The following is a 56,538-nucleotide window of genomic DNA, read 5'->3' as shown; positions in this document are numbered from 1 at the left end:
ACGTGATGGTGCTGGCCGGCAATGCCGTGATCCCGACCATTGACGCCGCCTGTCGGCTGGCGGCTAAACGGGAAGTCCCGCTGCTGATCAGCGGCGGCGTGGGACATTCTACGAACTATCTCTACGAGGCGGTGCGCCAGGATCCCCGTTACCGTACATTGCCGGTGGCGGGGCGTCCGGAAGCGCATATTCTGGCCGATATTGCTCATGACTACTGGCACATTCCACGCTCGCGGCTGGTGGTGGAGGACCAGTCGACCAACTGCGGCGAGAACGCCCGTTTTACCCGGAACACGCTGGAGAGCCGGGGGATCCCTCATCGTCGCGGGATCGTCATTCAGGACCCCACCATGCAGCGGCGAACCATGGCTACCTTCGCCCGCGTCTGGCAGGGGGCAACGACACCGCCACAGTGGCTGAGCTTTCCCGGCTGCTCGCCGGTGCTGGAGCAGACCGATGGCCAGCTGGGGTTCGCGGGCGGCGGGACGGGGCTCTGGCCGGTTACCCGCTACCTGGCGCTGCTGCTGGGCGAGCTGCCCCGTCTGCAGGATACGCCTGACGGATACGGCCCGCGCGGGAAAGACTTCATCTGCCACGTCACCTTTCCGCCGGAGGTCGTCGATGCCTGGCGACAGCTGCGGGAGGACGCCCGGCTTGCCGGGGCGCTGCAGGCGCGCACCCTCGGCTGAAAAATGCCCGTTTACGGCAGATTCGTCGCAAACGGGCATTTTGTGTTATTGAAATGTAACTTAAAACGGGCGCATTAGGCCCATTTTTATGAATTAGCTCACAGAACGGCGCTAATGTGCTGCGAAACGGCGGCTTATCCGCTCGATATTTAACAAAAAAATCACTTGTTAAATACAAATGCACCACAGGAGCAGCCATGACAGCACCCGTTCAACACCCGATGTATATTGATGGCCAGTTCGTTTCCGGTCGCGGCGACGGCTGGATCGACGTGCTTAACCCGGCGACCGAAGCGCTGCTGTCGCGGATCCCGGACGGGACCGCCGAAGAGGCGCGGCTGGCGATTGACGCGGCGGAGCGCGCCCAGCCGGCCTGGGAAGCGCTGCCGGCCATTGAGCGCGCGGGCTGGCTGCGCAAAATTGCCGCTGGTATCCGCCAGCGTGCCGACGACATCGCCGGGCTGATCGTGGCTGAAGGCGGCAAGATCCAGCAGCTGGCGGCGGTGGAGGTCGCGTTCACCGCGGACTATCTCGACTATATGGCCGAATGGGCGCGGCGTTACGAAGGCGAGATCGTGCAGAGCGATCGCCCCGGGGAGAATATCCTCGTCTTTAAACGCGCGCTGGGGGTGACCACCGGGATCCTGCCGTGGAACTTCCCGTTCTTTCTTATCGCCCGCAAGCTGGCCCCGGCCCTGATCACCGGGAATACCATCGTCATTAAGCCCAGCGAATTTACGCCCAATAATGCCATCGCCTTTGCCGAGATTGTCCATCAGGTTGGGCTGCCGAAAGGGGTCTTTAACCTGGTGCTCGGCCGCGGAGAAACCGTTGGTCAGGAGCTGGCCGGCAATCCGAAGGTGGCGATGGTCAGCATGACCGGCAGCGTGGCGGCAGGGGAGAAAATCATGGCCGCCGCGGCGAAAAATATCACCAAAGTGTGCCTCGAGCTCGGCGGTAAAGCGCCAGCGATTGTGATGGACGATGCGGATCTGGAGCTGGCGGTGAAGGCGGTGGTGGACTCGCGGGTGATTAATACCGGGCAGGTGTGTAACTGCGTCGAGCGGGTCTATGTCCAGCAGGGCATTTACGACCGCTTCGTTAACCGTCTCGGCGAGGCGATGAAGGCCGTGCAGTTTGGCGATCCGGCGGCGCGGGACGACATCGCGATGGGGCCGCTGATCAATGCGGCGGCGCGGGACCAGGTGGCGGGCAAAGTGGCGAAGGCGGTGGCGCAGGGGGCGCGGGTGGCGCTGGGCGGCCAGCCGCTGGAGGGCAAAGGCTATTTTTATCCGCCGACCCTGCTGCTGGATGTACGCCAGGAGATGGATATTATCCACGAAGAAACCTTCGGACCGGTGCTGCCGGTGGTGGCGTTTTCGACCCTCGACGAGGCGCTGGCGATGGCCAATGACAGCGATTATGGCCTGACCTCCTCAATCTATACCCGCGATCTGAACGTGGCGATGAAGGCAATTAAGGGGCTGAAATTCGGCGAAACCTATATCAACCGCGAGAACTTTGAGGCGATGCAGGGTTTCCACGCCGGCTGGCGTAAATCGGGGATCGGCGGCGCTGACGGCCGCCACGGACTGAACGAGTACCTGCAGACCCAGGTGGTCTATCTGCAGGCCTGAGGCACTCAACACCTTACCGGCGGGCAGCGCAGGCGGCCCGCCGTTCACTTAGCGGGCAAATTTCTCCAGCACGCGGATAAGCTGGGTGACAAAGCCGTATTCGTTATCGTACCAGGCGACGGTTTTCACCAGCTGTACGCCGCCGGCTTCGACAATCTCCAGCTGGGTGGCATCGTAGATCGAGCCGAAATGGCTGCCGATGATGTCGGAAGAGACAATCTCTTCTTCGGTGTAGCCGAAGGATTCGTTGCCCTCGGCCGCCTGCTTCATCGCCTGATTCACTTCATCCGCGGTCACCTTTTTCTCCAGCACGGAGACCAGCTCCGTCACTGAACCGGTTTTGGTTGGCACGCGCTGGGCATGGCCCTTCAGTTTACCGCTCAGGGCCGGGATCACCAGGCCGATGGCCTTAGCCGCGCCGGTGGTGTGCGGAATGACGTTCTCTGCCGCCGCACGGGAGGCGCGCAGATCTTTACCGCGCGGCCCGTCCACCAGCGACTGGGTGCCGGTATAGGCATGGATGGTGGTCATGGTGCCGACGGTGATGCCGAAGGCATCCTGCAGCACTTTGGCCATCGGCGCCAGGCAGTTGGTGGTGCAGGAGGCCACGGAGATGATGGTGTCATCCGGAGCCAGAGTGTCATCGTTGACGTTGTAGACGATGGTTTTCATCTCGCCAGCGGGGGCCGAAATCAGCACTTTGCGGGCGCCGGCCTGGAGATGGGCTTGCGATTTCTCTGCTGAGGTGTAGAACCCGGTACACTCCACGATCACCTCGGCGCCGGCCGCCTGCCACGGAATATGCTGCGCCTCTTTTTCGGCATACACGGTGATGGTTTTACCGTTGACGATCAGCGCGTCTTCCGTAAAGTCGACGCTCCACGGGAAGGGGCCGTAGTTTGTATCATGCTTTAACAGGTAGGCCAGCACCTTTGGCGAGGTGAGGTCGTTGATAGCGACCACTTCCAGGCTGCTGTCGACTTCTAATAAGCGGCGTAACACCAGACGTCCGATACGACCAAATCCATTAATTCCAAGTTTACTCATGGATATTCTCCGGTTGGTAAAACGACTCGATGTAATAAAACTCCTCCAGGCTTAGCCCTGTCACTTAGATTGGTCAACCGATAATTTGTGCGCAACGCCAGTGCGCCAGGACTGTTGAGTAAAAAGTGAATGTTTTCCCGGTCTTTTTTGTCGTCGACGGCAGAGAAAAATTTTTGTTACCGGGATGAGAGTGCCGTCTGCTGGCGAAACGGTGAAAAGCGTCTATGCTTAACTATTGAATAGCTTAGTAAAATAATGACGTTAGACGAAGGGAGAGGTTATGGGATTCTGGAGAATTGTTTTCACTATCATTCTGCCGCCGCTGGGCGTTTTGCTGGGTAAAGGCTTCGGCTGGGCGTTTATCCTCAACATCATTCTGACCCTGCTGGGCTATATTCCTGGTCTGATCCACGCCTTTTGGGTGCAAACCCGCGACTGAAGATGAACCGCTCGCGACGCCCCCCGGCGACCCGTTCAGGGGGGCAGTAAACGCTCTTTAAACAGCAGGGTATTATCCTTCGACCAGTAATGGCGGGTATTGTCCTCAAGATCGACGGTCCACTTAAATACCCCGGCGCTGGCCAAATCCTGGCAGTACTGTTCAAAATTGATGGCCCCGGCGAAGTGGCGGATAACCGCGGCTCTGGTCAGACAGTGGCTGACCTCAGTGCACACGCGCAGCAGGCCGCGAGCGCTTTTTATCGAAATCACGTCATCGTTCGCCATCACGAAATTCACATTGCCGGTGGTGACAAAGTAGATGTAGTAGGAGACCTGATGCCGCCGAAGCTCACCGGCGAAGGTGGCAAAATCAGCATCCGAGCGAACTTGTTCAAAAAAATGACCCAACCTTGCCAGCAGTTCCATTTCTGTCCTTACGGTATTGTCGTGTCAGGCTGCTTTGTGTGCGGGCAGAAACCATTCACGAAATCACTTATTCATTTTTAAATAATATAGGCGCGTTATATTAATGGTTATTATGTAACTGGAATACCGTTTCAAGTGTTACAAGCTATTGCAATCGTTTGCCAGGACGAGCCAGTGAAGGGGAAGGTCGCGATGTGAACAACGGGAAGAAGCGCCGGCGATGAAGATCGCCGGCGACGGGAAGGACTTTCCGCTGCAATTATTTCTGGATCAGATAGCGAATGGTGGGGCCATCCTGCTGAATATCCAGAACCGTATAGCCATGATTTTTGGCATCGAGCGGAATGTTATTGATTGACTGCGGACAGTCGCTGACCACTTCGAGGATCTCGCCTTTTTTCAGGGAGGGCATTGCCTCCAGGGTGGCAACGGCCGGATAGGGGCAGGGCTCGCCGACCATATCCAGGCGATAATCAGGGACGATGTTTTTCATGCGCTCTCCTTCACGGTCCGGACCGCCGCCGACTGACGGCGGAAGAAATGTCTCTCCCAGGCGATCACCAGCAGCAGGGCGATCAGCAGCAGCAGATAGGTCGCCAGCAGCCCGCCGAAGGGACCGAAGGCGTTTAACAGGTTAATTTTTTGCCAGTGGGTGGCGAGGGGGGCGGAGATATCATCCCAGCACCAGGCAAGCAGCGTTGAGCCGATGACATTGCCCAGCCCCACCCACCAGTAGTGAACCTGGCCCTCTACTGCCCGGTACATCCAGCCGGTTTCACACCCGCCGGCCAGCACGATACCAAAACCAAACAGCAAGCCGCCAATCGCGGCGTTGGGACCCGCCCACATAATTTTCGGCGCCATCCCCAGCTGCACATAGCTGAAGATACCAATGGCGCTCGCCGCCATGCCGAAGATAATCGCCTTCGCCATCACCGTCCGGCCGGTGATCCACATATCGCGAAAGGCGGAGGTAAAGCAGATCTGCGCGCGCTCGATAAGCAGACCAAAGCCAATACCGAACAGCATCGCCAGGCCGAGCGCCGGGTGGTCTGCGGCGGTGAGCAGGCCCCAGCCGATCATGGCGAAAAAGACCACCATCCCCAGGCGGAAGCGGCGGCGCGCCTGCTGCGGTTTTTGGGTTAACGGCGAGGCGGCGGACACTTTTTGCATTTTTACCGGGATGCGAAAAAGGGGCAGCAGCGTGAAGCGGGCGCCAAACCAGGAGCCGATGGCGGTGGCGATGGCAAACAGCCAGGCGTGCAGGGAGAACTGCGGAATGCCGGTGAAAAAGGCGGCGAGGTTGCAGCCCATCGCCAGTCGTGCGCCAAAGCCGGCGATGATGCCCCCGGCCACAGCCTGCATAATGCGGATGCGACTGCGCGGGAAACGCAGTTTGACGTTATTCGCCCACAGCGCCGCGGCCAGACAGCCGCCGAACATACCGATGATCATCCTGCCATCAATGCGGGTCAGCGGCGTCCCGTCAAGATGGATCAGCTGATAATAGCCCCATTGCTCGCTGTGGACGCCCAGCAGCTGCAGCAGCTGACCGCCCCAGCGGGTGAATTCGCCGGTCACCGCCCAGAAGGTGCCGGTGATGCCAAAATAGTAGGTAGAGAGGATGCCTGCCGCGATAACCGCCGGGACGGGGGACCAGAACCGGATAAGCCAGGCCTGTTTAAAGGATTGCCATGTCATAAGAATGCCTCTGAACTCAGAAGGTATTAAAGGTCGATGAGCGACCGAAGGGAGCAAATAGTACCCGCCTCAGCGCCGGCTTTCTCTGTTTTGGATCAAGGCACTACCTGTGGCGACAGCGTCATGTTTAGCCGGCGCGATCTGCGTCGGTTAGCTGATTGCCCTTTGGTTTAATTTCACGGTGCTAGTATGCCGGGTTCTTTTTTCGCGTATGGCGTAGGTTACTGAATGTTAAATAAATTATTATTGTTGTTATCAGGACTAGTGATGGTCGCCATGCCCTCGGCGCAGGCCGGAGAATTAAACCTCTATTCGATGAATACCGGCTCATATGTTTATCATATGACCGGTAACCATGGACAATATAACGAACATTTCAATAACAACTTTTTCTCGGTGGAGCGCAAGTTTTCTGCGGATTCAAAATATAGTGTGCTGATCGGCACGATGAAAAACAGCTTTGACGATCGCTGTCTGACTCTCGGCGTGCGCCGCGACTGGCTGAAAAACGATACCGGCTGGGTGCTGAAAGGGGTGTATGCCTATACCGGGGAATTTTTCTTTGATGCTTTCAGCCACTGTGGGGATTCAGGTACCTACCGTACCGCCAAAAAAATCACCGGCGTCGGTTTTTCGCCCTATCTCTATCATGGGCTGCAGTATAACTTCACCGATTACTTCGGCGTCGAAGGTGGGATTATTGTGCCGGCGATCTTGGTGATGAGTGTGCAGTGGAGCTTTCGCTAAGCGCCTGGCCAACCGGTTGCGGCGCGTAGAACCGTTCTCAGATAGCCTGAGACTGATGACCTGGCGGTCGTCTCAGGCCATCAGCGCAGGATTGCGGGGATTAATGCATGCCGAGGCGAATGAGATCTATCGGGCAGAAACGGCCTTCGCGGCCGTCAATTTCAACGCAGTCTGCCCGGCGCAGCTGCTCGGCGGTTTTCCCCTCGCCATGGATAGCTTTAATCACTCCGGTCCCACCATTGCCAGCGATCATTACCATACTGCCGGTAGCAATAGCGTTACGATTACGGTCATAGGTTTTCATGGTCTCCTCCTCAATAAACCTGTGTGGAAGCAATGATTAAGCGCCTAAAGTAATACGCTTTTTTTCTTAAAAAAGTTTTGAGGATAATCAAAAAAATTTTAAACAAGCAGGCGCAAATGCGCAACGGAGCTGCGGCTTCCGTGTGAAAACCGCCTGACAGCGATGGGTAATATGTCTGCCAGGTGACTGTTTTATGACGAAATTATTAACCTTGCCAGGCGGTGGAAAATAGCGAAAGATGGCGCTTTTCGGGCACCCATGTGCCAGTGCCTGTCCTGAGGGTTCCATGAGTCAAGACGTCACCGCGAAGATGTTAAAGCCCGATTTTGATAGTGAAGTATCCGGCCTGGTGCATGGTTATCTGTTTCATGAACAGCGCCCCCCGCAGCCTATCCTCTCTGGTGAGGTATGCGCCCGTTATCAGGCGCTGGCCGACGACAGGGCCTTTATCTGGTTGCATCTTAATCTCAATCACGCGACCGCGGAAAAATGGTTAACCAGCCACTTTCCGGTGGCGGACTTTTTCTTCGAAGAGATCCGCAGCGGATCGCATACCACCCGCATTGAGCGACAGGGGGAAAATCTGTTCGCTGTGCTCAACGATGTGCTGTTTCGTCCGCAGGATACCAGCGCGGAAACCGCCACGCTGTGGCTCTACTGTAGCCCTAAGCTGGTGGTGACGGCGCGCTTCAAACCGTTACGCTTTATTGAATGGATGCTGCCGCGGCTGCAGACGCTCAGGGTGAACACGTCTACCGAGCTGCTGGCTTTTCTGCTGGAGGAGCAGGAGGAAGTGCTGGAGCAGGTAGTGCGCCAGGCCAGCCGCCACGTTGACCTTATCGAAGAGCGTCTCCTGAGCAGCCGCGTGCAGCGCAACCGGGCCGATCTGGCGCGGCTGCGGCGGATGCTTCTGCGTTTTCAGCGACTACTGGCGCCGGAGCCCGCAGCGATGTTCCGGCTGCTTAACCGGCCGCCGGGATGGATGGATCGCGCGGTGGTGCAGGCGTTTCGCCAGTTCACTGAAGAGTTTAGCGTGGTGCTTAACGACCTGTCCGGCCTGATCGAGCGCATCAGCCTGCTGCAGGAGGAGATTGGCGCCCGCCAGCTGGAGCAGAGCAACCGCACCCTCTATACCCTGACGGTGATCACCGTTCTCGCACTGCCGATTAATATCGTGGCCGGTTTCTTCGGCATGAACGTCGGCGGGATCCCGCTGGCGAGCAACCACCACGGGTTTATCCTGCTGGTGGTGATTGTCGCCGTCTTCACCCTCGGCGCCGGTTACCTGGCGTTCCGTCGGCGCGATGACCTGTAGAATGCACGTCGAATCAGCTGAGGCTGCGCAGGGCGGCAATCAGCCCTTCGACGCCGCGCGTCAGCTTCTCGCGAGGACAGCCGACGTTGAGACGCAGAAAGCCGTTGCCCTCGGCGCCATAGGTATAGCCCGGCATAATCGCCACCTTCTGGTCGGCGATCAGCGCCTGCTGTAGCGCACGGTCGTCGATGTTCAGGGGGCGCAGGTCGATCCACGCCAGATAGGTGGCTTCCGGCGGCTGCCAGCGTAGCGCAGGGAAGGCGCGGTTGAGCGTGTCGGCCACATAGCGCATATTCGCCTGCAGGTAGTCGCGCAGGGCGTCGAGCCACGGAGCCCCGTCGCGGTAGGCAGCGATATGGGCAACCAGCGCCGGCACCGCGGGTGATGAGAGCCCGTCGCGCCCCTTCAGCGCCTGCAGGTAGCTGTCGCGCGCGTTCGCCTCGGGGATAAAGCCGTAGGCCCCGGTTAGTGCCGGAATATTGAAGCTCTTCGAACCGGAGGTGAACAGCGCCCATGGCCCCTGAGCGACCTCGCTCCACGGGATATGGCGGTGTTCGCCCCAGGTCATATCCATATGAATTTCGTCGCTAATCACCCTGACGCCATGTTTTTGACACAGGGCCGCCATGGTCTGGAGCTCCTTGCGCCGCCAGACTTTCCCCGTTGGATTGTGCGGGCTGCACAGCAGTAGCAGGGTATTTTTCGGCTCGGCCAGCGCCGCTTCCAGGCGTGCCATATCGCAGTGCCACTGATTATCCGCCAGGGTCAATGGCACCGGGGCAATCTGCCGCCGGTTAGCGGTGATGGTGTTAAAGAAGGCATCATAGGCGGGGGTATGGACCACGACGCCGTCGCCTTCGCTCGACCACTGGCGGATGGTTTCCGCCACCATGTAGATAACCGACGGCCCGTAGACCACCGTTTGCGGATCGATGACGCTGTTAAAGCGGCTGGCGTACCAGTGGGCAATCGCCCCGAGAAACGCCTCGTTCTGCCAGCGGCTGTAGCCGAACACGCCGTGGGCCAGTCGCTGGCTGAGGGCATCGAGAATGCACGGAGCGGTGGCAAAGTCCATATCGGAGATAGTGAACGGCAGCAGGTCGGGGGCGCCAAACCGGTCGGCGACATAGTCCCACTGTGTGCACCAGGTGCCGTGGCGGTCGATGGGGGTAGCAAAATCAAACATCGGAACTTCCTTAGCGAGTGTCCCCCTCCGCTGCGGAGGGGGACCGGGTGTCAGGCCTGAACGGTATTCATCAGTGTGGCCATCTCATCTTTTACCGATTGCACCTGCGGGCCAATGACCACCTGCAGATTATGCTGATTGAGCTGGACCACCCCGATGGCGCGATGGGCTTTCAGCGCGGCAGCATCCACTTTGCTCATATCGTGGACCGACAGACGCAGACGGGTAATGCAGTTATCCAGCGAGACAATGTTCTCGGCGCCGCCGAGGGCCGCCAGAATCGCCGGCACGTTATACCCGGATTTGCCGATGGTGCCCGCGACGGCTTTCTCCACGCTGGCGGCGGTGTCGATATCGCGGCCCGGCGTTTTCAGGTTGAAGCGGGTAATGGCGAAGCGGAAGATGGCATAGTAGACCGCGAACCAGATAGCCGCCACCACCGGCACCAGATACCACTTGGTTGCCAGACCATGCAGGATGCCAAACACCACGAAGTCGATGATATTGCCGTCGGTGTTGCCGATGGTCACTCCGAGCACCGCCATGATGGTAAAGCCGAGACCGGTCAGCAGCGCGTGGATGACGTACAGCACCGGCGCCACGAACAGGAACAGGAATTCCAGCGGCTCGGTGGTGCCGCCGACCACGCAGGCGATGACCCCGGAGATCAGCAGGCCTTTAATTTTATGCCGGTTTTCCGGACGGGCGCAGTGGTACATCGCCAGCGCGGCGCCCGGCAGGCCGCCGAGGAAGGCCGGCATTTTACCCTGCGACAGGAAGCGGGTGGCGCTTTCGGCGAAGCCGTGGGTAGTCGGGCAGCTCAGCTGCGCCTGGAAGATGGTCAGCGCGCCGCTGACGCTGTGGCCGCAGACGTCGAGGGTACCGCCGGCTTCAGTGAAGCGGATCAGCGCCACCAGGATGTGGTGCAGGCCAAACGGCAACAGCAGGCGCTCGCCGGTGCCGAAGATCATCGGGCCAAAATCCCCGGCGCTGTTGATCATCTTCCCGAGGGCGTTGATCCCCATGGCGAAGACTGGCCATACCAGCGGGATCGCCAGCCCGACCAGCCCCAGCACCACGGTGGTGACGATCGGCACGAAGCGAGTGCCGCCGAAGAAAGCCAGGGCATCCGGCAGGCGAATGTTATGGAAGCGTTCATGCAGCAGCCAGACGATGATCCCGGCGATAACCGCCCCGAGGATCCCGGTATCGATCGACGGAATGCCGATGATGTTCTGGATATTGTTAGCCTTCAGGATCGCGGCGTCAGTGGTGGGCAGAATGCCTTTCGCCGTCAGCCAGAAATTGACCGCCAGATTCATGACCGCATAGCCAACGAAGCCGGCGAAGGCGGCGACGCCTTTGTTCTCCCGCGCCAGACCCAGCGGGATGGCGATACAGAACATGACCGGCAGGAAGCTGAAGGCGAAGGAGCCGACTTTGCTCATCCAGATAAAGATCGCCTGCAGCAGCGGCATATCCAGCCATGGCAGCAGCGTCAGTACATCGTGGCTGCTTAACGAGCTGCCGATCCCCAGCATGATCCCGCAAAACGAGAGCAACGCCACGGGCAGCATGAAGGTTTTTCCCAGCTGCTGGAAAAATTCCCATAAGGTGATTTTTGGTGCTGTTTTCGCCGTCATAGCACGGTTCCTGATTCATAAGTGGTCGGGAAGAACTAACGCCACGGCAAGATAAAACGTTTTACCACTTTTTAGTGCGATAAAAATCACATATTCAAGCGATAATAACGTTTATAAAGATCGCACAATGATAAAACGATTTATCGACAGGCAAGGGAGTCAGCCAGCAGGTTATGGCAATCGCAAAAAAGATCACCATCAATGATGTGGCGCTGGCTGCCGGCGTCTCCGTGAGTACCGTTTCACTGGTACTGAGCGGTAAAGGGCGTATCTCCAGCGCCACCGGCGAGCGGGTTAATCAGGCTATCGAACAGCTGGGATTTGTGCGCAACCGTCAGGCGGCCTCGCTGCGCGGTGGGCAAAGCGGGGTGATTGGCCTTATCGTCAGCGACCTGTCAAAACCGTTTTACGCTGAATTAACCGCCGGCCTCACCGATGCGCTGGAGAGGCAGGGGAAAATGGTATTTCTCACCCAGGGAGGACGCAGCGGCGAGAAGATGGCCCAGCGGTTTGATACCCTCGCGGCGCAGGGTGTCGACGGGGTGATTATCGCCGGGGCGATCGACCGCGGGAGCGAGCTGCGCGAGCGGGCGGCGGAGGCGGGGGTGCCGCTGGTGTTCGCTTCCCGCGCCAGCTACCTTGATGATGTCGACCTGATCCGCCCGGACAACATGCAGGCGGCACAGCTGGTGACCGAGCATCTGATCCGCCGCGGCCATCAGCGGATTGCCTGGCTTGGCGGGCAGAGCTCGTCGCTGACGCGCGCCGAGCGGGTCGGCGGTTATTGCGCCACGTTGCTGAAATACGGTCTGCCGTTTCACAGCGAATGGGTGCTGGAGTGCGAGTCCAGCCAGAAGCAGGCGGCGGAGGCGATGGCGGGGCTGTTGCGCCAGAATCCGACCATCACTGCGGTGCTGTGTTACAACAACGTGGTGGCGACCGGCGCATGGTTCGGTCTGCTAAGGGCTGGAAGGCAGAGCGGGGAGGATGGCGTCGAGAGTTACTTTGAACAGCGGGTGGCGCTGGCGGCATTTGCCGATGTGCCGGAGGCGGCGCTTGATGACCTGCCGCTCACCTGGGTGACCACCCCGGCGCGCGAGATGGGGAAAACGCTGGCCGATTCAATGCTGCGGCGGCTGGAAGAGGGGACCGGCGAGGCGCGAAACCAGATAATGCCCCCGCGGCTGGTGACGCGAAAATGACGGAGACGGCGCGCGATGGCCGTCTCCTGAACCGATAAGTTACGGCTGCGGGGCCGCGTCGTCCTGCTGAGGAGCGGCGTCATCCTGCTGCGGCTGGCCCTCCTGCGGCGCGCTGTCCGGCAGCGAAGGCGCTTCCAGACCAAACATCGCGGCAAAATCCTGCAGCGGCATTTTCTGTCCGTTCAGCGTCACCTGGCCGTTCGCGTACTGCAGACTGCTGCTGATGGCGTTATCTTCCATGGTGGTGATGCGGAACATCTGGCCCATCGCTGCCAGGCCTTTGACCTGCTGTTCGGCGAGTTTGGCGGCATCGGCCGGTTGATAACCTTCCAGACCGGCGATTTTCGTCATAAACTCCGTCGCCATATCCACCGGGATCACCACCTTGCCGTCAAGAGACTGCACCACGCGATCCAGGCTGTCCGCCAGGGTCTGCGGCGGGGTGGTCACCTGGGCCGGGTCCTTCAGCAGAACCGACAGATTCAGCGTGCTTTCGCCTTTGGCGTTGCGCCAGCTCAGCGGAGAGATAGTCACCGACGGGTTGCCTTTAAGCAGGATCGGCAGCGCATTGAACAGGGTTTCGGTTAACGCCTGCTGGTACAGCTCCGGATTCTGCGCCAGCTCCGGTTTCGCCAGCAGCGCCTGAGACTGCGCGCTGTACTGCTGACTAAACTGGTGCCACGCCTGACCATCGACATTATCCACTTTTAGCGTCAGTTTGCCGCTGCCCATATCCTGCCCCTGCAGCTTGAGGCTGTTGACGGTGTAGTTCACCTGGCTGTTCACGCCTTTGCCGTCCTGGGTCAGCGTGGAGCCGCCGTCCAGCGCCATGCCGTCGATCAGCGCCAGCTCTTTGCCTTCGACGCTGATGGCCAGTTTATCGAGGGTCATTTTTTGCTGGCCGATGCGTTCGTTGAAGCTGGCCAGCTCGGTGGCGCCGTCGGTGGTCAGGTTGACGAAGCGCAGCTGTACCTTCTGGTTATATTCGTTGAGGGCATCGATCTGACCGCTACCGGCCTGGCCCTTCAGGCTGATGTTTTTACCGTCGCGGTCGGCCTCGAGCTGGAACTGACCGCCGCTGAAGGTGACTTTTTCATCCCCTTTGGCGTAGTCGAGGGCATTGAGGATGATAGCCGACTGGCTGTCGCCGCTGTAGGCAATGCGCGTATCGACGGTAAAGGGGGAGCTGCCTTTGGCTATCTCGAACAGCGCCTGGCTGGCGTCGTTTTTCACCAGTGTGGTGTGGACCGACGCCATCGCCGGGGCCAGATTGAAGGCTTTTAACGAGGCCAGCGGGAAGGGGCCGTGATCGACCACTTCGTCCAGCACCACGCTCTGCCCGGCGGCCAGCCAGCCGTTAGCCTGACCGGCGACTGGCTTCACCACCAGCTGCAGGTGGCTGCTGAACAGCCCGCGCTGGTAATTCTGATAGCTCAGCTCCAGACCTGACTCCGGCGCGCTGCTGCGCAGCTGGGCGTTGGCCTGCTGCACCATATCGGCGATCCGGCCTTCCAGTTGTTTGCCGGTGAACCAGGCGCCGCCTGTCCATACCACGCCCAGCGCCACGATGATTCCTGCTGCGACCAGCGATTTTTTCATAGCATTTGTCCATAAATGAAGCCAGGCGGAGAGACCGCCTGGCTGAGTTGTCACGATCAGTAAGCGCGACCTGAAAGGTCAGCCACTTACTGGAGCTTATTGAATACGCGCGCCACGCGACCGTGGCCGGTGACCTGCACCGGTGATTCACTGGCGGCCACGAAAGCTGACTCGCCCGGCTTGAGGGTCAGGCTCTGTTCACCTTTGTGCAGCACGGCTTCGCCGTCAACACAGAACACGATCGCCGCGCTCGCCTGGGCCAGATCGCTGGCCTCGGCGGAGAGGTCGTGCAGCGAGAAGGCAAAATCTTCCACCGGGATCGGGAAGTCCAGCTCCGCGCCGTGGCGCTGCGGCTGGGTCAGCAGCTCAGCCGCCGGTTTGGCTTCGAACTTGACGTTAGCGACCAGCTCAGGGATATCAATGTATTTCGGCGTCAGGCCAGCGCGCAGTACGTTATCTGAGTTGGCCATCACCTCCAGCGCCACCCCCTGCAGATAGGCGTGCGGCGTTTCAGCAAACAGGAACATCGCTTCGCCTGGGTTCAGCTTCACCACGTTCAGCAGTAGCGGGGAGAAAAGGCCGCTGTCGTCCGGATAGAATTCCGCGATCAGGCGGATAGTCTGCCACGGTTCGCCCTGTTCACGGGCCAGTACCTCGCGCAGCACCTGCAGCGCCTGGGCCTTTTCCGCACCCTGCATATTCAACAGGCTGGCAAACAGCTGGCTCAGGTGCGTCGCGTCCGGCTGCTGCAGGAACGCGCCGATGGCCGGGTGCGCGGCGGCTACCGGCTGCAGCAGGCTGACAATCTCGCTGAACTCGCGGAAGGCGTTCATCGCCAGGAACGGCGTCAGGGCGAAGACCAGCTCCGGCTTGTGGTTCGGATCTTTGTAGTTGCGCTCGGCGGCGGAGAGCGGGATGCCGGCGGCGTTCTCGCGGGCGAAACCTTCTTCGGACGCCTGCTTGTTGGGATGAACCTGAATGGAAAGCGGTTGAGCGGCGCACAGGACTTTAAACAGGAACGGCAGCTCGCCGAAGCGTTGTGCTACCTTGTCGCCGAGCAGGGCGGCTTTATCCGCGTCAATCACCTCGCGCAGCGAACGCGGCTGGCCGTCGGCCGCCAGGATCTGCGAGCTGCTTTTCGGATGCGCCCCCATCCACAGCTCGGCCATTGGCAGGTTGTCCGGGTTGGCGATGCCATACAGCTCGGTTAAGGCGGTGTGACTTCCCCAGGCGTAGTTCTGTACGGCGTTGATCAGCTTTTGCATTCTCATTCCCTGTATCAATCAAAGTAAATTATCGCCCTATTAAACCAGCAAACCGTGGAGAAGCAACTGCTGAAAGAAAAAGTCGTCCCTGTCTCAGTTTTTGTTAAAAAATTGTGTAAGATTGATCGACTCGCTTTTCTACAGGCACATGGAGTCCCTGCCTGAAACATAATCAGCCAAAGCAGTAAGTGAGAGTACAATGTCGAATAAACCGTTTGTTTACCAGGATCCTTTTCCCCTCAAAAAGGATGACACCGAGTATTATCTCCTCAGCAGTGATTACGTCTCCGTCGCCGAATTCGCCGGCCAGGAAGTGCTAAAAGTTGACCCTCAGGCGCTGACCCTTCTGGCGCAGCATGCCTTCCACGACGCCTCCTTTATGCTTCGCCCGGCGCATCAGCAGCAGGTGGCGGATATCCTTAACGACCCGGAAGCCAGCGAAAACGACAAATACGTCGCGCTGCAGTTCCTGCGCAACTCTGATATCGCCGCCAAAGGCATTCTGCCCACCTGCCAGGATACCGGCACTGCCATCATCATGGGTAAAAAAGGCCAGCGCGTATGGACCGGCGGGGGCGATGAGGCCGCGCTGGCGCAGGGGGTGTACAACACCTATATCCAGGACAACCTGCGCTACTCGCAGAACGCGCCGCTGGATATGTATAAAGAGGTCAACACCGGCACCAACCTGCCAGCGCAGATCGACCTCTATGCTACCGATGGCGATGAGTATAAATTCCTCTGCATCGCCAAGGGCGGCGGCTCGGCGAACAAAACCTATCTGTACCAGGAAACCAAAGCGCTGATCACCCCGGCGAAGCTGAAAAACTACCTCGTCGAGAAGATGCGCACCCTCGGGACTGCCGCCTGTCCGCCGTACCATATCGCCTTTGTGATCGGAGGCACCTCGGCGGAAGCGACGCTGAAGACCGTCAAGCTGGCGTCCACTAAATACTACGACGGCCTGCCGACGGAAGGTAACGAACATGGTCAGGCGTTCCGCGATGTGCAGCTGGAGCAGGAGCTGTTGCTGGAGGCGCAAAACCTTGGCCTCGGCGCGCAGTTCGGCGGGAAATACTTCGCCCACGATATACGCGTGATCCGTCTGCCGCGTCACGGCGCGTCCTGCCCGGTAGGGATGGGGGTTTCCTGTTCCGCCGACCGCAACATCAAAGCCAAAATCAACCGCGACGGCATCTGGATCGAGAAGCTGGAGAGCAACCCGGGGAAATATATCCCTGAGCATCTGCGTCAGGCCGGGGAAGGCGAAGCGGTGAAGGTGAACCTTAACCAGCCGATGAGCGAGATCCTGGCGCTGCTGTCGCAGTATCCGGTGTCCACCCGCCTGTCGCTGAGCGGTACTATCATCGTCGCCCGCGATATCGCCCACGCCAAGCTGAAAGAGCTTATCGATAATGGCGAAGCGCTGCCCCAGTACGTCAAAGACCATCCGATCTACTACGCGGGGCCGGCCAAGACGCCGGACGGTTACGCCTCCGGCTCTCTGGGACCGACCACCGCAGGCCGCATGGATTCTTACGTCGACCTGCTGCAGTCGCACGGCGCGAGCAAAATCATGCTGGCGAAGGGTAACCGCAGCCAGCAGGTGACCGACGCCTGCCACAAACACGGCGGCTTCTACCTCGGCAGCATCGGCGGCCCGGCGGCGGTGCTGGCCCAGCAGAGCATCCGCAGCCTGGAATGTGTGGCCTATCCGGAGCTGGGGATGGAGGCTATCTGGAAAATCGAAGTGGAAGATTTCCCGGCGTTTATCCTCGTCGATGACAAAGGCAACGACTTCTTCCAGCAGATCCAGACCTCGCAGTGCTCGCGCTGCGTGAAGTAACCCACGCCGCCCTCCGGGGCGGCTCTGGCCGATGACAAACCGGTTTTCGTCATTGTGATCGCCTTTCTGCCGGTGACGGCTTTCGCCTTACCCGGTCTACGAAAAACAGCAATATCAAATAGTTACGCACTTCTCTGTAGGCCCGCGCAAGCGCAGCGCCGCCGGGCAAGCCCGACGATTGCATTTTGTCAGCGGTCCGGGCCGCCCTCCGCGGCGGCTTTTTTATGCCGCTTAGCGGCACGAACCACTAAAACAACTTATTAATCTGGCCAATACTTAATCTTTTGAGCAGGTGAGCTTTGTCGCTATGACGCACATTCCATCCAAGGAGAAAGTAATGACAACGCATCGCAGTGAAAAAGATTCGATGGGCGCTATCGACGTCCCGGCGGATAAACTCTGGGGCGCCCAGACCCAGCGCTCGCTGGAACATTTCCGCATCTCAAGCGAAAAAATGCCCGGGGAGCTGATATACGCCCTGGCGCTGACCAAACGGGCGGCGGCAAAGGTTAATCAGGATCTCGGGCTGTTGACGGCGGAGAAAGCCGGGGCGATCGTCGCTGCCGCTGACGAAGTCCTGGCCGGAAAGCGCGCGCAGGAGTTTCCGCTGGCTATCTGGCAGACCGGCTCTGGCACCCAAAGCAATATGAACATGAACGAGGTGCTGGCTAACCGCGCCAGTGAACTGCTTGGCGGTGAGCGGGGGATGGGGCGAAAAATTCATCCCAATGACGATGTGAATAAAAGCCAGAGCTCAAATGACGTGTTCCCCACCGCCATGCACGTTGCGGCGCTGATTGCCCTGCGGGAAAAACTGATCCCATCGCTGCAGGGGCTGCGGGCGACGCTCAACGACAAAGCGGTGGCCTTCAGGGATATCGTCAAGATCGGCCGCACCCATCTGCAGGACGCCACGCCGCTCACCTTAGGCCAGGAGATCTCCGGCTGGGTGGCGATGCTGGACCATAGCCTGAAGCATGTTGAAGCCAGTCAGCCGCATCTTGCCGAGCTGGCGCTGGGCGGGACGGCGGTAGGAACCGGCCTGAATACCCATCCGGAATACGCCGTACGGGTGGCGGCCGAGCTGGCGTCGCTCAGCGGACAGCCATTTGTCACCGCGCCGAATAAGTTTGAGGCGCTGGCCACTGTCGATGCCCTGGTCCATGCCCACGGTGCGCTGAAAGGCCTGGCGGCGTCGCTGATGAAAATCGCTAACGATGTCCGCTGGCTGGCCTCCGGCCCGCGCTGCGGTATTGGCGAAATCGCCATCCCGGAAAACGAACCGGGTTCCTCCATCATGCCGGGTAAGGTCAATCCAACCCAGTGCGAAGCGTTGACCATGGTCTGCTGTCAGGTGATGGGCAATGACGTGGCGGTGAATATCGGTGGCGCCTCGGGCAACTTTGAGCTTAACGTCTATCGCCCGATGGTCATTCATAATTTCCTGCAGTCGGTGCGTCTGCTGGCGGACGGCATGGCGAGCTTTAACGAGCACTGTGCGGTGGGTATCGAGCCGAATCGCGAGCGGATCAGCCAGTTGCTCAATGAGTCGCTGATGCTGGTCACTGCGCTGAATACCCATATCGGCTACGATAAAGCGGCAGAAATTGCTAAAAAAGCCCACCACGAGGGGCTGACCCTGAAGGCCTCGGCGCTGGCGCTGGGCTACCTGACGGAAGCCGAATTCGACAGCTGGGTGCGCCCGGAGGAGATGGTCGGCAGTCTGGCTACTCGCTAGCCAGCCAGAGGTGCAGGCGCGGGATCAGTAATCTCAGCGACTGCGCCTCCGGTTTGTAGCGATACTGCACATTGTCGGCATCGTAGTTCAGCAGCTCGCCAATATCCGGCACGCTCACCCCCTGGCTGCCGGAAATCAGGGCAATCAGCGGGCTGGGGCAGGCGTACTGTATCTGTTTCTGCTCGCTGGCGTACCAGACGCGGGCGATCGGCTGCACTTTCACCGGCCGTTTGATCTTCAGCCGCGCCCTCTGCGGCAGGGCGGCGATGTCCTGATACTCCCTTTCAAGCTTGCTCTGCCACTGTTCACGGGTCCACGGCGGTACCGCCCGCGGCGATTGCAGGCTTTTCTCCAGCATCATCAACACCTGATCGCGGGTCAGGTTTTTAATCACGTGCTTATTGGCCCAGCCGAAGCGGATGGTGCTGGGGTCGACAAGGGGCGTCAGCGTGCGATAGGCGCTAAGGGTAATTAAGCCCGGCAGGTGGCGATGCACCCATTCAAAACGGGCAGTGGAGGGCAGGCCGGAGTCGACGGTGACGATTTTCTCGAAGGTGGCCTTTAGGGCATTGATATGCTGAATGCGCGCCAGCAGATCCTGTTGCTCCGCAGCGGTGACCTGCAGGCAGATAGCGCCCGGCAGGCGAACGGCGGCCTTGCTGCTGCGGGTTTCCGACTGCTGCTGGATAAACAGATGGCTGTAGTGGCGTAGCGCGAGCGCCAGGGCCGCCTTGCCGATGTGCTGTACCACCGGAATGGTGGCCAGCGGATCGTGCTCGGCATCCTTACTGACCGCCGGCAGTTCAAATACCCGGCCCGCCAGCAGCCGACAGTCACTTAACGCCTGCCGGAGCGCCTGCAGCTCCAGCTCGATCTGGCGAAAGGTATCATTCAGACGTTCAACGAGGTCGTAGCTGGCCATGATCATTACCTTAGTTACAACATACTATTGGATTTTTGCAGCATACCTAGCGCGCGGCTTCTGCGCAAGTTTTCTTCAGGCAGAGGTAAAATCAGGCAGCTGATGATAGACCGGCCAGCTAAAGCAGAAGCGGGCGCCGCCGAGAGGGCTGGCCTCGCAGCGCACGTCGCCGCCCATTGCCTGGGCGATACTGTGGACAATCGCCAGGCCGAGGCCGCATCCACCGGTCGCCCGGTCCCTGCTGGGATCAAGCCGGACAAAGGGCTCAAACACCCGCTCGCGCTCCTCGGGGGCGATTCCCGGACCGTCATCATCAACCTGCAACGACGCGCGTGAACCTTGCAGGGTCAGGCTGACCGCCACCTGCTGGGAACTGTAGCGCAGGGCGTTATTCACCAGATTATCCAGTACCCGCTCCATCAGCCGCATATCCAGCGCGCCGTAGTTACCCTGGGTCAGCGTCGCCAGAGCGACCTCGCGCTGTGGGTTGACCATCTGAATATCCTCGACATGGTCACTGATCCAGGCGGGAAAATCGGGGGTGGTCAGGCTGAGCTCCGTCTGCGGGCGGTCAAGGCGGGCGTAGGTCAGGAGTTCTTCAATCAGCGCTTCCAGCTGACCGATATCGCGATTCAGCGCCTGCGATTCCGCTTCGGTGAGGTTTTCGCTCATCTCCAGACGATAGCGCAGTCGCACCAGCGGCGTTCTCAGCTCATGGGCGATACCGTCAATCAGCTGCTTTTTGCTGGCAATAAGTGCATTGATGTTATCGGCCATCTGGTTGAAGGCCACCCCGAGACGTTCGAAGCTGGACATACTGTCGAAGTGAATGCGCTCCGTGAGGTGGCCTTCGCCAAAGCGCTGAGCAGCGGTCTCAATGCGCAACATGTCCTGCCAGTGCGGACGCATCCAGATAAACACCGGAAAGGCCAGCGAGATGGCGATAAACGCCATCAGCGCCACGTCCAGCAGGCGCATTTCATGCAGAAAATAGAGATAGGGCACCGGGCCCACCGACAGCACATAATGGCTGCGGGGAATGCGCTGAATAAAGGTGTACTGATCGTCGAGGGCGACAATATCGCCGGCGCGCAGGTGCTGCAGGGAACTCTCCGAGAGCTTAAATTTGCTCATTGGCTCGATGTGCAGATCGAACGACAAATTCAGGTCCAGCTCTTTAAGGGTTTTGCTCCAGTCGCGCGGCGGAATTTCCCGCAGCTCGCTGCGCATCAGATACAGCGAGCTTTTCATCAGATCGTCAAGCGACTGCCGTCCGGCGCGCTCCGCGGTAAATTTATAGACCAGGCCGACCAGCATGGTCATCACCAGAAAGCAGACGAAGAGCAGAAGATAGAACTGCACGAACAGCTTTTTCATTACATTACCGCGTATTCAAATGAGGACCTGTCTGGTGCCCCGGGACCATCTGCCCGGCGGGGCGGAAACGTCATGGGTTTATCTGGGCGAGCCGAGACCCGCGCGGGAATAACCGATACGCTATCAAAGCAGGGTTTATGCCCCCTGACAATAGCTAGCCGGGAGCGCACTGTCGTTTAATATGTGACAGTGTCACTCATCGTGAGTTTACGTCGATATCAGGCCAGTAGTGTGCCTAACGTATTCAGTACGTCGATGGATGCGCTACTCGCGATAGTAGGGGATATCGACCGGATAGAGGGTCGTCAGACTCAGCAGCCGACAGCGCACCAGCTTTTCCGTTTCGGCATACCAGTAAGCAAACTCGCCGGTAGTCTGGTGGTAAATCATCTGATCGAGGTTGGCAAAGGGGATGACCAGCAGTGGCCCCTGGCGCACGTGGCCGCCGCCGGTTTCAAAGTGATGCTGCCCCCAGGATTGCTGGGTATGTTCATAGCGGTGAAGGATCACCTCGATTTGCCCGCGCTGCGGACAGAGGAGTCGAATATCGGCGTTGTCGAGGGAAAAAGCCCAGCCAGAGAGTGACGTGAAGAGTGAAAGTGCCAAAAGTACAACGTATTTCATCATGCAAAAGTCCTGTGTTTTCAGGCTTTATGCCACCGCGAACACGCTAAGTTATTGAGCACAATCATATTGAGGAATGATATGACGGGGATCTGTACGATTAAACATATTGATTTGATCAATAGGATAAATCGGTGGCGGTCCGCCAGCGTGACGGCCGGGTAAAACACGATACGCTTGCCGCCCGAGAGCAGACAGCGAAGATGGCCCCTTTCGGGGCCGCAGAAGAATGTTTAATTGTCCCAGGCGTGCGGGGCGAACAGGTAGCCTTTGTTGCGTACCGTCTTAATTCGGTAAGGCTCAGTGGCGTTGTCGAGCAGTTTTTTGCGCAGGCGGGAGATGGCCACGTCGACGCTGCGATCCATTCCGTCATAGGTTACGCCGCGTAGATTTTTCAGCAGTGCGTCGCGGTCCATAATCTGCCCGGCGTGAGTGGCCAGCTCCCACAGCAGATCGAAATCAGCTGTCGACAGGGCGACGTTTTCCCCACCGAGCAGCACCTGGCGATTAACCGGGTCAATGGTCAACGAACCAAAGGAGATGGTTTTGTGCGGGGTGAGCGCCGAGGGGGGGGCGCCGGCCCCAGCTGGGGCAATATGCTGGCGCAAATGTAAACGCAGCCGGGCCAGGAGAACCGCTGGCGGCGTGGTTTTCAGGATATAATCGCTGGCGCCCATCTCGAGGGAGAGAATATGGTTCATGTCGCTGTCGAGCGAGGTCAGCAGGACAATCGGCCCCTGCCATTGCCCGCGCAGGTCGCGGCAGAGCGTCATCCCGTCTTTGCCGGGTAGCATAATGTCCAGCAGCACGAGGTCCGGTTTTTCCCGGGCGATCACCTCCTCTGCGCGGTCGCCGCGAGGCTCGACCACCACATCCATATCGTGCTTGCCGAGATAAGCGGCGATCAACGCGCCTACCTCAGGGTCATCCTCAACAAAAACGATTTTATTCATGTCTATCGCACATCAGTAAAAGAAGTAACATACACCGCGCTTATTTTACCCGCCATTACTCTTTTATAAACAGCGCTAAATCCGCTATGCTGCGCTAACTTATTGATTCACTGTTAAGGCATAAGGATATGGGGCTGTTAATCAAAGCGCTGCTGGGTGCGCTGGTGGTGGTGCTGATTGGCGTGCTGGCGAAAACCAAAAACTACGCTATCGCCGGCCTGATCCCGCTGTTTCCCACCTTTGCGCTGATCGCCCACTATATCGTCGCCAGCGAACGGGGGATTGAAGCCTTGCGCGCGACCATCGTGTTCGGTATGTGGTCGATTATTCCCTATTTTATCTATCTGCTGTCACTGTGGTATTTCACCGGGATCATGCGCCTGCCGTTGGCGCTGGCAGGCGCGGTGGGATGCTGGGGGCTGTGCGCCTGGCTGTTAATCCTTGGCTGGAGCCGCTTCCACTAACGCAGCGGGCGGCCGCCGTCGACGGCGAATGAGCGGCCGGTAACGTAGCGACTGCTCAACAGGTAGTCGATAAGTTCACTAATCTCATTTTCACCTGGGGCGATTTTCATCAGCGATTTATCCAGCGCCTGCTGACGATACGCCTCGTCGTCACCCTCATTAAACATAATCAGCGACGGTGCAATGGCGTTGACCTTAACCTCTGGCGCCAGCTTGCGGGCGAAGGAGCGGGTCATGTTATCCAGTGCGGCTTTGCTGGCGGCGTAGGCGATATGTTTGTCGCTGCCGCGCTCTACCACATAATCGGTGATATGGATAATGTCGCTGGCGGCATGACCGTGGCCGCGCAGCAACGCCTCCAGCGCGTGGTTGAGCAGATAGGGAGCGTGGACGTGGATCTGCATCATGCGGTTGATGACGGTGCTCAGCGGGACGCCCGGCTTTTCCGCCATCCAGTCGCTGGCGTTATGGATGATGGCGCGCAGGCCGCTGGTATGCGATTTGACCGCTTCGGCGAAGGTGAGTATGCCGTCATCGCTGCTGAAATCGGCCTGCAGACAGAGGGCGCCCGCTTCGCGCAGGCCGTCAATCGCCGGATAGGGCGTGCGATAGCTGACGATGACGGGCTGGTGCTGCTGCAGAAAATGGTGTGCCAGAGCGAGGCCGATGCGGCGGCCTGCTCCGGTGATCAGAATCGGGCGGGGCTGTTGTTCAGCCATGGGTATCTCCTATGCATTCTGCGGCAGGGCGACCGCTTACCCCACCAGCATCCACGTTGCCGGCACAGCGGCAACCAGCAATAAACCAATTAGCGCCACTTCGCGGCGTTTGAGCGAACGATCGTGCTGGTGCGTACGTCGGGCGTACAAAAAGACCAGAAGACCCGGAGCGTAAAGTACCACCGACAACAGCAAATGCACAGGTCCCGACGCGTATAATAACCATAAGCCATAAATGCAGGCACCGATAGCCACTGCTTTGTGCAGTAGGCGTGTGGCGATTTTCAGCAAAAAGGCGCCGACCAGCAGATAGGGGACGAGGATCATCTCTGAGGCAATAGTCAGCAGGGTGCCGTAGTCTGACCCGGTCAGCCAGATGAGCACCAGCGACAGCTGAACGCTGATATTGGTCAGCCACAATGAGGCGGACGGGGCGTTGTTGCTATTCTGACGGGCAAACAGTCGCGGGAAGGCTTTGTGCGTAGCGGCGAGGAAAGGCACTTCCGCGGCCATAATCGTCCAGCTCAGATAGGCGCCGCACACCGAGACGATAAGCCCGGCGGCAATCACGATCTCCCCCCACGACCCCATCAGCCTGACCATCAGTCCCGCCATCGACGGGTTACGCATTTCAGCCAGTTCGCTGCGCGGCACGACGCCCAGCGACAGCAGGGTGACCAGCAGGTAAACCGCGAGGGCGGACAGCACCGCCAGCAAGGTCGCACGGCCAACGTCGCGCTTGTGCCGCGCGCGGGCGGACACCACCACCGCCCCCTCCACGCCGATAAACACCCACAGGGTGATCAGCATGGTATTTTTCACCTGCTCCCACACCGGTACGCCCAGCGCCAGGCCGCTGAAATCGAGGCGGAACGTATCCAGCTGGAAGGCCAGCGCGGCAAGCGCGATAAACGCGCCCAGCGGCAGGAGTTTAGCGAGGGTGGCCACCAGGTTAATGCCCGCCGCCGTCTGGACGCCGCGCAGGACCAGAAAGTGGACGACCCACAGCAGACCCGACGCGCCGACGATGGACTGCCAGGTATTACCATCGCCAAACAGCCGCAGCTCAGGGGTATCGGTGAAAAAACTGAGCGCCGAAAAGACGATGACCAGATAGGAGACGTTGGCGACCACCGCGCACAGCCAGTATCCCCAGGCGGAACAGAAGCCGATCAGCTCGCCGAACCCTTCGCGAGCGTAGGTGAAGATCCCGCCGTCAAGGTCGGGGCGAATACGGGTCAACAGCAGCATGGCGAAAGCGAGAAACAGGATCCCGACGCCAGTGATCGCCCAGCCGATGAGCAGAGCGGAGGGGCTGGCCACGGCAGCCATATTTTGCGGCAAACTGAATACGCCAGCGCCGAGCATTGAGCTAAGGACCAGGGCGGTCAGGGCGCTCAGGCCCAGTTTCTTTTCCATTGCATTCCCGAGGTGAAAACGGCTGTTCCAGAATATTTATTTTGCGAAATCGCATAAAAATGGAGGATTGCGCTAAGGCGCGGGATTTTACGGAGTGTCCGGGGGCCATGCAATGGCGGGGGATGAAAAAAAATGAAAAGGCGGCAATGCGCCGCCTTTTTAGCCAGTCAGCAGCGATTATTTGTACAGATCGGCGCTGATGGTGATATTGCCGCCGCGTTCCTGCCACTGGCGAGTAATGTGGTAGTACTTCGCGCCTTTCTTCGCCGCACGTTTCGCCGTCTGATAGGAGATCTCGGTCATGTTGCCGTAGTTGCCGGTGAACTGAATGTTATCGAACGGCACCATTTGCGCCGCGGTGACTTTGTTCACTTCTTCCACTTTAGTGCCGTCCGGCAAGGTGACAGTGTAACGCCCGCCTTTGGAGGACTGCGTTTCGAAGAATCGGCCTACGCCGGTACCTGAACCCACCGCAGCAGTGGTGGCGACGCCAGGGATTTCCACGTTTTTCGCCGCTTCGCCGCCTTTGGCCAGCGCTGCGCGGCCCGCTTCAGAGTCAGCCGGGATAGCATCCGGGCTCTGCAGCACGCGTTTTTCCGCATCTTTTTTGTAGATATAGGCGGTAATGCGCTGGTTGCCGCCCTGGTTGGCGTCCACCTGGCGCACGATAAAGAACGCATAGGCACCTTTTGCTTTTGCCGCTTTGGTGATGGCATCGTTCACTTCCGGCTGGCTGCGATAGAAGCCCTGAACGGTGACAGTGTCGTAGGGCATCAGCTCAACGGCCTGATCTTTTGGCAGCTCCATCACGCCATTAATGATGCGATTCTTCGGCGCCTCTGCTTTCGGCGCATCCTCTTTATAGAGGTCTGCTGTGACGCGCCAGTTGCCGCCATTGCCGTAGTCTGACGTGTCGACAACATAGAATGAGGCCGCGCCGTCTTTGTCGGCTTTGCGCGATACTGCCTGCACGGCGTCGCCGATGGCGTTAAAGCGGCCGGTGACGACAACGCGATCGTAGGGCTTCAGCGCAGCCGCCTGCTCCGGGGTCAACTCGGTCGCTGCATGGGCAGACAACGCGGCGGTTGTCAGGAGAGCAGACGCCAGGAGGGTGTTTTTAAGCTTCATAAAAATAATCCTTTGCCTTGCGCAAACCATATACTGGTGTTGTTGTTGACTGAAAACATTTGATTATTGCATTTAATCGCCGTGACTGTCTGCGTCATTTTTTGCATGCCGCCCAAATCGTATACTACGGAAAGATAACATTTTTCGATATGTTGAAAAAACAGCCGCTTGACGAGCAAAAACGATAATCAATACCACTTTTATTAGTTAATGTAATGTTAATACAATGATCTCAATGGCGATAAATGGCGTTTTATGCCGCCGGACAAGCGGATTATCAGGCCTGAAAGGCATATTCAGGTAAATATTGCTGCCCGGAACCATCTGTGCTGACAATAAGCAATAAAATCAAAAATTGTGTTTTATCGTTGTAGATCACAATCGGTATTTTCAGTAGGTTATAAAAAGTTTGTTACTGTTTCATTTTGCAGTCAGCGAAAGACGGCGAGGACGTTGTCGCGGTCTTGTCGTTGTTGGTCAGAAAAGTAAACCATCATCAAAAACCGATGGAAGGGAAAACTATGCGTATTGGTGTACCACAAGAGAGGCTAGCCCAGGAGACCCGGGCCGCCGCCACGCCGAAGACCGTTGAGCAACTGCTCAAACTCGGCTTTAGCGTCGCGGTCGAAAGCGGCGCCGGGAAACTGGCCAGCTTTGACGACGAGGCCTTTGTCCAGGCTGGGGCTGAAATCGTGACCGGCAACGAGGTGTGGCAGTCTGATGTCATCCTCAAGGTCAATGCCCCGAATGACGATGAAATTGCTTTGCTGAATCCGGGAACCACGCTGATAAGTTTTATCTGGCCGGCGCAAAACCCGCAGCTGATGGAAAAACTGGCGGCCCGCAATATCAATGTCATGGCGATGGATTCCGTGCCGCGTATTTCCCGCGCCCAGTCGCTGGATGCGCTCAGCTCAATGGCTAACATTGCCGGCTATCGTGCTATCGTTGAAGCGGCGCATGAATTTGGCCGTTTCTTTACCGGGCAGATTACCGCCGCCGGTAAAGTTCCCCCTGCCAAGGTGATGGTCATTGGCGCCGGGGTGGCCGGTCTCGCGGCAATAGGCGCTGCCAACAGCCTGGGCGCTATCGTCCGTGCTTTCGATACCCGTCCGGAAGTGAAGGAGCAGGTGCAGAGTATGGGCGCCGAGTTCCTCGAGCTGGACTTCAAAGAGGAGGCGGGCAGCGGCGACGGTTACGCTAAGGTCATGTCCGAGGCGTTTATCAAGGCCGAAATGGCGCTGTTCGCCGCCCAGGCGAAAGATGTCGATATCATCGTCACCACGGCGTTAATCCCGGGCAAACCGGCGCCGAAGCTGATCACCCGCGAGATGGTTGATTCCATGAAAGCGGGCAGCGTGGTGGTCGATCTCGCTTCGCAAAACGGCGGTAACTGTGAGTACACCGTGCCGGGCGAAGTGGTGACCACCGCCAATGGCGTGAAAATCATTGGCTATACCGACCTGCCGGGCCGTTTACCGACCCAGTCCTCGCAGCTCTACGGCACCAACCTGGTCAACCTGCTGAAGCTGCTGTGCAAAGAGAAAGACGGCAATATCGTTATCGATTTCGATGACGTGGTAGTGCGCGGTGTGACCGTGGTGCGCGAAGGCGAAATCACCTGGCCGGCGCCGCCGATTCAGGTCTCCGCTCAGCCGCAGGCCGCGGCGAAAAAAGTGGAAGCGCCGAAAGAAGCGGTGAAACCGGCGTCGCCGTGGCGCAAATATGCGCTGATGGCGCTGGTGATTATCCTCTTTGGCTGGCTGGCCAACGTGGCGCCAAAAGAGTTCCTCGGCCATTTCACCGTCTTCGCCCTGGCCTGTGTGGTCGGGTACTACGTGGTGTGGAACGTCTCCCACGCGCTGCATACGCCGCTGATGTCGGTGACGAACGCCATTTCGGGGATTATCGTTGTTGGTGCGTTGTTGCAGATAGGCCACGGTGGCTGGGTCAGCTTCCTGAGCTTTATCGCGGTGCTGATCGCCAGCATTAATATTTTCGGTGGTTTTACCGTGACTCAGCGCATGCTGAAAATGTTTCGCAAAGGATAAGGGGTAGCACATGTCTGGTGGATTAGTTACAGCTGCATACATTGTTGCTGCAATCCTGTTTATTTTCAGCCTGGCGGGACTGTCGAAACACGAAACGTCGCAGCAGGGCAACTATTTCGGTATCGCCGGGATGGCTATCGCCCTGATCGCCACAATTCTGGGGCCGGACGCCGGCAACGTCGGCTGGATTATTCTCGCGATGGTGATCGGCGGGGCGATCGGTATTCGTCTGGCGAAGAAGGTCGAGATGACCGAGATGCCGGAGCTGGTGGCTATCCTGCACAGCTTCGTGGGCCTGGCGGCGGTGCTGGTTGGTTTTAACAGCTACCTGCAGCATGAAACCGGGATGGAGCAGATTTTGGTCAATATTCATTTGACCGAAGTGTTCCTCGGCATCTTCATCGGTGCAGTGACCTTCACCGGTTCGGTGGTGGCGTTCGGTAAACTGCGCGGCAAAATTTCCTCGAAGCCGCTGATGCTGCCCAATCGCCATAAGCTGAACCTGGCGGCGCTGGTGGTCTCTTTCATTCTGATGGTGATTTTTGTTCGCGCCGACAGCACCGGCACCCAGGTCCTGTGCCTGCTGGTCATGACCGTCATCGCCCTGGCCTTTGGCTGGCACCTGGTGGCCTCTATCGGCGGCGCGGACATGCCGGTGGTGGTTTCCATGCTCAACTCCTACTCGGGCTGGGCGGCAGCGGCGGCGGGCTTTATGCTGAGCAATGACCTGCTGATCGTCACCGGCGCGCTGGTAGGCTCTTCCGGTGCGATCCTCTCTTACATTATGTGTAAGGCGATGAACCGCTCCTTTATCAGCGTGATTGCCGGCGGCTTCGGTACCGATGGTTCCTCCAGCGGTGGCGATGAAGAAGTGGGCGAGCATCGCGAGATTAGCGCGGAAGAGACCGCGGAGATGCTGAAAAATTCGCACTCGGTGATCATCACCCCGGGCTACGGTATGGCGGTGGCCCAGGCGCAGTATCCGGTGGCTGAAATTACCGAGAAGCTGCGGGCGCGCGGCATCAAGGTGCGCTTTGGCATCCACCCGGTGGCCGGGCGTCTGCCAGGACATATGAACGTCCTGCTGGCGGAAGCCAAAGTGCCTTACGACATCGTGCTGGAAATGGATGAGATCAACGACGATTTCAGCGATACCGACACCGTGCTGGTCATCGGCGCCAACGACACCGTCAACCCGGCGGCGCAGGACGATCCGAAGAGTCCTATCGCGGGTATGCCAGTGCTGGAAGTCTGGAAAGCGCAGAACGTGGTGGTCTTTAAGCGTTCGATGAACACCGGTTACGCCGGGGTACAGAACCCGCTGTTCTTTAAAGAGAACACCCATATGCTGTTCGGTGATGCGAAAGCCAGCGTCGATGCGATCCTGAAAGCGCTGTAATGTAAAATTATTGTTTTACAACCTTTGTTTATAAGCCGTCTCCTGTGAGACGGCTTTTTTATATACAAGGGGATGCCTGGAATTGTTCATAAAATAAGCGGCAAGAGGTGATATAATGTCCCGGTTCTTACATCAGACAGAGGATATTATGGATACCGAGTTAACCCCAACGCAGATGGCCATCGAATTCTTACGCCGCGACACCACCGTTATGACCCCAGCGCAGTATCTGAAAAAGCTTAAACTGCTGGAGCTGGAGTTTGCTGACCTGATGGCGCTCTCCTCGCTGGAGCTGAAAGAAGAGATCGATCTGGCCTGGCGTCTGGGTATCCACTAAGTCATTCATTCTCACTGAACAATGACGGGGCCGCGAGCGGCCCTTTTTTGTGCCTGACGGATAGCGGGCAAAAAAATCCCCCGCGAGGCGGGGGATGAGGGGCATAACAGGAACATCAGTTAATCGTCGTCGTCGTCGTCCAGTTCCACCGGCGTCTGGTAGGCTTCTGGTTTGAGCACCAGCAGATCGCAGCGCAGGTGGTCGACAACCTGTTCCGCGGTATTGCCGAGGAACGCCGCCGACAGGCCGGTTCGTCCAACGGTCCCCAGCACCACGATCCCCGCCTGCAGATGCTCGGCGAGATCCGGGATCACCTCTTCAGGCAACCCTTTTTCGACGTGTGTGAATTTCTCATCGATGCCAAACTTCTGCCGCAGCGCTTTCATCGCCAGCAGATGCTGGCCGCGAATGGCATCGTTGTAGACGCTGGGATCGAAATCCGGCAGTTCAATGGCGATATTGATTGGGGTGACCGGGTAGGCGCCGATCAGGTGCACTTCTGTGTGGTTGACTTCTTCCGCCAGCGACAGGGTTTCGCGAACCAGCTTCTCGTTGAGGGTGTTATGGTAATTCTCTTCGCTGGCGAGATTGACAGCCACCAGCGCTTTGCCGCCTTCCGGCCACGGCTGGTCTTTGACCATCCACACCGGGCAGGGGCATTTACGCAGCAGATGCCAGTCCGTCGGGGTAAAGATCACCGCTTCCAGCTTGTCGTGCTGGTGGGCCATCTTCAGCAGCAGATCGTGTTTCTCGCTAACCACTTCCTGAATAATGGCTTCAAAGGGGCGGTTGTGCCACACCACTTTCACGTCAATTGGCACACCGGATTCAAGATAGAATTTCGCCTGCTCGCGGATCCAGGCGGTACGTTGGGCAATGACGCCCTGGCGCATTGCCGTCCGCTCGTCCGGGGACAGCAGGGTGGTCATTTCATAGGAAAAATCATAGATCGGCAAAAAAGCTTTGATGCGTCCACCAATCCGTTGGTGCAGGTACACCGCTCGCCTAAGCGCCGGCTGGTCGTCCTGGTTAGGATCGATTACTACCAGCATGCTCTGATACTTCGCCATACAGGGTCTCCTTACAACTGCAGCTACCGTCAGTTAATAAAAAGATAACTCATATGGATGAATTGAAACAGGGGAGGAGCCTGGTCAGATCAACAAATCTGAAAAAATTGCCGATTCTGACCAGGTGTTGCGCAGAGATTACGCGACGTTGCGCGCCTGTCCGGCCAGCTGGGCCAGCAGATCGCTGTTTTCAATGGTGATGTATTTGCCTTTCACCGCCAGCATGCCGCTTTTCTGAAAACGACCCAGCAGACGGCTGATGGTTTCGACGGTGAGGCCGAGATAGTTGCCGATATCGCCGCGGGTCATCGTCAGACGGAACTCACGAGGAGAGAAACCGCGCTGGGCGAAACGACGAGAGAGGTTATAAATAAACGCGGCCAGCCGCTCTTCGGCATTCTTTTTGGAAAGCAGCAGGATCATATCCTGGTCGCCTTTAATCTCACCGCTCATCAGACGCATCATCTGCTGACGCAGATTCGGCATTTTTCCGGAAAGATCGTCGAGGGTTTCGAAGGGGATCTCGCAGACCATTGAGGTTTCCAGCGCCTGCGCAAAGCTCGGGTGCAGGCCGGTGCCGATGGCGTCAAAGCCTACCAAATCGCCCGCCAGATGGAAGCCGGTGATCTGCTCATCACCTTGTTCGGTGATGGTGTAGCTTTTAATGGTCCCGGAGCGAATGGCGTACAACGACTTCAGCTCATCACCGGCTTTGAACAAGGTTTGACCTTTCTGGATAGGCTTTTTCCGCTCGATAATATTATCCAGCTGATCAAGCTCATGCTCGTTCAGAGTAAAGGGGATGCAGAGCTGGCTAATGCTGCAATCCTGACAATGGATAGCACAACCGCCAGACTGAATGCGTCGAATAATTCGCTTCTCAGGGATCATATGTCTGCTCAGGCCTTAATTGATATTGGTCAATTTTAACATCTTTTTGATGAGCAGGTAAGTCTTCAGGCTCTGAAACACGTAATATCAGCAGGGTAAATCAAAACAGCCCGATATCTGATTGATTAGAAATAGGTTATTCAGCCACATTTGATTGTAAAATTACCTGAAAATTCCAGAAAAGGCATTTTCAGTCAAAGCAACAGATAGCCCTCGTGGCGCAAAAGCCACTCTTTACGCTGTACGCCGCCGGCATAGCCGGTCATGGTGCCGTTGCGCCCGATGACCCGATGGCAGGGCACCACGATACTCACCGGATTAGCGCCATTAGCGGCCCCTACGGCGCGGGCGGCGCCAGGACGACCCAGCGCTTCGGCCAGCTGGCCGTAGTGCATGACCTGGCCACAGGGGATATCGCGTAACGCCTGCCAGACGTGTCGCTGGAAAGGGGTGCCAGCCGTGGCGGTAGGCAGGGTGTCGATGATGGCCAAATCGCCGGCAAAATAGTCGTTCAGTTTACTGCTGAGACCGCCGGGATTGCGGCAGTCGACGCGCTGGTAGCCTTCCCGGCGATAATGCACGTCGAGCAGCGTTTCCATCCGAACGCGATGCTCGTCCCACTCAACAGCGCGCAAATTAAACTGTTCGTCGCAGAGCACCCACAGCGGCCCCAGCGGGGTATCCATTTTATCCTGCAGCAAGGTCAACATCTTTCCGTCATCCACTATTGTTGCGAGGACCACACGATACCACGCGCTGACGGCGGTCAACTATACTCCCAAAAGATAAACCCCCATCACGGGCTGCGTTCAGTGGCCGCGATGATGATTTATTTTTGGATCGATCCTGGCGGGTTATCGGGCATGGTTTTTGCTACGTTTAACAGACGACGTCCCGCCTGCGCACAGTTTTGTGCGTCGACGCGGCGCGGTTAACAACTCGGAGGTGGGGCTATGCAATATATACTGACCGGCGTACTGGTATTGATCGTCAGCGGCTTAGGGATCCACGCGCTGACGCTGGTGATTGAGCGGGGGTATAAAGCGTTGTGGTATAAATTCGCCAGCGTGGAACAGGCCAGCCGCAAAGTGAAGATTTCCCGCTAACGTGACGCGGCCGTCCCTGGCGCATCAGCGGTTTAAGATAGCCGCGGATAGATGCCAGGGCCGATCGGCAGTCCCACCAGATACCAGCCCACCAGCAACAGCAGCCAGACGGCGAGAAAGATCAGCGGGTAAGGGAGCACCAGTGAGTAGTAGGTCCCAAGCCGGGCATCCGGCCGGTAGCGCTGTAAAAAGCCGAGAAACAGCGGCACAAACGGCGACACGGGCGCCAGCGGCAGCACCGATGAATCGGCGATGCGAAACAGGATCTGCGCAAACGCCGGGTGAAAGCCCAGCAGCATAAACATCGGCACGAAGATCGGCGCCAGAATCGACCAGATGGCCGAGCCGCTGGCGATAAACATACACAGAAAAGCCGACAACAGCGCAAGGCCGACAAACGCCGGAACACCGTTCATGCCTGAACTCTCCAGCAGATCCGTCAACCCAACGGCCATAAACTTGCCCATGTTGCTCCAGTTGAACATCGCCACGAACTGCGCCAGCGGGAAGACCATCACGATAAACCCGGCCATCTCTTTCATCGGTTCAATCATTAACTGCGGCAGATCGGCCTGGCGGCGAATTTTGCCGGTGGCGATGCCGTATGCCAGCGACACTAAAAAGAAGAAAAAGATAATCAGCGGCACGATGCCTTTGATAAACGGCGAGGGCATGACCGTGTGTTGAACCGGGTCGCGCAGAATACCGTTTTCGGGGACCACCATCAGGGCGATGATCGCCACGAATACCAGCGTTGCCACGCCGGCGATGCGCAGGCCGAAACGCTCCTCGGGGGTCAGCGTCTGCAGCTTTTCCTCACGACTGCCTTGCCACTGTCCCAGCCGCGGTTCCACCAGCTTATCGGTGATCAGTCCGCCGACGAGCGTCAGAACGATCACCGAGGTCGCCATAAAGTACCAGTTGTCGATCACGCTGACGTGTAATGAGGCATCGATGGATTTTGCCGCCTCGGTGCTGATCCCCGAGAGCAGTACGTCGGTGGTGACAATCAGTAAATTGGCGGTAAAGCCGCAGCCCACGCCGGCAATCGCCGCCAGCAGGCCGGCGACCGGATGCCGACCGACGGCGAGGAACATCAGCGCGCCCAGCGGCGGCATAATCACCAGCGCCGCATCAGATGAGATATGGCTGAAAAAGGCGATAAACAGCACCATATAGCTGGCATAGCGGGCGCTAACGTGCGAGGCCATCTTGACCATCAGCGCCGGCAGCAGACCCACGCGCTCGGCAAAGCCGGCGCCCAGCACCAGGGCGAGGATCGCCCCCAGCGGCGCAAAACCGCTGAAGTTTTTGATCACATTCGGTAAAAACCAGTGCAGCCCTTCCACGCTGAGCAGGTTTTTGACCACCACCCGCGAACCGTCCCCGGGGTTCTGCACCCCGACGTTGAAGGCGGAGAGGATCGCCGTGGCGGCGATCAGCACCACGATAAGATAGATAAACAGCAAAAACGGGTGCGGGACTTTGTTACCGATCTTCTCTACCCAGCCATAGCGCTTTCCGCCGGGGGAAGACGACGGTATGGATGACATACTCATGGGCATTCCTCTGTTGTCGTTGTTGTGTTGGGCAGGCCTGCTCCCGTACTGCCGGCGGTTATTATGGTCGGTGCGTGCCGCGATGCCGGTCAGTGTCTGTCTGGAGTGGTCTGGTCTGTATGGTTAGCGTAAAACCGAGGGTCTCACCTCCGCCGGGATCGGGCAGCGATAGGGGTGTTCGGCCAGCGCCTGCCTGAGCTCCTGCTGGCTGGCCGCCAGCAGCGCGCTGTCGCTGAATAAACGGATGGCGGTTGTGCCGAGGACTTTCCCCGCCAGCAACATGCCCTTATGGGCGATGGTGGTTCTGCCCTGGCTCACCAGTTGCCAGCTGTGCAGCGGGGTTCCCACCGCGAAGCACGGGCTGAAGCACTGGGCCACTGGCGCTTTCCAGCTGACATCGCCGACGTCAGTGGAGCCGGCGAGGATGTTATCGGTGGCCGCCCACGGCGCCACCTCATCAATCAGCAGCGTGTCGCGGTGGCGGCGGGCAAACGCTTTGCCTTCCTCCCCACTGGTGCCGGCAATATTGTGCAGGCTGTTATTAATATCGTTGGCGCTGAGAGTGGCGCGGATCGCCGCGGCAAAGGCGCGTTCCTCGTCGCTCCAGTCAGGGGTACCGTAATGACAGACCGCCTGATACATCGCCGCCTCAAGCGTACGGTTGGGCAGATAGCTGGAGCAGGCCTTTTCAAAACGGCAACTGACCTGCGTCTCGGTCATCAGCGCGGCCCCCTGGGCAATCTTCTCGATGCGGGCGAAGATCTGTTCTACGTCGGCCATCTCCGGGGCGCGGATCAGATACAGCACTTCCGCCTGCGCCTGCACCACGTTGGGCGAGACGCCGCCGGTATCGGTAATGGCGTAATGAACCCGCGCCTTCTCGATAATATGTTCATTGAGGAAGTTGCTGCCGGTGGTCATCAGGGTGACGGCATCCAGCGCGCTCCGGCCCAGGTGCGGTGAATTAGCGGCGTGGGCGGCGGTGCCGGTGAATCGCCATGCCGCCTGAATATTGGCGAGGGTGCGGGTGCTGAACATCCCGGCCCAGGCTTCCGGATGCCAGGTGAGGGCCGCATCGACATCATCAAACAACCCTTCGCGCACCATAAAGGTTTTTCCCGATCCGCCTTCCTCGCCGGGACAACCGTAAAAGCGCAGCGTGCCCGCGCCGCCGTGCTGCTGCAGCCAGGCTTTGGCGGCGACCGCCGCGGCGAAAGCCGCGGTACCGAGCAGATTGTGCCCGCAACCGTGGCCGTTGGCTCCCGGTGTCGAGGAGGTCGGTTCTGCGCAGTGGGCCTGCTGGCTGAGTCCCGCCAGGGCGTCAAATTCGCCGAGCAGGGCAATGACCGGTTTGCCCTCGCCGACGCTGGCGATAAAAGCATTCGGGATCCCGCCGGCATCGCGGGTGAGCTGAAAACCTTCCGCTTCCAGGGCGTCGGCCAGCCGTTGGGCGGACCAGAACTCCTCAAAGCGGGTCTCCGGGTGGTCCCAGATGTCGTCGGCGATCGCACAGTAGGTGTCCCGTTGTGCCTCAATCATCTCGTCCACAAACTGAAAAATGGCTTCCATCACACCCCCCGCTGCCAGGGAAAGTTAAGCGCGACGCGCGCCAGAGTCTCGACCGCCACCGCCATCACGCTCTCATCGAAATCAAATTTCTCGTTGTGGTGACCGGCGCTCAGTTCGGTGCCGAAAATCATGTACGAGGCGAGGCCGCCGCGCGCCTGGACCCGGGCCATCATCAGGGTGGCATCTTCCGACCCCGCCGGGGCGGCGATGCGATCCACCGCCTGTTGCACGCCGGGTACCTGAGCGGCCTGCTCACGCAGATACGCCACCCATGCCGGCGACGGCGCGCTGGCGGTTGCCGCGCCCATCATGCGCAGTTCGTAGCGGGCTTCGTACATCGCCGCGGCCCCGGCGATGACCTGCTGCGCCCGCTCGAACACGTACTGGTTAATGGCTTCGCTTTCGCCGCGGGTTTCCACTTTTAACAGCGCGGAAGAGGGCACCACATTGCGTCCGGTACCGGCCTGCATCACGCCGACGTTGACCCGCGAGGCGCCGGCGCTGTGCGGCGCAATGGCGTGCAGGCCAAGAGCGGCCTGGGCGGCGGCCAGCAGTGCGTTGCGCCCGTCCTCGGGCTTGCCGCCGGCATGGGCGGCCACGCCGTTGAACTGCACGTCGAATTTGGTAGTGGCCATAAAGTTGTCCCCGCCGCAGACGACGGTGCCTGCCGCGACGCCGGTACCGATATGTATCGCCGTGAAATAGTCCACCTCGTCCAGTACGCCGGCGGCCACCATCGCGCGGGCGCCACGGGTCCCTTCTTCTGCAGGCTGGAAAATCAGTTTGATCACCCCATTGAGCTGGTCGGCATACTGCTTCAGGACGTGCGCCAGCCCCAGTCCGATGGCGGTATGGCCGTCATGGCCGCAGGCGTGCATCATGCCGGTATTGCAGGAGGCGAAATGGTCGCGATGGGGGCGGTGACTGTCGTCGTGCTGTTCATTGAGATCGAGGGCATCCATATCGACGCGAAAGGCCAGGGTTGGGCCGGGACGTCCGGTGTCAAGCGTGGCGACCACCCCCGCAAATCCGCCTTCAAACGCCGGTAACCAGCGCTCCGGCGCACCCTGTTCGCGGGCGCGCTCGAAAGCGAGGGCCAGGGTCTTCTCGTCCGGCAGCCCCATCCGGCTGTCGGCATCGATAACGTCGCGGCCCAGCGCCAGCTGATAGCCGAGTCCGTCGAGGATCTCCGCCACCTTGCTGGCGGTGCGGAACTCCAGCCAGCCGGATTCCGCGTGCAGGTGAAAATCGCGGCGCCATTGGGTCATGGAGGGCGCCAGCTGGCGCAGGTATTCTTCAAGTTGCGGCATAGCATATCCTGTCATAAGTAAAAAATGTGACGGCGTTCACGATGTGATAGCTTTTGTTTATCGCTAACGCGCTACAGGCCTTAACACCCTTAACCTGCCACAGCCTGATGGATTACAGTAGATGTCATTTTCTTCTGTCTGATAAACAATGGTTATCACCTAAAACATGGCATTTCAGATCAAATTTCATCAAATCCGCGCCTTTGTCGAAGTGGCCCGGGAAGGCAGTATTCGCGGCGCCAGCCGGGCGCTGTCGGTCTCGCAGCCGGCGCTGACCAAAGCGATTAAAGAGCTGGAGGAGGGGCTTTCCGCCCAGCTGTTTGTCCGCCGCAGCCAGGGGGTGGCGCTGACCGAAAACGGCGAAAGTTTTTATCAACATGCGAGCCTGATCCTTGAGGAGCTGCGGGCGGCGCAGGATGAACTGCTGCAGCGCCAGGGAGAGCAGGCCGGGCAGATCAATATTGGCCTTGGCGCCAGCGTCGCCCGGTCACTGATGCCGTCGGTGATCTGCCGCTTTCATCAGCAGCATCCGCAGGTAAAGGTGCGGATCATGGAGGGCCAGCTGCTGGCGATGATTAATGAGCTGCGCCAGGGGGAGCTGGATTTCACCATTAACACCTACTATCCCGGGCCGTACGACCATGAGTTCAGCTTTGAGAAGCTGTTTGAGAAACCGTTCGCGGTATTCGCCCGCGCGGGCCATCCGGCGGCGCAGGCTACCTCGCTGGGGGAGCTGATGGATCACCACTGGACCATGCCGACGCCGCGCGGCAGCTACTTTAAACAGTTGCAGGACCGGTTTAATCAGGCCGGGATGGCGCCTAAGGTGGATATTGTTTGCGAAACCTTCTCGTCGTGCATCAGCCTGGTAGTGAAAAGTGATTTTCTCAGCATCCTGCCGGTGGAGCTCGGCAACGATCCGCTGATGGCGGACAAGCTGGTGATGATCCCTGTCCGCGACGTCTTGCCGACGGCCGCCTATTTTCTGATACAGCGGCGCGACACCCGGCAGACGCCATTAACGGCGTCGTTAATCACGCTGTTTCGTCGTCAGAGCCGACAATTGTTTCCTTAATCGCCCGTGGCGCTCACTTTGCCAGCGAACGCGGCTAAACGCGTTGAGGGGGGAGCGCGGGGCGGCTATAGTAGCTGGCGACAGCCGCTGGAGGAGAGCCCATGAACCTTGATGACAAATCCCTGTTTCTTGACGCCATGGAAGATGTCCTGCCTCTGAAACGTAACAATGACGTGCACTGGCATCCCGGGCGCAACAGCCGCGCCCCGCAGCGCGTCGATACCCTGCAGCTGGATAATTTCCTCACTACCGGCTATCTGGATATCGTGCCGCTCGCCGCGCCGCTGGAGTTTAAGCGCGAAGGTTTGCAAAGCGGTGTGCTGGATAAGCTACGGCGGGGGAAATACAGCCAGCAGGCGAGCCTCTCCCTGCTGCGCCAGCCGGTGGAACAGTGTCGACAGATGCTCTTCGCCTTTATGGTGCAGGCGCAAAAAGAGGGATTACGCAATGTGCTGATCGTTCACGGCAAAGGCCGCGACGATCGGTCCCACGCCAATATCATCCGTAGCTATCTGGCGCGCTGGCTGGAAGAGCTGCCGGAGGTGCAGGCCTTCTGCGCCGCGCTTCCACATCACGGCGGCAGCGGCGCCTGCTATGTCGCGTTGCGTAAATCGGCCGAGGCGAAGCAGGAGACCTGGGAGCAGCACGCCAAGCGCAGCCGTTAGCGCAGAAGCAGCGTCAGCTCGCGGGCGGCTTTCTGCAGCTCCGGCAACACGCGGTCGATCATCTCGCGGGCCGACATCTGGCCCGCATGTACCCCAACGTTCAGCGCCGCCTGCACCTGCCCCTGGGCGTTAAACAGCGGTACCGCCAGGGAACGCAGCCCCATCTCCAGCTCCTGATCGTTAAGCGCATACCCCTGCTGATGCACCCGTTTCAGTTCGGTGCGCAGCTTCGCCACCGAATCCACCGTCTGCGGGGTGTAGCGGATCATGGTCACCCGGGCCAGCATATCGTTGAGCTTCTCCTCCGGCTGATGGCTGAGCAACACCCGGCCCATCGAGGTTGCCCAGGCGGGCAGGCGGCTGCCGATATCCAGGTCGATGGTCATAATGCGCGAACTGGAGGCGCGGGCGATATACAGGATATCGTCCCCGTCGAGGGTGGCGATGGAGCAGGACTCATTGAGCATTTCGCTCAGATGCCGCAGCACCGGCTGCGCCGAACGCGCCAGCGGCGTGGAGGCCAGCCAGGCGTGGCCCAGCGCCAGGATCCGCGGTCGCAGCTGGAAATTCTTACCATCTTCGGCATACACGAACCCCAGTTTGCTCAGGGTATACAGGCAGCGGCGCACCGCCGCGCGCGGAATGCCGGTCTTCTGGCTAATCTGCGAGATGGACAGCAGGGGCCGCTGCGGCGTGAACGCCTGGATCACCTCCAGACCCCGTGCCAGAGAGGCCATAAAGTTCGGATCGCCCTTAAACGGATCGCCGTCGCCGGTCAGTAAATCGTCTGGATGCTTGTCCATTTCTGTTCCCCATATTTGCCATCGATCACATTCTTTCGCTAAAGATAACCGATGTTCGATTATCGCACCATATTTCGATTATCGCCCTTGACCGACATCGTTAAGCGGGTCACATTTTGTGCGAACAACGAATAAAAGTGCGATTACCGCACATCACTGGAGCGACCTGATGATTGATAAAAGCGTATCGACGCTGAGCGAGGCCATCGCCGGGATCCACGACGGGGCGACTATCATGATCGGCGGCTTTGGTCCCGCCGGCCAGCCGACCTTTCTCATTGACGCCCTGATTGACCAGGGCGCCCGCGACCTGACCATCATTAATAACAACGCCGGTAACGGGGAAGTGGGTCTGGCGGCGCTGCTCAAGGCGGGCCGGGTGCGCAAAATGATCTGCTCTTTCCCGCGCCAGGTGGATTCGCAGATTTTCGATGATCTCTACCGTCGCGGCAAAGTGGAGCTGGAGCTGGTGCCGCAGGGCAACCTCGCGGCGCGGATCCAGGCCGCTGGCGCCGGGCTGGGGGCGGTGTTTACCCCCACCGGCTACGGTACGCCGCTGGCGGAAGGCAAGGAGACGCGGGAAATCGATGGCCGTCACTACGTGCTGGAATATCCGATTAAAGCCGATTTCGCGCTGATTAAAGCCCACCAGGGCGACCGCTGGGGCAACCTGGTCTATCGCAAGGCGGCGCGCAACTTTGGCCCGATCATGGCGACAGCGGCGAAAACCACCATCGTGGAGGTCTCGCAGCTGGTGCCGCTGGGCGACCTTGACCCGGAAAACATCATCACCCCCGGCATTTTCGTCCAGCGAGTCTTCTCGCTGGAAAACCTGACTGCCGCACAACGCGCCTGAGGAGCCTGAGATGCAAAAACTGACCCGTGACGAAATGGCCCAGCGCGTGGCCCGCGATATTCCCGAAGGCGCGTATGTGAACCTCGGTATTGGCCTGCCGACCCGCATCGCCAATTACCTGCCCGCTGATAAAGAGGTGTTCCTGCACAGCGAAAACGGACTGCTGGGGATGGGGCCGAAACCGCAGCCCGGAGAGGAAGACCCGGAGCTAATTAATGCCGGCAAAGAGTATGTCACGCTCCTGCAGGGGGGCTGTTTCTTCCATCATGGCGACTCCTTCGCCATGATGCGCGGCGGCCACCTTGATATCTGCGTGCTGGGGGCCTATCAGGTCTCCGCCAGCGGCGACCTCGCCAACTGGAGCACCGGCGCGCCGGATTCGATTCCGGCGGTTGGCGGGGCGATGGATCTGGCTATCGGCGCCCGTCAGGTGTTTGTGATGATGGATCACCTGACCCGCGACGGCGAGTGCAAGCTGGTGGCGCACTGCAGCTACCCGCTGACCGGCGTCGGCTGCGTCAGCCGGATCTATACCGACCTGGCGGTGATCGACATTACCGATCGCGGCCCGGTGGTGCGGGAAATCTTTAACGGTCTCTCTTTTGAAGAGCTGCAGCGCATCACTCCGGTGGCGCTGACCTTTGAACAACTGGCGGAAAGCGCGTAAGGAACCTATGATGAATCAGGCATTTATCTGCGATGCGGTGCGTACACCCTTTGGCCGTTTCGGTGGTACCCTGGCGACGATGCGCGCCGACGACCTGGCGGCGCTGCCATTGAAAGCCCTGCTGGCGCGGAACCCGGGACTGGATCCCTCGCGCATTGACGATGTGATCTTTGGCTGCGCCAACCAGGCCGGGGAAGATAACCGCAACGTGGCGCGGATGGCGTTGCTGCTGGCCGGGCTGCCGGAGAGCGTACCCGGCAGCACCATCAACCGCCTGTGCGGTTCCAGCCTCGATGCGATCGGGGTTGCGGCGCGGGCGATTAAAAGCGGGGAAACACAGCTGATGATCGCCGGCGGCGTGGAGAGCATGTCCCGCGCGCCGTTTGTGATGGGGAAAGCGGAGAGCGCCTTTAGCCGCAGCATGCAGATGGAAGATACCACCATCGGCTGGCGCTTTATTAACCCGCAGATGAAAGCCCTGTACGGCGTCCATTCCATGCCGGAGACGGCGGAAAACGTCGCCGACGAGTTTGCCATATCACGCGCCGACCAGGACGCTTTTGCGTTACGCAGTCAGTTGCGCACCGCCGCGGCGCAGGAAGCGGGACGCTTCGCCGATGAGCTGATCGCCGTCCAGGTGCCGCAGCGCAAAGGCGAGCCGCTGCTGTTTAGCCGCGATGAACATCCGCGCAGCACCTCGCTGGAGGCGCTGGCTAAACTGCGCGGCGTGGTGCGCGCCGACGGCAGCGTCACCGCCGGCAACGCCTCCGGCGTTAACGACGGCGCCTGCGCGCTGCTGCTGGCCAGTGAGACGGCGCTGGCGGCCAACGATCTCCAGCCGCTGGCCCGGGTGGTCGGCGTGGCGACGGCGGGCGTCGCACCGCGGATCATGGGCTTTGGCCCGGCGCCCGCGGTGCGTAAGGTGCTGGCGCAGACCGGCCTGACATTAGCCCAGATGGATGTGATCGAGCTGAATGAGGCCTTCGCCGCCCAGGCGCTGGCGGTGACCCGTGATCTGGGTTTACCGGATGATGCCGCCCACGTTAACCCTAACGGCGGGGCGATCGCGCTGGGCCACCCGCTCGGCGCCTCCGGCGGCCGGCTGGCGATGACCGCGGCTTATCAGCTGAAGCGTACCGGCGGCCGCTACGCCCTGTGCACCATGTGCATTGGCGTCGGACAGGGGATCGCCCTGATTATTGAACGTGTTTAAGGAGCCAGAATGAGTTTGTTGACCCCAATGCTGCGCGGCAGTCCGCTGACCGACTGGTTCAGCGACGCGCAGCGGGTGCAGGGCATGCTGGATTTTGAAGCGGCGCTGGCGCAGGCGCAGGCCGTCTGCGGGATGGTGCCGCCGGAAGCGGTCGGGCCGATTGTCGCGGCCTGCCGCCACGAGGCAATCGATTTTGCCGCGCTGGGCGAGGCGGCGGTGGGGGCCGGTAACCTGGCGATCCCGCTGGTGAAACAGCTGACGGTACAGGTAAAAGCGCGAGATCCTGAGGCTGCGCGCTACGTCCACTGGGGCGCCACCAGTCAGGACGCCATCGACACCGGACTGGTGCTCCAGCTGCGCGGGGCGCTGGATGCCGCTGAGACCTTGCTTGAGCAGCTGTTGGCTGCCCTGGCTCTCCAGGCGGATCGTTATCGCGATACTGTCATGCCGGGTCGGACCTGGATGCAGCATGCGCTGCCAGTGACCTTTGGCCTGAAGCTGGCGGGCACCCTCGACGCGCTCCTGCGCTGGCAGCAGCGGCTGCGCGAGATGCGTCCGCGGCTGCTGGTGCTGCAGTTTGGCGGCGCCGCGGGCACTCTGGACGCGCTAAAAGAGAAAGGGCCGGCGGTTGGCCAGGCGCTGGCACAGATCCTCGGTCTGTCGCTGCCGGATACCCCGTGGCACAGCCAGCGCGATCGGCTGCTGGAGGCGGGCGCCTGGTTTGCCGGCGTCTGCGGTACCCTGGGGAAATTCGCCAATGACTTCTCCCTGCTGATGCAGACCGAAGTGGCTGAAGTGGGCGAGCCGGTAGCGGAAGGCCGCGGCGGCTCGTCGACAATGCCGCATAAGCGCAATCCGGTGGCCTGCGCGGCGATCCTGACCGCTGCCCAGCGCACGCCGGGGCTGATGGCGACCCTCTACGCCAGCCAACTCCAGCAGCACGAGCGGGCGCTGGGCGGCTGGCAGGCGGAGTGGGAGACGCTGCCGGAGCTGATTACTCTGGTGGGCGGGGCGCTGGCGCAAAGCGAAGCGCTGGTGCGCGATATGCAGGTCTTCCCGCAGAAGATGCGCGCCGATCTCGATATCACCCATGGGCTGATTATGGCCGAGGCGGTGACCCTGGCGCTGGCGGAATTCATCGGCAAAGCCGAGGCGCACCATCATATCGAGACGCTGTGCCGCCAGGCGCTGGACCGTCGCTGCCCGCTGGTCGATCTGCTCGCGGCTGACCCGCAGGTCAGTCAGTATCTCTCTCGTGAACGCTTAACCACGCTGCTGGACCCGGCAACGGCGACCGGCAGCGCCGAACGCTTTGTGCGCCAGGTGCTGGCGCGTTATCAGGAGCAACGTGATGAATCTTGATTATCAACTCGACGGACCGGCGGGCGCGCCGGTTATCGTCCTCTCCAACTCGCTGGGCACCACCCGGGCGATGTGGCAGCCGCAGATCGAGGCGTTAACCGCCCATTTTCAGGTACTGCGCTATGACACGCACGGCCACGGTAAAACCACGAAAAATGGCAAAGTGACCCTCGCCCAGCTGGGGGAAGATGTGATTACGCTGCTCGATCACCTGAATATCGACCGCGCCTGGTTCTGCGGGATCTCGATGGGCGGTCTGACCGGCCTGTGGCTTGGCCGTTTTGCACCCGAGCGTTTCTATGGGCTGGCCGTTGCCAACACCGCGGCGCGCATTGGCGATCAGGCCAGCTGGCTGTCGCGGGCGCGGGCGGTACGCCAGGAAGGAATGGCGGTGGTGGCCGCCGGGGCGGCGGACCGCTGGTTCACTCAGGCGTTTCGCCAGAAGGCACCGGAGGTGGTGGAGGCACTGTGTCATCAACTGACCCATACCGACGCTGAAGGTTATGCCGCCTGCTGCGAGGCGCTGGCCGCCGCCGACCTGCGGGGTGAAGTAGGGCAGATCCCGCTACCGACGTTAATCATCGCCGGGGAAAGTGACCCTGTCACTACGGTTAATGACGCTCATTTCCTGCAGCAGCAGATCCCCGCCTCCGAGGTGGTGGTGCTGGCGGCATCGCATCTGTCAAATATTGAGGCGCCGACCCATTTTACCTCAGCGTTGCTGAGCTTTTTTCAGGGAGAACGCCATGGAAGATAAACAGCGCTATCAGGACGGCATGGCGGTGCGGCGCAAAGTATTGGGCGACGTTCACGTCGACCGTACGCTGCAGCATCTGACGCCGTTGAATGAAGAGTTTCAGGACTTTATCACCCGCTACGCCTGGGGGGAAACCTGGACGCGTCCGGGGCTCGATCACCATACCCGCAGCATGATCACCATCGCTATGCTGATCGCTCTCAATCGCGAGGCGGAGCTGAAGATGCATCTGCGCGCGTCGTTTAACAACGGGGTGACCCGCGATGAGCTGAAAGAGCTAATTATGCACTCTGCGCTGTATTGTGGGCTGCCGGCGGCCAATGCCACGATGCATCTGGCGCAGCAGGTGTTTGACGACATCGACGCCGCGCAGGGGTGAGTCGCCGTCCGAGTCGGATTGCCCGGCAGTCGTTGTAGGCCGGGTAAGGCGCAGCCGCCACCCGGCGAAATCACGGCACAACCGGAAATGTCCCTGTTCGCACTATGTTTGGCAGGGCTACAACTTCTATGTTAATTCCGGGCAGATTGCGCTCCCGGTTGATCTTCTGCGTTATGTCTCTTATGGCGCAGGGAGCGCACAGGGGGCGGCCAGTCGCCGCCGCCCCCTGTACCCCCGGGCTCCGGCCAGCAAAATCGCCACTGCGTGGTGCCTTCGACTTATCCCTGCAGGCTGCGGGTCGGGCCGAGGCAGCGTCCCTGCAAGACACGGCCCTCAGCCCGCATCCATGCGGGCTGCCCCGGCCTTCCGGGAACGTCTCAGCGATTTTGAGGCCGCCAGCACCGGCAGTTTCAGCAAGAATGGTGAATAAATTAACGGCAGGCCGCACGGACCGTAGGCCGATGTAATGGACACCTCCCACCTTACGGCATCAATGTGCCAGACTGAGGTGTTAACTTCAGTTCCCAGGGGGAGGTGTCCACATGAATATTAAACGTATTGGCCTCGATCTCGCAAAACAGGTTTTTCAGCTTCATGCGGTTGATCACCAGGAACGTGTTGTGCTTCGCAAAACCCTGCATCGCGCCCGGATGCTCACCTTTTTCACCCGGCTCGAACCCTGTCTTATTGGTATCGAAGCATGCGGCTCCTCGCATTACTGGGCACGCGAGCTGACCCGACTCGGTCACACGGTTCGCATTATTCCGCCTCAGTTCGTTAAGCCTTATCTGAAGGGCAATAAAAATGATGCCAATGATGCCGAAGCGATCTGCGAGGCCGTCAGCCGGCCGGGGATGCGCTATGTTGCCATTAAGTCTGAAGCACAACAGAGCATGCAGGCTGAACACCGGGTTCGTGCCCGCCTGATCCACGACAGAACGGCGCTCAGCAACGAAATACGCGGGATGCTGGGTGAATTTGGCTTTGTACTTCCCGCTGGGTTGTCCGCTCTCCGTAAAGCACTGCCGGAAATACTTTCTCAGCAGGAAAAATGGGATAACCGCTTTATCCGTCTGCTGAGTGAGTTAACAGAAGAACTTCAGGCACTTGATGAGCGACTGAATCGTTATGACCGCCGGCTTAAACAGCTGGCGCAGGAAGATGAGCGTATCAGACGACTTCAGGAGATCGGCGGGATTGGTCCGGTAACCGCCAGCGCCCTGGTCGCCGCAGTGGGTGATGCAAAACAGTTTAAGAGCGGGCGGGAGATGGCAGCCTGGCTGGGGCTGGTGCCCCGGCAACATTCGAGCGGCGGAAAAACAAAAATGGGTCACATCAGCAAAAGGGGCGACAGCTACCTGCGAACGCTGCTGATCCACGGTGCCCGTGCGGTGCTGAATGTGTGTGATCACAAGGAGGACCGGCGAAGCCGGTGGCTTCAGTCGGTGGCAGAAAGACGTAACAGGAATATCGCAACGGTCGCCATGGCGAACAAAAATGCACGTATAGCCTGGTCGGTACTGAGCCGGGGGGAAGAGTATCGTGTGATGTGATACAGACCTGACTGAATGTCAGAGAAGCGTCATCCTGTCGTGAGATTGCGGAGTCATTAAGCAGTGATGTGTAACAGGTAAGACCGACACCTGAAAACTCCGGTTTACCCGAAGGCTCCCTGCGAAGCAAAGCCGTTAGGCCGAATGGAACCAGGTGTGCAGATAACATCATGGCCGGGATACGACGGTACCGAAAGAGAGGCCGGATATACGAAAGCATCTTACTCCCGTTACACAAAATGCAGAATGGCTTGCATAACGGGAGGTGTCCATATACGGGCAAGGCGTTAGCCACCGCCCGGCACAAACGCGGCACTGCGCTGGCTGTTCTTGCTCAGCGGCGCCGCCGACACCCGGCGGAAATGCCGCTATGTTATCCCTTATTTCTCCGGTTCCTGCGGCGCGACGGCCGGGGCGGTGTACCACGCTTCCTGCGGCACCACCACCGCCGCCTTTGGCTGCATCACAAAGTTCGGCGACATTATCTGCACCCCGAACTCGTTGAACACATCAATAATGCTGCTGTGCAACGCGTTACGGCCCTCGGGTAGCGTCGTCGCGGGGAGTAAGCGCACCTGCAGCTCATACGAGGTGTACCAGTCAAGCAACCCCAGCTTACGCACCACCGGGGCGATTTGCTGATCCACGCCGGGGGTGCGTCTTGCCGCCAGCTCCAGCAGCGCATGAACCTGACGCCACGGCGTATCGTAGCCGATGGTGACGCTGGTGGTGAGGTTGATCCCGCCATCGGCGCTCCCGGCGCTGAGATTAATAATTTTCCCGCTGACCACCACCGCGTTGGGAACGGTAACGATGTAATTCTCACGGGTGAGAATTTTGGTCGCCAGCACGCCAATCTCGCTGACCTGTCCCTCATTGTCGGCAAGACGGATCCAGTCGCCTTTGCGCAGCGCCCGGGAGTAGATCAGCACCAGGCCGCTCATCGCATGGGTCATTACCCCGGTCGACCCGAGGGTCAGCATCAGGCCGAAGAACACGCTGATGCCCTTAAAGGCCAGGGAGTTGGCGCCGGGAAGGAACGGGTAGGCGGCGGAGAGGGCAAACAGCCAGATGACCACCGAGATCAGCCGACGGGTGGCGCTAACGGTCTCCGGATGGATGCCTGGCACCTGGATGCGGCCGGCGGCGACCTGGTCGAGAAGCACTTTTACCAGGCGAATGATAAGCCAGGTGAGGAGGAAAATAAGCACCACAATCATCAGCCCCGGCAGGGAGGCGACAATCGACAGCGAGAGATCGCGGATCACGCCCAGCGACCATTCGCCCAGTGATTCGCTCCATACCCGCGTCCAGGGAAATAAACTGAAGACCCAGCTCAGCCAGAGATAACAGGCCAGCATGCCGATAAAGATAACCAGCACCGCATAGAGTCGAACTTCAATATTGCCGAGATAGCGCCGCCAGTGTTGGGGAATGGCGCTGCGTTTTTCGAGGATCCGCAGCAGGAAAAAACGCCGCACGCGTCGCCAGGCGCGAAAGGCGCTGTAGTAAAACAGCGCCAGCAGCAGCGCCCCGGCCAGCGCTTTGCCGGCAGAGAGCAGCAGATAGCGGGTGTTGAACTGTTCCCGCAAACCGGTGCGCTGGGCTTCCATTCGCGCCAGCACCCGCTGGGCCGCCTGGTCGAGGGTTAAATCGTCGCCCTCATCAAGATCCCCCTGGCTCAGCAGCAGTACCGGCTTGCCGTTCATCATAAACAGTCGGCCTGGCTGACCATAGCGGATAACCGGCACGATCCGCAGTGGCTGGCGAATATCATCCTCGGTAAACGCGCGCAGGGCGCTGCGGGTGCGCAAAACGCGCTCTTCAGGCGTCGTCTGGCCAAAGGTGGCCTGCAGCATCACTACCGGCTGGTGGAAAATATACACCGTGCGCGCCTGTTCACGGGCCGTTGGCTGCTGTCGCGGTTCGGCGGCCTGCGCTGGCTGGAGCACCAACAGCGCCAGCGCCCAGAGGATAACGATGCTCATCCTGTTCATAGCGGCACCTGAGATAAGAATTATTGTTATTTTTCAGCAAAAAACGGAGGGCTTTTAGATGAGCATAGCCTGGCGCGAAGTGAATTCAAGCCGGGGCGCGCGGGCATAAAAAAAGCCGTCACCCAAACGGCGACGGCCTGAATTAGCGTCAGAGGAGAGCGTTAACCGTGCTGTTTACAGCCGGCGCACTGCTTGTTCTGGATCTGCTGGAAGAAGTCGTTGCCTTTGTCATCGACGAGGATAAACGCCGGGAAATCTTCCACTTCGATTTTCCAGATAGCTTCCATCCCCAGCTCCGGATAAGCCACGCACTCGAGGCTCTTAATGCTTTGCTGCGCGAGTACTGCCGCCGGGCCGCCGATGCTGCCGAGGTAGAAGCCGCCGTGTTTGTGACAGGCGTCGGTCACCTGCTGGCTGCGGTTGCCTTTGGCCAGCATTACCATGCTGGCGCCGTGGGACTGCAGCAGATCGACGTAAGAGTCCATGCGGCCAGCGGTGGTTGGGCCGAGGGAGCCGGAGGCATAACCGGTCGGGGTCTTGGCCGGGCCGGCGTAGTAGATCGGATGGTCTTTGACGTACTGCGGCAGCGCCTCGCCGTTATCGATAAGTTCCTTCAGCTTGGCGTGGGCGATGTCGCGGGCCACGATAATAGTGCCGTTAAGGCTCAGGCGGGTGGAGACCGGATGGGCAGACAACTGAGCGAGGATCTCGCTCATCGGCTGATTCAGGTTAATACTCACCACCTCGCCTTCGCCGGCCTGACGCAGATGCTCAGGAATATATTTCCCCGGATTGCTCTCCAGCTTCTCGATCCAGATACCGTCGCGGTTGATTTTCGCTTTGATGTTGCGGTCGGCGGAGCAGGAGACGCCCATGCCGATCGGACAGGAGGCGCCGTGGCGCGGCAGACGGATCACGCGGATATCGTGGGCGAAGTATTTCCCGCCAAACTGCGCGCCGAGGCCGAGGTTCTGCGCTTCCTGCAGCAGTTCCTGCTCCAGCTGCACATCGCGGAAGGCCTGACCATGCTCGTTACCTTCAGTCGGCAGGCCGTCGTAGTAGCGGGTCGAGGCCAGCTTGACGGTCTTCAGCGTCGCTTCCGCCGAGGTGCCGCCGATCACAAACGCGATATGGTACGGCGGGCAGGCGGCGGTACCGAGGGTACGCATCTTCTCAACGAGGTAGTTTTTCAGCTTCGCCGGGGTGATCAGCGCCTTGGTTTCCTGGTAGAGATAGGTTTTGTTGGCGGAACCGCCGCCTTTCGCCATGCACAGGAACTTGTATTCTTCACCGTCGACGCTGTAGAGATCGATCTGCGCCGGCAGGTTGGTGCCGGTGTTAACCTCTTTATACATATCCAGCGGCGCGTTCTGTGAGTAACGCAGGTTATCTTCGGTATAGGTGTTGTAAACGCCCTGCGCCAGGGCGGCTTCATCGCCGCCGCCGGTCCACACGCGCTGGCCTTTTTTTCCCATAATGATGGCGGTGCCGGTATCCTGACAGGTCGGCAGTACGCCCTTGGCGGCTATTTCCGAGTTGCGCAGGAACTGCAGGGCGACATATTTATCGTTATCGCTGGCCTCGGGGTCGAGCAGAATTGACGCGACCTGCTGCTGATGGGAAACGCGCAGCATAAAAGCGGCGTCGTGGAAGGCCTGCTGGGCGAGCAGGGTCAGCGCCTGCGGTTCCACTTTCAGAACCGGCTGGCCGTCAAATTCGGCGACGGAGACGTGCTCTTTGCTGAGCAGATAGTATTCGGTATCGTCGTGCGCCAGCGGGAACGGATCCTGATAAACAAACGGTTTAGTCGACATAATCACTTACTCCATAAAGATAAAAACCGCCGGGGTAGTCCCGGCGGTTATGAATCAGAACATCATGGACATCCACGGATAGCCAATCAGCAGCAGGGCGGCCAGGAAGATGGCGCCAAAGATGGTGCCGAGGCGCCAGTAATCTTTGGTCGGCAGGTAGCCGCTGCCGTAGTAGATGGGGCTTGGGCCAGTACCGTACGGGGTGATGATCCCCATCACGCCCAGCGAGGTGACCATCAGCAGGACGAACACTTCCATATTCATCCCCGGGATTGTCGAGGCAATGGTCAGCATGGCCGGCAGCAGCGCGGTGGTGTGCGCGGTGGTGCTGGCAAACAGATAGTGCAGCAGGTAGAACGCCAGCAGCAGAACGATGGTCGCCATGCCCGGAGAGATGCCGCTCATCAGCGCGCCGCCCTCTTTACCCAGCCAGGCGATAAAGCCGGTGGAGGAGAGGCCGTCGGCCAGCGCCACCAGGGTGGCGAACCAGACAAAGGTGTTCCATGCCGCTTTGTTGTTGGTGATGTCGCTCCAGGAGAGCACGCCGGTCCACAGCATCAGTACGATAACCAGCAGGGCGGCCAGCGCCGGCTCAATCCAGTCGGCGGCGAAGATCCACATCATCAGCGCGAAGCAGACGAACACCAGCAGCAGGATTTCATTGCGCGACAGTTTGCCCAGTTTTTCCAGTTCACGTGCGGCCCACAGCGGCACTTCGTTATTGACTTTCACCTCCGGCGGGTAGAACCAGTAGGCCAGCAGCGGCATGGCGAGGATCAGCAGCACGCCGAGCGGCAGGAAGGCGATAAACCAGGTGCCCCAGGAGATATTGATGCCGACAATGCTTTTTACCAGCGCCAGCGCCAGCAGGTTCGGCGCCAGTGCCGACAGGAACATCGAGCTGGTGATACAGGCGGCGGTGATCGCTACCCACATCAGATAGGAACCGATTTTACGTGCGCTCGGGTCGTTTGGCTTTGAACCGTACAGCGGCGGCAGGTTAGCGATAATCGGGTAGATAGTCCCCCCGCTGCGTGCGGTGTTAGACGGCGTAAACGGCGCCAGCAGCAGATCCGCGAAGGTGATGGCGTAGCCGAGCGTCAGACTGCGACGGCCAAGATATTTCACCAGAATCAGCGCCAGGCGGCGGCCGAACTGCGTTTTATCGTAGCCGGCGGCGAACATGAACGCACCGAAGATAAGCCACACGGTGGAGTTGCCGAAGCCGCTCACCGCCCACTTAAAGGAGGCGCCGGCCATTTTGAAGCCTGGCGCGGCCATCTGATCCGGGCTGAACAGCAGCCACTGGCTGCACAGCGCGATGACCACTACGCCGGTGATGCCGATAACGGCGCCGGGCAGCGGTTCAAAAATCAACCCAACGATCACCCCGACGAAGATAGCGAAGTAGTGCCAGGCGTACGGCGGCAGGCCGTCCGGGACCGGAACGAACAATAACAGTACGGCAACGATAATTGGCAGCGCCATCATCAGGAGACGTTTTTTAGTCGCAGTCGTTGGCTTGACTGCACCGGCAGGCGGTATGGTTGTCTTTTTCTCTTTCATAATGAGTATCTGCAAGTTGTTGAAAATAACGTTTACGCCAGTGACATACTCGGTGGTTTCTTTAATTACAAAAGTTACTTTAGTTTTTATTTTGAGTTTCTGAGTATCGTCAGGGCGGTTATTTAACGCGTTTTATGAGGCGTTAAATTAAATTTGTTGGTTATTTATATATTGCGCTTTCAATGGCTGTTGCAATTGATCAAGATCAAGAAAAGCAGGTGATTTCACTATTTTTTTTATTATCAGTATAACCCTATATGATGAGGTGTTAATTTGGCTAAAATATCAATGAATGTTAAATTTTAAATGAACGATTAATGCTTTAGTTATTACATTTATCTGTATCTTTATGATTTGTAATGAGTAATTATCCTGCACGCACAGTTGATTATGTTAATGAACGTATCCAAAATGTTATCACACATTTGTATTATGTAAATGTAATTTATTATTTTAATAATACAATAGAGGTAGCGATGTTATTACTGGGGTTAAATAGTTTTATAACTAACGTAATTAGTTTAGTAACTAAAAAACACGCTATATTATTGGCATGACAACAGGAATTAAAAACCACAACCAATAATGATTCCGTCACCCCATTCTGAGCTTTTAATATTTTAAAATCTGGAGCGTAACTTATGACCAGTAACGAACGTATTTTACAGCCATTTACTTTACCAAATGGTACCGAGCTGAAAAACCGTTTGCTCATGGCGCCAATGACCACCTGCACCGGTTATTTCGATGGCACCGTCACCAGCGAGCTGGTGGAGTACTACCGCGCACGCGCTGGCAGCATCGGTACCATTATTGTCGAGTGCTGCTTTATTGATGACTATGGCCTGGCCTTCCCGGGCGCGATCGGCATTGATAATGATGAAAAAATTGCCGGCCTCGCCAAAATTGCCGAGGCGATCAAAGCGCAAGGTTCAAAAGCGATTCTGCAGATCTACCACGGCGGCCGTATGGTCGACCCGCAGCTGATCGGTGGCCGCCAGCCGGTGGCGCCGAGCGCCATCGCCGCTCCGCGTGAGGGCGCCGCTATGCCGCGAGCGCTCAGTGGTGAAGAAGTGGAAGGGATGATCGCCAAGTTTGGCGACGGCGTCCGTCGCGCGATCCTCGCCGGTTTTGACGGCGTCGAAATTCACGGCGCCAACACCTACCTCATCCAGCAGTTCTATTCGCCGAACTCTAACCAGCGTGACGACCAGTGGGGCGGTAGCCGCGACAACCGCGCCCGTTTCCCGCTGGCGGTACTGGATATTACCCACAAAATGGCCCGCCAGTACGCCGACGATGCCTTTATCATCGGCTACCGCTTCTCGCCGGAGGAGATGGAGGTCCCGGGGATCCGCTTCGACGACACCATGTACCTGCTGGAAAAACTGGCCGCCCGCGGCGTCGATTATCTCCACTTCTCGGTGGGCGCAACCCTGCGTCCGTCTATCGTCGATACCCGCGATCCGACGCCGCTGATTGAAAAATACTGCGCCATGCGCTCTGAAACCCTCGCCCAGGTGCCGGTGATGGGGGTCGGCGGGGTCGTCAACGCCGCTGATGCCGAGCAGGGCCTCGATCACGGCTATGACCTGATTGCGGTAGGCCGCGCCTGTATCGCCTATCCGGACTGGGCGTCACGTATCGCCGCCGGCGAAGAGCTGGAACTGTTTATCGACAGCACCCAGCGTGAAGCGCTGCACATTCCTGAACCGCTGTGGCGCTTCTCGCTGGTGGAAGCGATGATCCGCGACATGAGCATGGGCGACGCCAAATTTAAGCCGGGGATGTTTGTCGAGACTGTCCATGACGATGCCAATGAGCTGGTAATCAACGTCAGCCTCGAAAATGACCATATTGCCGATATCGAACTGGCGGCGAGTCCGGTGCAGACCGTGGAATTCACCACCAGCTTCGAAGAGATCCGCGAACGTATCCTCACCGCCAATACCCCGCATGTGGATGCGATTTCCGGCGCCACCAGCCAGACCGAGGCGGTGAAAAAAGCGGTCGCCAAAGCGATGCTGAAATCGAGCAAAGCGCTGGCGGCGGAAGAGGGCGGCAATGACGCCGCGCCGAAAAGTTATGACGTGGTAGTGGTGGGCAGCGGCGGCGCCGGTCTGGCGGCAGCCATTCAGGCTCACGACGAAGGCGCCAGCGTACTGATCGTCGAAAAAATGCCGACCATCGGTGGCAACACCATTAAGGCTTCCGCCGGGATGAACGCGGCGGAAACCCGCTTCCAGCGCGTAAAAGGGATTCAGGACAGCAAAGAGCTGTTCTATCAGGAAACCCTGAAAGGCGGCCACAACAAAAACAACCCGCAGCTGCTGCGCCGTTTCGTCGAGAATGCGCCGGAAGCCATTGAGTGGCTGGCGCGTCGCGGCATTATGCTCAACGATATCACTACCACCGGTGGGATGAGCATCGACCGTACCCACCGCCCACGTGACGGGTCGGCGGTCGGCGGCTATCTGATCAGCGGCCTGGTGCGCAACATCACCAAACGCGGCATCGACGTCCTGCTGGATACCTCGGTGGAAGAGATCCTGATGAGCGGTAACGAAGTTAGCGGCGTGCGGCTGGTCAACGACGAGAAAGAAGTCATTGAAGTACAGACCAAAAGCATCGTAGTGGCCACCGGCGGCTTCAGCGCTAACAGCGCCATGGTAGTGAAATATCGTCCGGACCTCGAAGGCTTCGTCACCACCAACCACAAAGGGGCTACCGGGAGCGGTATCGCGCTGCTGGAGCGCATCGGCGCCGGCACCGTGGATATGGGGGAAATTCAAATTCACCCGACCGTCGAGCAGCAGACCTCGTACCTGATTTCCGAGTCGATTCGCGGCGGTGGGGCAATCCTCGTCAACCAGCAGGGCAACCGTTTCTTTAACGAGATGGAGACCCGCGATAAAGTCTCCGCGGCGATCATTGCCCTGCCGGAACATTACGCGTACATCGTCTTTGACGAGCATGTGCGGGCGAAAAACAAAGCCGCTGATGAGTACATCGCCAAAGGCTTCGTCACCAGCGCCAGCTCACCACGCGAACTGGCGGAGAAACTGGGGATGGATTACCATGCCTTCCTCGCCACGCTGGAATGCTACAACGGCGCGGTGGAAAAACAGCATGATGAACAGTTTGGCCGCACCACCGCGCTGCGTGCGCCGATCAACGAAGGCCCGTTCCACGCTATTCGCATCGCCCCCGGGGTGCACCACACCATGGGTGGCGTGACCATTAACACCGATGGCGAAGTGTTGAACGTAGCCCGGCAGCCGATCCGCGGCGCCTACGCTGCCGGTGAGGTGGTGGGCGGGATCCACGGTGGTAACCGCATCGGCGGTAACGCGGTCGCGGATATCATCATCTTTGGTACCCTCGCGGGACACCAGGCGGCGAAACGTGCGAGAGGATAATCTGTAACCTTGCTTTATCCGGGCTGGCGCTTTCGCCGCCCGGTTTGTCCCTTCTAAGGAGAGCCCGATGTCCGATAACCGCGTCTATAGCTACTCCGCTGTCCTGATGGGATCCCCCATCCTGCTCAAACTCTGTTCCCACGATGAGGCGCTGGCCTCCCGTGTTTTTCAGCTCATCAAACGCTACGAAGACCTGCTAACCGTTAACCGCGCCGAGTCGCAGGTGATGGATATTAACCACGCCGCCGGGCGCCATCCGGTCACCGTCAGCCGGCCGGTGTTTCAGCTGATCCAGTGCGCGAAAGCCGCCAGTATGGTGCGCGACAGCGCCTTTAACCTCGCTATCGGCCCGCTGGTGAAGCTGTGGCGAATTGGCTTTCAGGGGCACAGCGTGCCTGACGCGGCTGATATCCGAGCCCGACTGACACTGACCCGCCCGCAGGAGGTGATCCTCGATGAGGCAACCTGCAGCGTGTTTCTCCAGCAGCCGGGGATGGAGCTGGATCTGGGGGCGATCGCCAAAGGCTATATCGCTGACCGGGTGCGTGACGATCTGCGTCAGCAGCAGGTCGAGAAGGCGCTGATCAACCTCGGCGGCAATGTGCATACCCTCGGAGAATGGACTATCGGCCTGAAAAAACCGTTTGCCGATGCGCAGGCGCTGATCGGTTCCCTGACGGTCAACGGGCAATCGGTGGTCACCTCGGGAACCTACGAACGCTATTTCG

The 56,538-nt window shown here is 59.0% G+C and carries 50 protein-coding genes and 1 pseudogene (2 of these 51 only partly in view); 24 read left to right on the top strand and 27 right to left on the bottom strand.

The features are described from left to right. Positions 1–689: the 3' portion of a YdcF family protein gene (locus tag ACKLKD_RS08010; RefSeq protein ID WP_080924633.1), read on the top strand. Its footprint begins 112 nt before the window's first position; only the last 689 of its 801 coding nucleotides appear in the window; its start codon lies beyond the left edge, outside the window; it ends in the stop codon at positions 687–689. Positions 690–756: 67 nt separating this feature from the next. Here the strand turns inward: ACKLKD_RS08010 and ACKLKD_RS08005 are convergent. Next, a pseudogene (locus tag ACKLKD_RS08005) lies at positions 757–888 on the bottom strand (hypothetical protein); the annotation flags it as partial. Here ACKLKD_RS08005 and aldA point away from each other — a divergent pair. Next, the gene (aldA, locus tag ACKLKD_RS08000; protein WP_042929474.1) at positions 887–2,326 is read left to right on the top strand and encodes an aldehyde dehydrogenase; all 1,440 of its coding nucleotides are present in this window, start codon (positions 887–889) and stop codon (positions 2,324–2,326) included. The pseudogene ACKLKD_RS08005 and the gene aldA overlap by 2 nt on opposite strands. Before the next feature lie 48 nt (positions 2,327–2,374). Here aldA and gap read toward each other — a convergent pair whose 3' ends face one another. Further along, positions 2,375–3,373 (bottom strand): type I glyceraldehyde-3-phosphate dehydrogenase, encoded by a 999-nt coding sequence (gene gap / locus ACKLKD_RS07995; RefSeq protein ID WP_080897138.1) that lies wholly within the window; start codon positions 3,371–3,373, stop codon positions 2,375–2,377. A gap of 280 nt (positions 3,374–3,653) precedes the next feature. On the opposite strand from gap, the gene ACKLKD_RS07990 reads away from it, so the two are divergent. Then, the gene (locus tag ACKLKD_RS07990; protein ID WP_002903230.1) at positions 3,654–3,812 is read left to right on the top strand and encodes a YqaE/Pmp3 family membrane protein; all 159 of its coding nucleotides are present in this window, start codon (positions 3,654–3,656) and stop codon (positions 3,810–3,812) included. Positions 3,813–3,847: 35 nt separating this feature from the next. Here the strand turns inward: ACKLKD_RS07990 and ACKLKD_RS07985 are convergent, their stop codons facing one another. The 3 genes from ACKLKD_RS07985 to yedE form a co-directional block, all read right to left on the bottom strand. Continuing rightward, positions 3,848–4,240 (bottom strand): DUF1398 domain-containing protein, encoded by a 393-nt coding sequence (locus ACKLKD_RS07985; RefSeq protein ID WP_080924634.1) that lies wholly within the window; start codon positions 4,238–4,240, stop codon positions 3,848–3,850. 259 nt (positions 4,241–4,499) lie between these two features. After that, on the bottom strand, positions 4,500–4,733 hold the full coding sequence (yedF, locus tag ACKLKD_RS07980) for a sulfurtransferase-like selenium metabolism protein YedF (protein WP_025713043.1): 234 nt from the start codon (positions 4,731–4,733) through the stop codon (positions 4,500–4,502). Then, positions 4,730–5,941 carry a selenium metabolism membrane protein YedE/FdhT gene (gene yedE, locus ACKLKD_RS07975; RefSeq protein WP_080924635.1) on the bottom strand — a complete coding sequence of 404 codons (1,212 nt, stop codon included), beginning with the start codon at positions 5,939–5,941 and terminating at the stop codon, positions 4,730–4,732. The genes yedF and yedE overlap by 4 nt, the downstream gene beginning before the upstream one ends. A gap of 267 nt (positions 5,942–6,208) precedes the next feature. Between yedE and ACKLKD_RS07970 the strand changes: the two genes are divergently transcribed. Beyond that, complete coding sequence (locus tag ACKLKD_RS07970; protein WP_165931872.1) at positions 6,209–6,688, top strand: hypothetical protein; 480 nt, start codon at positions 6,209–6,211, stop codon at positions 6,686–6,688. Between the two features lie 100 nt (positions 6,689–6,788). Here ACKLKD_RS07970 and ydfZ read toward each other — a convergent pair whose 3' ends face one another. Continuing rightward, the gene (gene ydfZ, locus ACKLKD_RS07965) at positions 6,789–6,992 is read right to left on the bottom strand and encodes a putative selenium delivery protein YdfZ (protein ID WP_087805573.1); all 204 of its coding nucleotides are present in this window, start codon (positions 6,990–6,992) and stop codon (positions 6,789–6,791) included. Positions 6,993–7,278: 286 nt separating this feature from the next. Here ydfZ and ACKLKD_RS07960 point away from each other — a divergent pair, with 286 nt between their 5' ends. Next, positions 7,279–8,307: a CorA family divalent cation transporter gene (locus tag ACKLKD_RS07960; protein WP_025713047.1), complete on the top strand. Its 1,029-nt coding sequence runs from the start codon at positions 7,279–7,281 to the stop codon at positions 8,305–8,307. Between the two features lie 13 nt (positions 8,308–8,320). Here ACKLKD_RS07960 and ACKLKD_RS07955 read toward each other — a convergent pair whose 3' ends face one another. Both ACKLKD_RS07955 and malX read right to left on the bottom strand, forming a co-directional pair. Continuing rightward, positions 8,321–9,493: a MalY/PatB family protein gene (locus tag ACKLKD_RS07955; RefSeq protein WP_080897136.1), complete on the bottom strand. Its 1,173-nt coding sequence runs from the start codon at positions 9,491–9,493 to the stop codon at positions 8,321–8,323. A 50-nt stretch (positions 9,494–9,543) separates the two neighbouring features. Next, positions 9,544–11,136, bottom strand: a complete 1,593-nt coding sequence (gene malX / locus ACKLKD_RS07950) for a maltose/glucose-specific PTS transporter subunit IIBC (protein WP_002903245.1) — start codon at positions 11,134–11,136, stop codon at positions 9,544–9,546. Between the two features lie 173 nt (positions 11,137–11,309). On the opposite strand from malX, the gene ACKLKD_RS07945 reads away from it, so the two are divergent. Further along, on the top strand, positions 11,310–12,338 hold the full coding sequence (locus ACKLKD_RS07945) for a Mal regulon transcriptional regulator MalI (protein ID WP_025713049.1): 1,029 nt from the start codon (positions 11,310–11,312) through the stop codon (positions 12,336–12,338). Between the two features lie 39 nt (positions 12,339–12,377). Here the strand turns inward: ACKLKD_RS07945 and ACKLKD_RS07940 are convergent, their stop codons facing one another. Together ACKLKD_RS07940 and manA are read right to left on the bottom strand one after the other, a co-directional pair. Beyond that, positions 12,378–13,937 (bottom strand): YdgA family protein, encoded by a 1,560-nt coding sequence (locus tag ACKLKD_RS07940; RefSeq protein WP_087805575.1) that lies wholly within the window; start codon positions 13,935–13,937, stop codon positions 12,378–12,380. A gap of 86 nt (positions 13,938–14,023) precedes the next feature. Next, a complete protein-coding gene (manA, locus tag ACKLKD_RS07935; RefSeq protein WP_025713051.1) occupies positions 14,024–15,202 on the bottom strand; it encodes a mannose-6-phosphate isomerase in 1,179 nt (392 codons plus the stop codon). Between the two features lie 199 nt (positions 15,203–15,401). Between manA and fumA (ACKLKD_RS07930) the strand changes: the two genes are divergently transcribed. Then, entirely contained in the window at positions 15,402–17,048 is a 1,647-nt protein-coding gene (gene fumA / locus ACKLKD_RS07930; protein WP_025713052.1) for a class I fumarate hydratase FumA, read from the top strand. Between the two features lie 337 nt (positions 17,049–17,385). Beyond that, the gene (fumC, locus tag ACKLKD_RS07925; protein WP_087805577.1) at positions 17,386–18,786 is read left to right on the top strand and encodes a class II fumarate hydratase; all 1,401 of its coding nucleotides are present in this window, start codon (positions 17,386–17,388) and stop codon (positions 18,784–18,786) included. On the opposite strand, the gene tus is transcribed toward fumC, so the two are convergent. From tus to rstA, 4 genes are all read right to left on the bottom strand, one after another. Beyond that, positions 18,776–19,708: a DNA replication terminus site-binding protein gene (gene tus, locus ACKLKD_RS07920; RefSeq protein WP_025713054.1), complete on the bottom strand. Its 933-nt coding sequence runs from the start codon at positions 19,706–19,708 to the stop codon at positions 18,776–18,778. The genes fumC and tus overlap by 11 nt on opposite strands. Positions 19,709–19,783: 75 nt before the next feature. Then, on the bottom strand, positions 19,784–21,085 hold the full coding sequence (rstB, locus tag ACKLKD_RS07915) for a two-component system sensor histidine kinase RstB (RefSeq protein WP_025713055.1): 1,302 nt from the start codon (positions 21,083–21,085) through the stop codon (positions 19,784–19,786). Positions 21,086–21,349: 264 nt separating this feature from the next. Continuing rightward, on the bottom strand, positions 21,350–21,712 hold the full coding sequence (locus ACKLKD_RS07910) for a hypothetical protein (protein WP_025713056.1): 363 nt from the start codon (positions 21,710–21,712) through the stop codon (positions 21,350–21,352). A gap of 230 nt (positions 21,713–21,942) precedes the next feature. Continuing rightward, positions 21,943–22,662: a two-component system response regulator RstA gene (gene rstA, locus ACKLKD_RS07905; RefSeq protein ID WP_080924637.1), complete on the bottom strand. Its 720-nt coding sequence runs from the start codon at positions 22,660–22,662 to the stop codon at positions 21,943–21,945. 128 nt (positions 22,663–22,790) lie between these two features. Here rstA and ACKLKD_RS07900 point away from each other — a divergent pair, with 128 nt between their 5' ends. Continuing rightward, the gene (locus tag ACKLKD_RS07900; RefSeq protein WP_025713058.1) at positions 22,791–23,126 is read left to right on the top strand and encodes a GlpM family protein; all 336 of its coding nucleotides are present in this window, start codon (positions 22,791–22,793) and stop codon (positions 23,124–23,126) included. Here the strand turns inward: ACKLKD_RS07900 and folM are convergent. The 3 genes from folM to ydgH all read right to left on the bottom strand — a co-directional run bounded on the left by folM (position 23,123) and on the right by ydgH (position 26,392). Then, positions 23,123–23,845 carry a dihydromonapterin reductase gene (gene folM, locus ACKLKD_RS07895; protein ID WP_080897434.1) on the bottom strand — a complete coding sequence of 241 codons (723 nt, stop codon included), beginning with the start codon at positions 23,843–23,845 and terminating at the stop codon, positions 23,123–23,125. The genes ACKLKD_RS07900 and folM overlap by 4 nt on opposite strands. Before the next feature lie 36 nt (positions 23,846–23,881). Then, positions 23,882–25,264 carry an amino acid permease gene (locus ACKLKD_RS07890; RefSeq protein ID WP_025713060.1) on the bottom strand — a complete coding sequence of 461 codons (1,383 nt, stop codon included), beginning with the start codon at positions 25,262–25,264 and terminating at the stop codon, positions 23,882–23,884. 177 nt (positions 25,265–25,441) lie between these two features. Continuing rightward, positions 25,442–26,392 carry a DUF1471 family protein YdgH gene (gene ydgH / locus ACKLKD_RS07885; protein WP_025713061.1) on the bottom strand — a complete coding sequence of 317 codons (951 nt, stop codon included), beginning with the start codon at positions 26,390–26,392 and terminating at the stop codon, positions 25,442–25,444. Positions 26,393–26,913: 521 nt separating this feature from the next. On the opposite strand from ydgH, the gene pntA reads away from it, so the two are divergent. From pntA to ACKLKD_RS07870, 3 genes are all read left to right on the top strand, one after another. Beyond that, the gene (pntA, locus tag ACKLKD_RS07880; protein ID WP_080897432.1) at positions 26,914–28,443 is read left to right on the top strand and encodes a Re/Si-specific NAD(P)(+) transhydrogenase subunit alpha; all 1,530 of its coding nucleotides are present in this window, start codon (positions 26,914–26,916) and stop codon (positions 28,441–28,443) included. 10 nt (positions 28,444–28,453) lie between these two features. After that, positions 28,454–29,842: a Re/Si-specific NAD(P)(+) transhydrogenase subunit beta gene (gene pntB / locus ACKLKD_RS07875; protein ID WP_025713063.1), complete on the top strand. Its 1,389-nt coding sequence runs from the start codon at positions 28,454–28,456 to the stop codon at positions 29,840–29,842. A 148-nt stretch (positions 29,843–29,990) separates the two neighbouring features. Next, complete coding sequence (locus ACKLKD_RS07870) at positions 29,991–30,179, top strand: YdiH family protein (RefSeq protein ID WP_004887037.1); 189 nt, start codon at positions 29,991–29,993, stop codon at positions 30,177–30,179. A 119-nt stretch (positions 30,180–30,298) separates the two neighbouring features. On the opposite strand, the gene uspE is transcribed toward ACKLKD_RS07870, so the two are convergent. From uspE to ogt, 3 genes are all read right to left on the bottom strand, one after another. Next, positions 30,299–31,249, bottom strand: coding sequence for a universal stress protein UspE (uspE, locus tag ACKLKD_RS07865; RefSeq protein WP_002903391.1), 951 nt, complete (start codon positions 31,247–31,249; stop codon positions 30,299–30,301). A 138-nt stretch (positions 31,250–31,387) separates the two neighbouring features. Next, positions 31,388–32,140 (bottom strand): fumarate/nitrate reduction transcriptional regulator Fnr, encoded by a 753-nt coding sequence (gene fnr, locus ACKLKD_RS07860; RefSeq protein WP_002903394.1) that lies wholly within the window; start codon positions 32,138–32,140, stop codon positions 31,388–31,390. 194 nt (positions 32,141–32,334) lie between these two features. After that, positions 32,335–32,850, bottom strand: a complete 516-nt coding sequence (gene ogt, locus ACKLKD_RS07855; protein ID WP_080924639.1) for a methylated-DNA--[protein]-cysteine S-methyltransferase — start codon at positions 32,848–32,850, stop codon at positions 32,335–32,337. 243 nt (positions 32,851–33,093) lie between these two features. On the opposite strand from ogt, the gene ACKLKD_RS07850 reads away from it, so the two are divergent. Continuing rightward, positions 33,094–33,246, top strand: a complete 153-nt coding sequence (locus ACKLKD_RS07850) for a hypothetical protein (protein WP_025713065.1) — start codon at positions 33,094–33,096, stop codon at positions 33,244–33,246. Between the two features lie 32 nt (positions 33,247–33,278). Here the strand turns inward: ACKLKD_RS07850 and abgT are convergent, their stop codons facing one another. From abgT to ACKLKD_RS07835, 3 genes are all read right to left on the bottom strand, one after another. Beyond that, positions 33,279–34,805: a p-aminobenzoyl-glutamate transporter gene (gene abgT, locus ACKLKD_RS07845; protein WP_087805579.1), complete on the bottom strand. Its 1,527-nt coding sequence runs from the start codon at positions 34,803–34,805 to the stop codon at positions 33,279–33,281. A 123-nt stretch (positions 34,806–34,928) separates the two neighbouring features. Then, positions 34,929–36,374: a M20 family metallopeptidase gene (locus ACKLKD_RS07840; RefSeq protein ID WP_080897430.1), complete on the bottom strand. Its 1,446-nt coding sequence runs from the start codon at positions 36,372–36,374 to the stop codon at positions 34,929–34,931. Then, positions 36,374–37,684: a M20 family metallo-hydrolase gene (locus tag ACKLKD_RS07835; protein ID WP_087805581.1), complete on the bottom strand. Its 1,311-nt coding sequence runs from the start codon at positions 37,682–37,684 to the stop codon at positions 36,374–36,376. Before ACKLKD_RS07835 ends, ACKLKD_RS07840 begins: the two co-directional genes overlap by 1 nt. 166 nt (positions 37,685–37,850) lie before the next feature. Here ACKLKD_RS07835 and ACKLKD_RS07830 point away from each other — a divergent pair, with 166 nt between their 5' ends. Further along, positions 37,851–38,759, top strand: a complete 909-nt coding sequence (locus ACKLKD_RS07830; RefSeq protein ID WP_025713069.1) for a LysR family transcriptional regulator — start codon at positions 37,851–37,853, stop codon at positions 38,757–38,759. A gap of 101 nt (positions 38,760–38,860) precedes the next feature. Then, positions 38,861–39,424, top strand: a complete 564-nt coding sequence (gene smrA, locus ACKLKD_RS07825; protein WP_025713070.1) for a DNA endonuclease SmrA — start codon at positions 38,861–38,863, stop codon at positions 39,422–39,424. On the opposite strand, the gene ACKLKD_RS07820 is transcribed toward smrA, so the two are convergent. Further along, positions 39,421–40,227: an IclR family transcriptional regulator domain-containing protein gene (locus tag ACKLKD_RS07820; protein WP_012541880.1), complete on the bottom strand. Its 807-nt coding sequence runs from the start codon at positions 40,225–40,227 to the stop codon at positions 39,421–39,423. The genes smrA and ACKLKD_RS07820 overlap by 4 nt on opposite strands. A 169-nt stretch (positions 40,228–40,396) precedes the next feature. Here ACKLKD_RS07820 and ACKLKD_RS07815 point away from each other — a divergent pair, with 169 nt between their 5' ends. The 7 genes from ACKLKD_RS07815 (at position 40,397) to ACKLKD_RS07785 (ending at position 47,014) form a co-directional block, all read left to right on the top strand. Then, a complete protein-coding gene (locus ACKLKD_RS07815) occupies positions 40,397–41,083 on the top strand; it encodes a 3-oxoacid CoA-transferase subunit A (protein WP_025713071.1) in 687 nt (228 codons plus the stop codon). A 10-nt stretch (positions 41,084–41,093) separates the two neighbouring features. Then, complete coding sequence (locus ACKLKD_RS07810; RefSeq protein ID WP_025713072.1) at positions 41,094–41,750, top strand: 3-oxoacid CoA-transferase subunit B; 657 nt, start codon at positions 41,094–41,096, stop codon at positions 41,748–41,750. Between the two features lie 10 nt (positions 41,751–41,760). Continuing rightward, positions 41,761–42,963 carry a 3-oxoadipyl-CoA thiolase gene (gene pcaF, locus ACKLKD_RS07805; RefSeq protein WP_025713073.1) on the top strand — a complete coding sequence of 401 codons (1,203 nt, stop codon included), beginning with the start codon at positions 41,761–41,763 and terminating at the stop codon, positions 42,961–42,963. A 9-nt stretch (positions 42,964–42,972) separates the two neighbouring features. Beyond that, positions 42,973–44,325 (top strand): 3-carboxy-cis,cis-muconate cycloisomerase, encoded by a 1,353-nt coding sequence (locus ACKLKD_RS07800; RefSeq protein WP_080897428.1) that lies wholly within the window; start codon positions 42,973–42,975, stop codon positions 44,323–44,325. After that, positions 44,315–45,082 (top strand): 3-oxoadipate enol-lactonase, encoded by a 768-nt coding sequence (gene pcaD / locus ACKLKD_RS07795; RefSeq protein WP_080897427.1) that lies wholly within the window; start codon positions 44,315–44,317, stop codon positions 45,080–45,082. The genes ACKLKD_RS07800 and pcaD overlap by 11 nt, the downstream gene beginning before the upstream one ends. Further along, on the top strand, positions 45,072–45,461 hold the full coding sequence (gene pcaC / locus ACKLKD_RS07790; protein WP_080897426.1) for a 4-carboxymuconolactone decarboxylase: 390 nt from the start codon (positions 45,072–45,074) through the stop codon (positions 45,459–45,461). Before pcaD ends, pcaC begins: the two co-directional genes overlap by 11 nt. Positions 45,462–46,003: 542 nt before the next feature. Further along, on the top strand, positions 46,004–47,014 hold the full coding sequence (locus ACKLKD_RS07785) for an IS110 family transposase (RefSeq protein ID WP_080924568.1): 1,011 nt from the start codon (positions 46,004–46,006) through the stop codon (positions 47,012–47,014). A gap of 380 nt (positions 47,015–47,394) precedes the next feature. Here ACKLKD_RS07785 and ACKLKD_RS07780 read toward each other — a convergent pair whose 3' ends face one another. From ACKLKD_RS07780 to ACKLKD_RS07770, 3 genes are all read right to left on the bottom strand, one after another. Further along, entirely contained in the window at positions 47,395–49,011 is a 1,617-nt protein-coding gene (locus ACKLKD_RS07780) for a mechanosensitive ion channel family protein (protein ID WP_080897425.1), read from the bottom strand. A gap of 161 nt (positions 49,012–49,172) precedes the next feature. Beyond that, complete coding sequence (fumA, locus tag ACKLKD_RS07775) at positions 49,173–50,825, bottom strand: class I fumarate hydratase FumA (protein WP_087805583.1); 1,653 nt, start codon at positions 50,823–50,825, stop codon at positions 49,173–49,175. Between the two features lie 54 nt (positions 50,826–50,879). Next, positions 50,880–52,391: an anion permease gene (locus ACKLKD_RS07770; protein ID WP_080897423.1), complete on the bottom strand. Its 1,512-nt coding sequence runs from the start codon at positions 52,389–52,391 to the stop codon at positions 50,880–50,882. A 641-nt stretch (positions 52,392–53,032) separates the two neighbouring features. On the opposite strand from ACKLKD_RS07770, the gene ACKLKD_RS07765 reads away from it, so the two are divergent. Together ACKLKD_RS07765 and ACKLKD_RS07760 are read left to right on the top strand one after the other, a co-directional pair. Beyond that, positions 53,033–55,810 (top strand): flavocytochrome c, encoded by a 2,778-nt coding sequence (locus ACKLKD_RS07765; protein WP_080897421.1) that lies wholly within the window; start codon positions 53,033–53,035, stop codon positions 55,808–55,810. 67 nt (positions 55,811–55,877) lie between these two features. Continuing rightward, a protein-coding gene (locus ACKLKD_RS07760; protein ID WP_080897420.1) for an FAD:protein FMN transferase crosses the window boundary here: on the top strand, positions 55,878–56,538 show its 5' portion. 290 nt of this gene lie beyond the right edge of the window; only the first 661 of its 951 coding nucleotides appear in the window; its start codon is at positions 55,878–55,880; the stop codon falls past the right edge of the window.

The organism is Klebsiella sp. 10982, assembly GCF_048589245.1.
Classification (GTDB): Bacteria; Pseudomonadota; Gammaproteobacteria; order Enterobacterales; family Enterobacteriaceae; genus Klebsiella; species Klebsiella quasivariicola.
Note: the sequence above shows the minus strand (reverse complement) of the source record. Positions and strands in the feature narration are given on the sequence as shown.

Coding starts and splice junctions, on each gene's coding strand:
- ydfZ (WP_087805573.1), bottom strand. CDS start 6,992: ATGAAAACCTATGACCGTAATCGTAACGCTATTGCTACCGGCAGTATG.
- pcaF (WP_025713073.1), top strand. CDS start 41,761: ATGAATCAGGCATTTATCTGCGATGCGGTGCGTACACCCTTTGGCCGT.
- ogt (WP_080924639.1), bottom strand. CDS start 32,850: ATGTTGACCTTGCTGCAGGATAAAATGGATACCCCGCTGGGGCCGCTG.
- ACKLKD_RS07970 (WP_165931872.1), top strand. CDS start 6,209: ATGGTCGCCATGCCCTCGGCGCAGGCCGGAGAATTAAACCTCTATTCG.
- ACKLKD_RS07830 (WP_025713069.1), top strand. CDS start 37,851: ATGGCATTTCAGATCAAATTTCATCAAATCCGCGCCTTTGTCGAAGTG.
- ACKLKD_RS07785 (WP_080924568.1), top strand. CDS start 46,004: ATGAATATTAAACGTATTGGCCTCGATCTCGCAAAACAGGTTTTTCAG.
- ACKLKD_RS07985 (WP_080924634.1), bottom strand. CDS start 4,240: ATGGAACTGCTGGCAAGGTTGGGTCATTTTTTTGAACAAGTTCGCTCG.
- yedE (WP_080924635.1), bottom strand. CDS start 5,941: ATGACATGGCAATCCTTTAAACAGGCCTGGCTTATCCGGTTCTGGTCC.
- fumA (WP_087805583.1), bottom strand. CDS start 50,825: ATGTCGACTAAACCGTTTGTTTATCAGGATCCGTTCCCGCTGGCGCAC.
- abgT (WP_087805579.1), bottom strand. CDS start 34,805: ATGAGTATGTCATCCATACCGTCGTCTTCCCCCGGCGGAAAGCGCTAT.
- ACKLKD_RS07850 (WP_025713065.1), top strand. CDS start 33,094: ATGCAATATATACTGACCGGCGTACTGGTATTGATCGTCAGCGGCTTA.
- fnr (WP_002903394.1), bottom strand. CDS start 32,140: ATGATCCCTGAGAAGCGAATTATTCGACGCATTCAGTCTGGCGGTTGT.
- malX (WP_002903245.1), bottom strand. CDS start 11,136: ATGACGGCGAAAACAGCACCAAAAATCACCTTATGGGAATTTTTCCAG.
- ACKLKD_RS07960 (WP_025713047.1), top strand. CDS start 7,279: ATGAGTCAAGACGTCACCGCGAAGATGTTAAAGCCCGATTTTGATAGT.
- ACKLKD_RS07800 (WP_080897428.1), top strand. CDS start 42,973: ATGAGTTTGTTGACCCCAATGCTGCGCGGCAGTCCGCTGACCGACTGG.
- ACKLKD_RS07940 (WP_087805575.1), bottom strand. CDS start 13,937: ATGAAAAAATCGCTGGTCGCAGCAGGAATCATCGTGGCGCTGGGCGTG.
- pcaD (WP_080897427.1), top strand. CDS start 44,315: ATGAATCTTGATTATCAACTCGACGGACCGGCGGGCGCGCCGGTTATC.
- fumC (WP_087805577.1), top strand. CDS start 17,386: ATGACAACGCATCGCAGTGAAAAAGATTCGATGGGCGCTATCGACGTC.
- aldA (WP_042929474.1), top strand. CDS start 887: ATGACAGCACCCGTTCAACACCCGATGTATATTGATGGCCAGTTCGTT.
- ACKLKD_RS07815 (WP_025713071.1), top strand. CDS start 40,397: ATGATTGATAAAAGCGTATCGACGCTGAGCGAGGCCATCGCCGGGATC.
- ACKLKD_RS07840 (WP_080897430.1), bottom strand. CDS start 36,374: ATGGAAGCCATTTTTCAGTTTGTGGACGAGATGATTGAGGCACAACGG.
- pntA (WP_080897432.1), top strand. CDS start 26,914: ATGCGTATTGGTGTACCACAAGAGAGGCTAGCCCAGGAGACCCGGGCC.
- ACKLKD_RS07770 (WP_080897423.1), bottom strand. CDS start 52,391: ATGAAAGAGAAAAAGACAACCATACCGCCTGCCGGTGCAGTCAAGCCA.
- ACKLKD_RS07900 (WP_025713058.1), top strand. CDS start 22,791: ATGGGGCTGTTAATCAAAGCGCTGCTGGGTGCGCTGGTGGTGGTGCTG.
- ACKLKD_RS07910 (WP_025713056.1), bottom strand. CDS start 21,712: ATGATGAAATACGTTGTACTTTTGGCACTTTCACTCTTCACGTCACTC.
- yedF (WP_025713043.1), bottom strand. CDS start 4,733: ATGAAAAACATCGTCCCTGATTATCGCCTGGATATGGTCGGCGAGCCC.
- ACKLKD_RS07955 (WP_080897136.1), bottom strand. CDS start 9,493: ATGTTTGATTTTGCTACCCCCATCGACCGCCACGGCACCTGGTGCACA.
- pcaC (WP_080897426.1), top strand. CDS start 45,072: ATGGAAGATAAACAGCGCTATCAGGACGGCATGGCGGTGCGGCGCAAA.
- tus (WP_025713054.1), bottom strand. CDS start 19,708: ATGGCCAGCTACGACCTCGTTGAACGTCTGAATGATACCTTTCGCCAG.
- ACKLKD_RS07890 (WP_025713060.1), bottom strand. CDS start 25,264: ATGGAAAAGAAACTGGGCCTGAGCGCCCTGACCGCCCTGGTCCTTAGC.
- ACKLKD_RS07780 (WP_080897425.1), bottom strand. CDS start 49,011: ATGAACAGGATGAGCATCGTTATCCTCTGGGCGCTGGCGCTGTTGGTG.
- ACKLKD_RS07945 (WP_025713049.1), top strand. CDS start 11,310: ATGGCAATCGCAAAAAAGATCACCATCAATGATGTGGCGCTGGCTGCC.
- ACKLKD_RS07990 (WP_002903230.1), top strand. CDS start 3,654: ATGGGATTCTGGAGAATTGTTTTCACTATCATTCTGCCGCCGCTGGGC.
- fumA (WP_025713052.1), top strand. CDS start 15,402: ATGTCGAATAAACCGTTTGTTTACCAGGATCCTTTTCCCCTCAAAAAG.
- ACKLKD_RS07820 (WP_012541880.1), bottom strand. CDS start 40,227: ATGGACAAGCATCCAGACGATTTACTGACCGGCGACGGCGATCCGTTT.
- smrA (WP_025713070.1), top strand. CDS start 38,861: ATGAACCTTGATGACAAATCCCTGTTTCTTGACGCCATGGAAGATGTC.
- folM (WP_080897434.1), bottom strand. CDS start 23,845: ATGGCTGAACAACAGCCCCGCCCGATTCTGATCACCGGAGCAGGCCGC.
- ACKLKD_RS07765 (WP_080897421.1), top strand. CDS start 53,033: ATGACCAGTAACGAACGTATTTTACAGCCATTTACTTTACCAAATGGT.
- pntB (WP_025713063.1), top strand. CDS start 28,454: ATGTCTGGTGGATTAGTTACAGCTGCATACATTGTTGCTGCAATCCTG.
- gap (WP_080897138.1), bottom strand. CDS start 3,373: ATGAGTAAACTTGGAATTAATGGATTTGGTCGTATCGGACGTCTGGTG.
- ACKLKD_RS07810 (WP_025713072.1), top strand. CDS start 41,094: ATGCAAAAACTGACCCGTGACGAAATGGCCCAGCGCGTGGCCCGCGAT.
- manA (WP_025713051.1), bottom strand. CDS start 15,202: ATGCAAAAGCTGATCAACGCCGTACAGAACTACGCCTGGGGAAGTCAC.
- ACKLKD_RS07870 (WP_004887037.1), top strand. CDS start 29,991: ATGGATACCGAGTTAACCCCAACGCAGATGGCCATCGAATTCTTACGC.
- rstB (WP_025713055.1), bottom strand. CDS start 21,085: ATGAAAAAGCTGTTCGTGCAGTTCTATCTTCTGCTCTTCGTCTGCTTT.
- uspE (WP_002903391.1), bottom strand. CDS start 31,249: ATGGCGAAGTATCAGAGCATGCTGGTAGTAATCGATCCTAACCAGGAC.
- ydgH (WP_025713061.1), bottom strand. CDS start 26,392: ATGAAGCTTAAAAACACCCTCCTGGCGTCTGCTCTCCTGACAACCGCC.
- ACKLKD_RS07835 (WP_087805581.1), bottom strand. CDS start 37,684: ATGCCGCAACTTGAAGAATACCTGCGCCAGCTGGCGCCCTCCATGACC.
- rstA (WP_080924637.1), bottom strand. CDS start 22,662: ATGAATAAAATCGTTTTTGTTGAGGATGACCCTGAGGTAGGCGCGTTG.